Source organism: Mesorhizobium sp. M7A.F.Ca.US.010.02.1.1 (genome assembly GCF_004023085.1).
GTDB lineage: Bacteria > Pseudomonadota > Alphaproteobacteria > Rhizobiales > Rhizobiaceae > Mesorhizobium.
The window spans coordinates 1-57671 of the sequence record NZ_RZRV01000031.1 but is presented as its reverse complement, the minus strand read 5'-3'; the positions used below and the strand labels follow the sequence as shown (position 1 = coordinate 57671).

Here is a 57671-nt window from a genome sequence, read left to right as displayed (position 1 = left end):
CGCGTTGGAAGAACTCGTGCGGTTTGACCGCCAGGAAAATATAGAGATCGCCCGATGGCCCGCCGCGCAGGCCGGCTTCGCCCTCATTGGCAAGACGGATGCGGGTGCCGTCCTCGATGCCGGCCGGGATGTTGACCGACAGCGAACGCTCCTCGGTGACGCGGCCCTGGCCGGCGCATTTCGGGCACGGATCCTTGATCGTCTGGCCGCGCCCCTGGCATTGCGGGCAGGTCCGCTCGATCGAAAAGAACCCTTGCGTGGCGCGCACCTTGCCGTGGCCGTTGCACATCGAGCAGGTGACAGGCTGGGTGCCGGGCTTGGCGCCGCTGCCCGAACATTCGGAGCAGGAGATCGACGCCGGCACCCGGATCTGCGCGGTCTTGCCGGCAAAAGCCTCTTCCAGGGTGATTTCCATGTTATAACGCAGGTCGGCGCCGCGCTCGCGGCCGCCCGACGAGCGGCGCTGGCGCCCGCCCATCATGTCGCCGAAGATGTCCTCGAAGATATCGGCGAAACCGCCGGCGCCGAAACCTTGCGCGCCGCCATTCATTCCGCCCTGTTCGAAGGCGGCGTGGCCGAAGCGGTCATAGGCCGCGCGCTTCTGCGGGTCCTTCAGCGTCTCGTAGGCTTCGTTGATTTCCTTGAACTTGTGCTCGCAGGAATGATCGCCGGGGTTGCGGTCGGGATGGAACTGCATGGCGAGCTTGCGGAAAGCGCTCTTGAGCTCCTTCTCGTCGGCGCCTTTTTGGACGCCCAGCGTCTCGTAGAAATCAGCTTTCATTTTTTCCCGCTGTCCGGATGCTCAACGTCTTGAAGCATTGTTGCGTCTCTTGCCGGCACTGACGCTTCGATTTAGGTGCGATGGAAGGGCGATGCCAGTGTCGACGCGGCCTTGCCTGCATTTTTTCAGCAAGGCCAGCTGTTTTTCTGCAAGGGGTTGCAAAAAAGCCCGGCCTTCGCCGGGCTTTTCGCTTTATCTTGCCGTCAAACGGTTCAGGCCGACTTCTTCTTGTCGTCGTCCTCGTCGATTTCCTCGAAATCGGCGTCCACAACGTCACTGTCCTTGGCGGCGTCCGCCTTGGCGTCGGCTTCCGCCGCTTCCTTCTGCGAAGCCTCGTACATGGCCTGGCCAAGCTTCATCGAAGCCTCGGCAAGCGCCTGGCTCTTGGCTTCGATGTCGGCCGGGTCGTCGCCTTCGGTCGCGGTCTTAAGCGCCGCGATCGCGTCGGAGATCGCCGTGCGCTCGCCTTCCGAAACCTTGTCGCCATATTCCTTCAGCGACTTCTCCGAGGAATGCAGCAGCGCTTCGGCCTGGTTGCGGGCCTCGACCAGCGCACGCCGCTTCTTGTCGGTCTCGGCATTGGCCTCGGCGTCCTTGACCATCTTCTCGATGTCGGCGTCCGAAAGACCGCCCGATGCCTGGATGCGGATCTGGTGCTCCTTGCCGGTGCCCTTGTCCTTGGCCGAAACGTTGACGATGCCGTTGGCGTCGATATCGAAGGTGACCTCGATCTGCGGCACGCCGCGCGGCGCCGGCGGAATGCCGACCAGGTCGAACTGGCCGAGCGCCTTGTTGTCGGCGGCCATTTCACGCTCACCCTGGAAGACCCGGATGGTCACGGCCGACTGTGAGTCCTCGGCCGTCGAGAACACCTGGCTCTTCTTGGTCGGGATCGTCGTGTTGCGCTCGATCAGGCGGGTGAACACGCCACCCAGCGTCTCGATGCCGAGCGACAGCGGCGTCACGTCGAGCAACAGCACGTCCTTGACGTCGCCCTGCAGCACGCCGGCCTGGATGGCGGCGCCGAGAGCAACGACTTCATCCGGATTGACGCCCTTGTGCGGCTCCTTGCCGAAGAACTGCTTCACGATCTCCTGGATCTTGGGCATGCGGGTCATGCCGCCGACCAGGACGACTTCGTCGATCTCGCCGGCCTTCAGGCCGGCATCCTTGAGCGCCGCCTTGCAAGGGGCAATCGTGCGCTGGACCAGGTCGTCGACCAGCTGCTCGAACTTGGCGCGCGTCAGCTTCAGCGTCAGGTGCTTCGGCCCGGTCGCGTCGGCGGTGATGAAGGGCAGGTTGATCTCGGTCTGGGTGGTCGACGACAGCTCGATCTTGGCCTTTTCAGCCGCCTCCTTGAGGCGCTGCAGGGCAAGCTTGTCGTTCTTCAGGTCGATACCCTGTTCCTTCTTGAACTCGGCCGCCAGGTATTCGACCAGGCGCATGTCGAAATCTTCGCCGCCGAGGAAGGTGTCGCCATTGGTCGACTTGACCTCGAACACGCCGTCGCCGATTTCGAGCACCGAAATATCGAACGTGCCGCCGCCAAGGTCATAGACGGCAATGGTCTTGCCTTCCTTCTTGTCGAGGCCATAGGCAAGCGCTGCCGCGGTCGGCTCGTTGATGATGCGCAGCACTTCAAGGCCGGCGATCTTGCCGGCGTCCTTGGTCGCCTGGCGCTGGGCGTCGTTGAAATAGGCTGGAACGGTGATGACCGCCTTCTCGACCTTTTCGCCGAGATAGGCTTCCGCCGTCTCCTTCATCTTCTGCAGGATCATGGCCGAGATCTGCGAGGGCGACTGCTTCCTGCCGCCGGCCTCGACCCAGGCATCGCCATTGTCGCCCTTGACGATCTTGTAGGGGACAAGCTTCTTGTCCTTCTCCGTCACCGGATCGTCATAGCGGCGGCCGATCAGGCGCTTGACCGCGAAGATGGTGTTTTCAGGATTGGTGACCGCCTGGCGCTTGGCCGGCTGGCCGACCAGACGTTCGTCGTCGCCCGAGATGGCGACGATGGAAGGCGTCGTGCGCGCGCCTTCCGCATTCTCGATTACCTTCGGCTCCTTGCCATCCATGATGGCGATGCAGGAGTTGGTGGTGCCGAGATCGATACCGATTACTTTTGCCATTTTTCTAGTCTCTCCGCTAAGCAGGCTCTCAGGACCCGTACAGGCGTTCCGACGAAAGCCCCTGTTCACAAGAAATCCCGTTCCGGCAACCGGCATTCCGGCGCCGAACGGCTTGGCGCGTATATAAGAACAGGCGGCATCGCGCGCAAGCATTCTGCGCAAGGCTTCCATGAACCTTTCCACTTCCGCCCGCGACTGATCTCCAGGTGCCGCATGGTGCGGCCCGGAAAGGAAGCCCCCCATGACCAATAACCCAGAGGCTCTGCGGTCTCCGGGAACAACAGGAGCTCGGCGCGACCACCGCCTTCGGGACGAGGTCGATGCGCTGGGCTTTCCGCTGATTCCGTTGACCCTGCGTAAGAGCAGGCGTATCGTGATTTTGAGGAAAGCAGACAATTCGATCAGGGAAGAACGAGCCGGACCGCCGCGCCTTGCCCTGATTTGCGCGGCCAGACCCGACGTTCTCCCGTCGACTACGGGGGGTAGTGTCATGTCTCGCATCCGCGGCTCGTTCGTGTCGTCTCTTGATGGCGGCTTGCGCCGCGCTGTGCATCCAGGCGGGTTGCTGGCGCTGGCACTCGGCCTGTGGCTGGGCGCCGCGCAGGCGCAGGAAACCCGGATCATCTATCCCGGTTCGATGGCGGTGACCGGATTTTCCGGCACCATCATTCCCAATTTCGACCCTCCTGATTCCGAAAAAGGGGGCCTGCCGCCCGGCGTCGATCCGGTCGACGAAACCTTCATCGACACCACGCGCGCCACCTTGCGCGTGTTCGACGTCTCGCATCTGGGCGGCCCGGCCTCCGGGCAACTGGTCAACACCCCGCCGCCCCTCGAGGTGACGGCGGAGCAGATCGGCCAGGTGTTCGGCGTCACCTATGATGACGGCGTGCGCGACGGCGTTCCATCGGGCATTCCCAATCTCTATGCCGGCGCCACCTCGCTGCACGGCATCCGCATCGTCACCCTGGACGCCGACGATGACGGCCGCCCCGAGCGGCAGCGCCGCGGCACTGCCGGCGCCACCTTCATGGCTGGCCAGTTCGGCACCGAAAACGGTGGCGGGCCGGGCACCATCTGGAAAATCGACGGCATCACCGGCCAGGTCTCCAAGTTTGCCGACATCGACACCAACAGCGGTCCCGGTATCGGCAATCTCACCTTCGACGCCGCTCATCGCCAGTTCTTCGCTTCCGATCTCGACACCGGCCTGATCCATCGCATCGATGCCACCGGTACGCTGATCGACAGCTTCGACCACGGCGTTGCCGGGCGCCCGGCGCATGGGCTAGCTCCGATCGCCGACGATGGTTCGGTGATGGACATACAGGGCGCCGCCTTCGACAGCGAAGACCCCGACAGCTGGGGCTACACGCAGGACGAGCGCCGCGTCTGGGGCGTCTCCTACCATGGCGGCCGGCTCTACTACTCGGTCGGCGAAAAGTCGGAAATCTGGTCGGTGGCCATTGCCCGCGACGGCAGTTTTGCCGGCGACCCGCGCTGGGAGCTGACGGTCAAGGCCGAAAAGGACTACGCCGTCACCGACATCGCTTTCGACAACACCGGCTTCATGTACCTGGCCCAGCGCGGCCCGGTCGAGAACCGCTACGATTACAGCCAGTTCGCCGATTCCGGCAAGGGCGAGGTCATCCGCTACTTCAGAGAGAACCCGGACGATCCGGAAACGGAATCGGTCTGGGTCGAAGTGCCGCAGGAATATGCGGTCGGCTTCCCGCAGGGCAACCGGCAGTCGGCCGGCGGTCTCGACCTGCAGTATGGCTATGATTCCGACGGCACTCTCGACACATCGGTCTGCACGCAGACGCTGGTCAACACCGGCGACAAATTGCGCGACAATCCGGCTCTCGCCGAACAGCTCGCCGCCGGCGGGCCGCTCGCCGTGCACGGCGTGCAGATCACGCCGAAAGAGCTGGTCAAGCCGGCCAATGTGCCGCCCTTCGGCTCCTGGTTCGTCGACTTCGACGGCTATTTCGAAGACCCGGAGGTCGAGGGTCATGTCGGCGACGTTGCCGTCTGGCATCCTTGCGAGGGCCGCGCCGGCTATTATGAAGAAATCCCGGGCGGCTACCTGCCCCCCTTCTACCCGCCGGACTTCCCACCGCCCGGCAATCTGCCTCCGTGCATCGATGTCGAGGATATCAGGTATTACTGTACGCCTCGCGGCCTCCAGGCCGATCTCTATCTCCATGACCGTGCCGGCTTCGGCGGCGATTCGATAAAGGCCCAACCTTCGAATGAGACAAAGTCCAGGACGCCAGGCGTCGGGGTGACATCATCCCAGTCGCATGCGCCCGGCCAGCCTTACACGATCGACATTACTGGCCACTATCCGGGCGACAGAGTGGATGTTGGACTTTGCTTCTACAGGAAGTCGGACAAGGACAAGGGTGGCTACTACCCTTGCTGCAAGATGATCTTGCCGCTCCGAACCCCAGCCGTCAGCTGCGAACGTTGAGGAGGGGAAGATGAAAAATCTCGCACTCTCCCCATTCGCAACCAACACTCAAGAAACCATCGTGGAGACGATCATGAAACCCCTGTCATACGCCAGGCGCGGCGCGCGCTGGCTGATGGCGGCCGGTATCGCGGTCGCCATGCTAACCCCGGTGCAAGGCTTTGCGGAAGGCGCTGCCCCGATCACCCCGGAGCTGAAGCTCGATCTCGACAGTTCGCGCGTCATCACTCCGAGGCCCGACCGGGTCGTACCCTTCTTCACCAAGAAAGGCACTCAACGAGGCTGCGACTACGTCGTCTATTCGCTGAGCTTCGGCCTGCGCGGCGATCCGCAGGGCCTTGCCGACCCGAGCCTTGAGGCCAGGCTGAAGAAGGTCCGGGTCGACTTCAAGGACCAGCTTCCGCACGGCCTTGAGATCGTCAACGTCAATGTGTCCGGCGACGGCACGGATTCATCCGGCGGACCACTGCCGGGCGCGACGATCAGCACCTCGGCGGGTCCCAACGATACCGCTGTTGTTTCAGACTTCCGCATCTCCACTTCCGATCTCGACGGCGCCGGCGCTCCCAACGAGCGCGTCATCAACTTCAAGATCACGGCCAAGATCGATGATGCGGCATTTCCCGCGCCGACGATCGTCGACAACCAGGGGATGATCAAGGTGACCGCCGGACCGGGCACCGGGACCATCATCCCGTCGCAGGATCCGAGCAAGCCCGACGACGGCGATTTCAAGACCGGCGTGAAGACCTCGATCAAGATCGACGTCACCAAGTGCAACCCACCGCCGCCACCTCCCGGCAAGGAATGCTTCAAGGTGGAACGCGGCACGGTCGATTGCGTGCCCGGCGGCGGTGCCTTCATCTACCACATGCCGGTCGGCCCGGAGATGGGCGGCAAATGGGTGCAGGTTTCGACGACCACATCAGGCATCACCATCATCCCCGACACGCAACTGGTGCCGGCGGGCGGCGGTGTGCTCAACTGGAAGATCGTCGGCGCATCGCCCGGCGACGTCATCCACCTCATCGTCACCGGCATCGAAACCTATGCCGGTCCGAAGGAAGGCTGGGGCCTGTGCTGCACGCAGACCATCGACATCGTCATCCCGCGTGACCAGAGGTGCCCGCCCAAGGACAAGGAGCCCGACCTCAAGGTTGAGAAACGCGCCGACGTGACGCGTTGCACGATGGGCGGCGGCTGCGACTTCACCATCAGGGTCACCAATGTCGGCACCAGTGCCTACCACGGCAAGATCGTGCTCGACGAGGTGACGCTGCCGGCCGGCTCGACACTCGATTCAGGGCCCAATCCGCCCTGGGTCTGCGTACCCGGCACCACCCCTATGATTTGCACCCATCCGGTGACCACGCTCAATCCGGGGGCCTCCGTCGACCTCAAGCTCGGCTTCAAGCCGGCCGGAGGCTGGCAAGGCAGCGTCTTGCGCAACTGCGCCACCTATAATTACGGCGCCAGCGACAAGCCACTGTTCGGCAGCCAGTCGAACGACCGCGGCTGTGCCTCGATCCCGGTCTGCCGACGTGGCGACCGTGACCGCGACTGCCGGCCGCCGGTCGAAAAGAAGGTCGACCTGATCCTGAAGAAGCGTGCCCGTATCCCGGTCTGCACGGCCGACGGCATCTGCTACTTCGTGATCGACATCATCAACAACGGCAGCGCCACCTACAATGGACCGCTGACGGTCATCGACAATTATCCCGGCGGCGCGCCAGCCTCCTCGACCTTCGGCCCGAGCCCGCCATGGACCTGCGCACCAACCGGCCCCGGGCTGTTCCGCTGCGACAATGCGGGCATCTCGCTGCCTCCGGGCGGCTCGACGCCGATCGTCGTCAAGGCGGTCATGCCGGCCGGCTACCAGTCGGACACTGTCGAGAATTGCGCGACGGTGAAGCCCATCCCCGGTGAAAACGATCTCACCAACAACAAGGCCTGCGCAAAGGAACGCTTCCGTCATCCCAATGGCGGCAAGCCGACCTTGCGCATCGCCAAGGTGTGCAACGGCTCGCTCGCCGGCGCTGCGGTCATCTCTTGCCGCATCACCGTCATCAGCCTTGGCACCGCTGCCCCCACCGGCCCGGTGCGGGTCAACGATGCCGCCACGCTGGTTGCCGGCGGCGCGCCTGTCCAGATCCAGACCGTCACCCCTGACGGTGCGGAATGGGCGTGTGGACCGGTTCCGGCCAACGCGCTGTCGTGCCAGATTCCCGGTGCCGTCATGGTACCTGGAACCAGCCGCCACTTCGACGTGACGGTCTCGGCCAATGGCGCGTTCGAAAACTGCGCGCGCGGCTCCTATGGGCCGGCACCGGGCGACGACGTCGTCTATCCCTTTGGCCAGGCCTGCGCCAAGGGCGGCGGTTCTTCGACCATCCGTGTCGAAAAGACCGGCGACCGTGAATGCAGGCTCGGCCAACCCTGTTCGTTCGAGATCACTATCACCAATGACGGAACGACCCCCTTCTCCGGGCCGGTCCGCATTGGCGATGCGATCGGCGTGGAGGGTCTCGGCAGGCTGGAAGGCGTTGAGATCACGTCGATCGATCCGCCCTTTGGCTGTTCGCCGGAACCGGCAACCTTGCCTGCGTCCTGCATTGCCAACCTGACGCTCGGCGCCGGCGAAAGCCAGGTGCACCATGTCACCGTGGTCATTCCCGACGACGGTCGCCTGGCCAATCTGCAGGGCAATGTCAGCGGCCAGAACTGCGTCGGCGTGCTCTCTCCCGAGACACGGGTGCAAGGCGGTGGCGAGGTGCTCGGCGGCGATCAGACCAATGTGCAGGGCGATCGTGGCAAGGCCTATGCCTGCCATCCCTTCACCATTAGCCAGGAGACGAAGAAGGAATGCTCGCAAGGCTTCGTCATGAACGATGCCGGCCGCTGCGTTTGCCCGGAAGGCACTACCTACCGCAACGGCCAGTGCTCGCCGGGCGGTGGTATCGTGCCGAAGCCGGAACAGCCGAAGCGCTGTGTGCTGCTCGAAGGCCAGATCCGCACCGAGGACGGACGTTGCGTCTGCCCACGCGGAACCGGGCTCGAGAACGGCAGATGTGTCAGGACCGACAAGCCCGAGCAGTGCACCATCCGTGGCCAGGTCCACAATGCGGATGGCGATTGTGTCTGCCCCAGGGGAACCGAGATCAGGGGCAATGCCTGCCGCCCGATCCAGCCAAAGCCTGAGCAGTGCACGATCCGTGGTCAGGTTCACGACGCCGATGGAGACTGCGTCTGCCCGAGAGGGACCGAGGTGCGCAATGGTGCCTGCCGCCCGATCCAGCCGAAGCCTGAGCAGTGCATCATCCGTGGTCAGATCCACGACGCGGATGGCGATTGTGCCTGCCCAAGGGGTACCGAGGTCAGAAACGGCGCCTGCCGTCCGATCCGGCCAAAGCCTGAGCAGTGCACCATCCGTGGTCAGGTCCACGACGCCAACGGCATTTGTGTCTGCCCGAGGGGTACCGAGGTGCGGGGCAATGCCTGCCGGCGCAAGCAGCCGACGCAGGAGCAATGCGACATACGCGGCCAGGTCCACAACAAGCGCGGCGAGTGTGTCTGCCCGCGTGGGACGCAGGTGATCAACGGCGCATGCCGCAAGCCCAGACAGGAGGTGGAATGCGCACCGGGCTCGCAGATGATCAATGGCCAATGCCAGCCGATCATCAGGCGGCGCTGCCCGGAAGGCACGATCGGGCGCTATCCGAACTGCCGGCCCGTCCGCGGACAACCGTCGCTGGAGCTCAACCCCGGCCTGCTGCTGCAGCAGGTATTGCCACGGCGCAGGCCGCAGGTCGAACAGCAACAGGATCCGGTTCCAGACAGAATCCTGAAACTCCAGCAGCAATAACCACTGCTCGACACGAGACCAGAAACCCGCCGGAGCAATTCGGCGGGTTTTTCTTCGTAGCTGTGGGGGCAAGCGGGAATTGGCCGCACGTGATCGGGGATGCTGGCACGTCAGCCTGCGCGGTGCCCGCGCCTGCACCCTCGACAAGTCGGCTGTGGCACATTAGGCAGTCGATAGGGTGGCCGAACGAGAAGGACACTCGGAAAGGCCGCACCCATGAGCAGAAAGACCCTGATTGCACCATCGGTGCTGGCGTCGGATTTTTCCAAACTCGGCGATGAGGTCGAAGCGGTGGCGGCGGCAGGCGCCGACTGGATCCATCTCGATGTGATGGACGGGCATTTCGTGCCCAACATCACCTTTGGCCCGCCGGTGATCAAGGCGATCCGCAACCGCACCAAGGCCTTCTTCGACTGCCATCTGATGATTGCCCCGGCCGACCCCTATCTGGCCGCTTTCGCCGAGGCCGGCTGCGACGGTTTGACCGTCCATGCCGAGGCCGGCCCGCATCTCGACCGCTCGCTGCAGACCATCAGGAACCTTGGCAAGAAGGCCGGTGTGTCGCTCAATCCGGCGACGCCGGAAAGCGTGGTCGAATACGTGCTCGACCGGCTCGACCTGATCCTGATCATGACCGTCAATCCGGGCTTCGGCGGCCAGGCCTTCATCCCGGCGGTCGTCGACAAGGTGAAGCGGGTCAAGGCCCTGATCGGCGGCCGGCCGATCCGCATCGAGATCGACGGCGGTGTTTCAGCCGAGACCGCGCCGCTGGTCACCGCTGCCGGCGCCGACGTGCTGGTGGCGGGCGCCGCCATCTTCAAAGGCGGCAGCGTCGAGGCTTATCGTCAGAACATCCAGGCGATCAGGACGGCAGCCGACAACGCAGCCGGCTGACCAGCGGTGTTCCCGCGGTCGGCCCGACATGCCGGCTAAGGTTCTGGTCCCGGGCGGGGCTTGTGAAAATCTGATGCGCAACGGCATCGGGCTGAGCGGTTGCCTGATTCGGTCTCAAGGTCCGCCGGCCTATGCCCAAAGCAGACAGTTGATCTCGCGCGCATACAAAAGAACAGAAAGACAGATTCTCCTGCGTGCATACAAAACATGTTAAGTTTCCACAGGTTGTGAAAATGCGCGGAATTACAGCATTGAGCTCCGGAATGCCGCATATTCCTTCGTGCTAAAGTACAATAGCGTGATCTTCTGCTTGAGCAGGCGAATGCTCGCGCTGTATGGTACAAGTACGAGACGGCGAATGCTTTCAGACTCGAATCGCCCAGGCCAAGTCTTGGGGACAAGGAGTCGCTATGACATACGGAGCTGCCAATCTGAACGACGACGCTGCGGGACCGAAGAGCACGCTTGCGAGTACGGTCTATCAGCAATTGCGGGACGATCTTCTCGGCGGTGTCCTTGAAACCGAGAGCAAACTGCGGGTCGAATGGGTTGTCTCCAAATATGGGGCCGGCGCCTCACCTGTCCGCGAGGCTCTCAATCGCCTCGCCTCGGAAGGACTTCTCGGCCGGCACGACCAGCGCGGCTTCTTCATCATGCCGGTCAGTGCGCCGGAACTCGAAGAGCTGACGCGCACCCGCTGCTGGCTCGAGGAGCGGGCGCTTCGCGAATCCATCGTCCACCGCACCGCCGAATGGGAAGAACAACTCGTGCTGGCGCTGCATCGCCTGGGCCGTGCGTCACGTTTTTCGCCGCAGAACCTCGTCTCGCTCAATCCCGATTGGGAGAGGCTGCATCGCATCTTTCACAGGGTGCTGATTTCGGCCTGCCGGTCGCAATGGCTGGTGGGGTTTTGCGACCAGCTCTCCGATCACGCCTATCGCTACCGGCAAATGGCCAATGATGGCGAAGGCGTCCAGCGCGACGATTTCGGCGAGCATCGCCTGATCGCCGAATGTGCCCTGGACGGCAATGCCGACGGTGCCGTCGAGGCACTGCTCAACCACTACCGGTTGACTGCCGCCATGTGCATGAAGCGCTTCGAGCAGGACGACGAAACGAAGGAACTCGCCGGCAAACGCGCTCGGCGATAGCAGTCGTTTCCTGGCGGGTCTCTTGCGCTCGTTTCTTGCGCTCAGCCTGCGTGGAGAGCGGCTGGCGTGAACCGCTGTCGGCGGGCTTGACGGCGCGGCCAAGAACCGCGAACTCTCGCCGCCGGGGCATGCCGCGACAGGCGCATGCTCAGCGCCGTAGCACCCCAGGAAGTCTTCATGAGCAATCATCTGTTCGATGCGTTCCGGTCCCGGATGCCGGCGCCAGCGCGCTTGCTGATGGAGACCGATGATGGCCGCTTGCTCACCTATGGCGATATGCTGGCCCGCTCGGCGCAGCTTGCGCATGCGCTCTTGCAACTGGATGTCGAGCCCGGTGACCGCATTGCCGTGCAGGTCGAGAAGAGCCCGGAAGCGATTATGCTCTATCTCGCCTGCCTGCGAGCCGGCGCCGTCTTCCTGCCGCTCAACACCGCCTACACATTGGCCGAGCTGGAGTATTTCTTCGGCGACGCGGAACCACGCCTGGTCGTCTGCGACCCGGCAAGAGCGGCCGACATCGGCGCGCTGGCGGAAAAGACGGGCGCCATCACCGTCACGCTCGGCCGCGACGGCCGGGGATCGCTGACCGACCAGGCCTCGCGGCTGCCGACGGATTTTCATGACGTGGCGCGCGGGTCGGATGACCTCGCGGCAATCCTCTACACGTCGGGAACCACCGGCCGTTCGAAAGGCGCCATGCTCAGCCACGAGAACCTTGCTTCGAACGCGCGCGTGCTGGTCGAGCACTGGCGTTTCACTGGAGACGACGTGCTGATCCACGCATTGCCGATCTTCCACACGCACGGCCTGTTCGTCGCCACCAACGTCGTCCTGATGGCCGGCGCCTCGATGCTGTTCGAGCAGAAGTTCGATCCGGCCCGCATCGTCTCGCTGCTGCCGCGTGCCACGGCCCTGATGGGTGTGCCGACCTTCTACGTACGCCTGCTGCAGCAGGATGGACTGGACCGTGAGGCGGCGAAAAACATCCGCGTGTTCATTTCCGGTTCGGCGCCGCTGCTGGCAGAGACGCACAAGGCCTGGCGCGAGCGCACCGGCCACGCGATCCTCGAACGCTACGGCATGACCGAGACCAACATGAACACCTCGAACCCCTATGAGGGCGAGCGGCGCGCCGGTACGGTCGGGTTCCCCTTGCCCGGCGTCACGCTTCGCATCGCCGATCCCGACAGCGGCGCAGCACTTGCGCAGGGTGAGGTCGGCATGATCGAGGTCAAAGGCCCCAACGTCTTCGGCGGCTATTGGCGCATGCCGGAGAAGACCAAGGCGGAATTCCGCGCCGACGGTTTTTTCATCACCGGCGATCTCGGTATGGTCGACGCCGACGGCTACGTCCACATTGTCGGCCGCGGCAAGGACCTGATCATATCGGGCGGCTACAACATCTATCCGAAGGAACTCGAAAGCGAGATCGACGCCCTCGATGGGGTTAGCGAAAGCGCCGTCATCGGCGTTGCCCATCCGGATTTCGGCGAGGGCGTCACCGCTGTCGTCGTGCGGGCGCCGTCATCGCGGATCACCGGTGCCGAAATTCTCGGCGCCATCGCCGGACGGGTGGCGAAATACAAGCACCCGAAACGGGTGATCTTCGTCGATGAGCTGCCGCGCAACACCATGGGCAAGGTACAGAAGAACCTGCTGCGCGATACCTACAAGGACATATACGCATCATAGTTGCGCTGGGGCAGGGGCGCCTTACTCCTTGCGCGGCCTTTCGGCCCGACTGCCGGAACCCCACAAGGCGCGCTTCAGCAGGTTGCGCTTGCGTGGGGCGAGATTGATGTCGCTGACAAGCTTGGCGCCGCCCTCGCGCCGTTCGAGGGTGATCTTGCGGCTGTGGAAGGCTTCCAGCTCGGCCCGGTGCGCCACGCTGATGATGGTGACATCAGGCAATTCGCGGATCACCGTCGCCATCATGGTGTCCTGGCTCTTCTCGTCGAGCGCCGAGGTTGCTTCATCCAGCACGACGATATCGGGGCGGTGCAGCAGCAGGCGCGCGAAGGCGAGGCGCTGCTTTTCGCCGCCCGACAGCGTCTGGTCCCATGGCGCTTCTTCCTTGATCCTTTCGGCAAGATAGGCAAGGCCGACCTTGTCGAGGGCGGCCTTGATCTGTTTGATCGTCCACTTGTCCGCCGCCGCGGGATAGGCGACCGCGCGGCGAAGCGTGCCCGAGGGGATGTAGGGGCGTTGCGGCAGCATGAACAGTCGCCTGTCGGCGTGGAAATTGACGCTGCCGCCGCCCCATGGCCACAGGCCAGCAACGGCCCGCACCAGCGTCGACTTGCCCGAGCCGGATTCGCCAGCCACCAGCACGCGCTCACCCGGTTCGATCGCAACCTCGGTTTCCTTGACCACGGAGGTGCCGTCGTCGAGCGTGACGGAGAGATCGTCGAGGCTGAGCATCGCACCGTCTTCGGTTTTGCCGTGCTGGATGCGTCCGAGCGCGTCGCTCTGCTCCGCACGCTCGAGCCCGTCGAGCGACATCATCAGCGAGGCGATGCGCCGCGCCGAGGCGTTCCAGTCGGCAAGACGCGGGTAGTTGTCGACCAGCCATCCGAACGCGCCTTGCACGATGCCAAAGGCAGACGCTGCCTGCATCACCTCGCCAAGCGTCATCGAGCCCTCGAGGAATTTTGGCGCGCACAGCAGGATCGGCACGACCGGCGCAAACAGGCTCGATCCCTGCGACACCGCCGCCGTGCGCATGTGCTGGCCCGTCAGCAGCGCCCATTGCCTGAGCACATGGCCGAAATTCCTGTCGATGCCGCTGCGCTCCTCCTCCTCGCCGCCCAGCAAGGCGATGCTCTCGCCGTTTTCGCGCACGCGCGTCAGCGTGTAGCGCAATTCGGCTTCCGCCTGGTTCTTCTGCTCGGAGAGCCGGACGAAATGGCGGCCGATGACCACCATCGAGGTCGAGGTGATGGCGGCATAGATCATCGCGGTGATAACTAGGAAGCCGGGAATGGTAATGCTCTCGCTGCCGATCGGCAGGGTGAGCGCGCCGCCGATGGTCCACAGCACGACGATGAAGGTCGAGGCCGACAGGAACGCGTTGAGGACGCCGGCGATGAAATCGACCGGCGACTCGGTGGCGATGCGCAAATCCTCGGTCATGCGGGCCTCGGGGTTCTGGTGGTCGCCGCCGACGAGGTTCAATTGGTAGTAGCGACCGCTTGCCAGCCAGCGCGCAATGACCGCGGTGGTCAGCCAGGAACGCCAGCGGCGCTGGATCGTCATGCGCAGGTAAACCTGCGCGACGACAAGGCTGCCGCTGCAGATCACCAGCGGTACGAATAGCGCGCTGAGGAAGTAGACGCTGCGGGCGTTGCGCTGCTCGAGCGCATCGAACATCGAGCGGTTCCAGACATTGATGCCATACTGGAAGCCGATATTGATGCAGATTAGAAGCAACACCCCGATCGTGAACGGCCAGGCGAGCCGGTCGCCGCGCCGGCTCCAGTAACCGCGCGCGCTGATCCAGAAACGCCGCAGCAGATATTTCTTGCGCGCCTGCTCGGCCTCTTCGAGCGTCAGTTGCGGATCGGGCTCGACAGCCTCCGGTGGCGGTCCCGGCTGGCCGTCGACCTCGGGGGCAGCTTCGGCGGCCGACGGCTTTTTTTCGCGCAGCTCCTCGTGGCGTGGCGTCTGGTCACGCGGCGCTTGCTGTCGCGGCTTCAAGGCATCGCGCGGTTTGATGCCGTCGGCCTGTTTCAATTTGGGTTTCGCCTCGGACATACGCTCCGACAACGACCTCAAAATCAAAAGGTTTCATGACGTCAGCCGACTTGAACCTGAAATCAACGCAGTGGCGGAACCGGCCGCAAAAACCTTTTCGCCGCCGATCCAGACGCCCTTCGTGTCGAGATCGTCCGACAGCGCGACCATGTCCGCGGCCGTGCCGTTGGCGAATCGGCCCAGCCGGTGCGACTGGCCGATTGCTTGCGCCGGATAGAGCGAGGCCATGCGCAAGGCCTCGGAAAGCTCGACCCCGACGACGCGGTGGATGAAACGAACGGCCGAGATCATATCGAGATCGGCGCCCGCCAGTGTACCGTCGGCAAGCCGCAGGCTGCCGTCCCTGCGGTAGATGGTGCGGCCGTTCAGCGTGAACGAGGTCATGTCGGTGCCGATCGTCGCCATGGCGTCGCTGACAAGCACGATCTTGCCGGGACTTTGCTTGGCGCGCAGCGCGATCTTGATGGTGGCGGGATCGACATGGATGCCGTCGGCGATGAGACCGGCCGACAACGCGCCGATGTCGATGGCCGCGCCCACCAGCCCGGGCTCGCGATTGCCGATCTGGCTCATCGCGTTGAACAGATGGGTGACCATCGAGGCGCCGGCCTCGGCAAAGGTACTGGCGGTGGCGTAGCCGGTGTCGGAATGGCCAAGGCTGACGACGATGCCGGCCTTGGCGAGTGCCGAGACACGCGCCGGTTCGACGGATTCCGGCGCTATGGTGGTGAGCAGCACCGGCAGCTTTTGCCGCGCCGCGATCAGCATCGCCTGGTCGGCGTCCGTCATCGGCCGGATCAGCGCCGGATCATGCGCGCCCTTGCGCGCGATCGACAGATGCGGGCCTTCGAGATGCAGGCCGAGGAAGCCCGGCACCTTCCGCAGCGCCGCTGCTTCGCCGGCGGCGACAGCGGCGGCAGTGATGCCGGGCGTGTCGGTGATCAGCGTCGGCAGCAGCGCCGTCGTGCCGAAAGGCGCGTGCGCGCGGCAGATGGTCTCGATCGAAGCGACATCGGGGTGGTCATTGAGCATGACGCCGCCACCGCCATTGACCTGCAGGTCGACGAAGCCCGGCGCCAGCACGCCGCCGCCGGTGTCGACGACGCGGATATCCGAGGCGATGGCGCCGGCGGGCAAAATGGCCTCGACGAGACCGTCGCGCACGACAAGTGCGTGGCCTTCATGCCAGTCGTCCCCATCGAAAATCCGGGCGCCAGTCAGGGCAAAGCGATCGCTCATACTGTCTCCGTCACCTTGCGAAGATTGCGCGGCGTGTCCGGGTCGAGACCGCGATGGCGGGCAAAGGCCTCGACGAACATGTAGAAGGAGACGATCAGCGTCAGCGGATCGGTCAGGGGATGGCCGGTAGCGACATGCGGCAGGCGCACGGCGCGCTGGGCTAGTGCGGAGGTGACGAACACCGGCGCGCCCTTGGCCGCCAGGCTGTCGGCGGCCTCGGCAATGGACGGTTCGGACGCATCGCGCGCGGCCAGCGCCAGCACCGGAAAGTCGGGGCCGATCAGCGCCAGCGGGCCATGCATGACTTCGGCCGCACTATAGGCCTCGGCATGCATGCCGCAGGTTTCCTTGAATTTCAGCGCCGCCTCATTGGCCATCGCCGCCGACGGTCCGCGGCCGAGGATGAACAGCGATTTCTGCTTCTCGATTGTCTCAGACAGCACGCTCATCCAGTCGCAGGCGATCGCCTTGCCGAAATGCTCCGGCAGGCGGGCAAGTGCGGCCAACAGCGCATCGTCACCGGTGGCGTGCGCCATCAGAGCGAGGCCGGCGACGGCCGAATTGATGAAGGTCTTGGTTGCCGCCACGCTGCGCTCGGGGCCGGCCAGTATGTCGATGGCATAGTCCGAGGCACGCGCCAGCGGCGAATCGGCGGTGTTGGTGATGGCGACGGTCAGCGCGCCGCCGGCACGCGCGGTTTCGGCCATGGCGACGATGTCGGGGCTCTTGCCCGACTGCGAGATCGCCAGGCAGGCCGAGCCGGCGAGCCTGAGCTTTCGGCCATAGATCGAGGCGATGGACGGTCCGACCGACGCCACGGCGAGGCCGGCGGTAAGCTCGACGGCATACTTCATGAAAGTGGCGGCATGGTCGGACGAGCCGCGCGCCACGGTGACGACAAACTGCGGGTCGCGTTCGCGGATGCCGCGCCCGGCCTCGGTCAGCATGGTGCCTGAGCCATCGAGCAGACGGGCGACGGCTTGCGGGATCTCCTCGATCTCGCGCCGCATATGGGTCACATCGGTCGACTTGGTTGGCTCTTTACTCATGGTCGGCCCTCTTCGCTCGGCCCTGTCAGCCGCAGTTCGGCGACGAAATCATAGGCGTCGCCCCGGTATATAGAGCGGGTGAATTCGATCACCTTGCCGCTCGCCAGATAAGAAATGCGTTCGATGTGCAGGCCGGCGATGCCTGGCGGCACTTCGAGCAGACGCGCATCGCTGTCGCCGAGATTGGCGGCGGAGATGCGCTGCACAGCCCGCACCGGCCGGTTGCCGGTCAATTCCAGCGCCGCATAGAGCGAGGAGCCTATATCAGCCGGGTCGGGCAATACTCTCGCCGACAGCGAGGCGCGTTCGATCGCCAGCGGCGTGTCATTGGCAATGCGCAGGCGCGCCACGCGCGCCACCAGTTCGCTCGACGACAGGCCGAGCACCATCATCTCGTCGGGCGAAGGTGCGTAAAGGCCGCGGTCGAGCCATGCCGAACGCACAGCCATGCCGCGCCGCGCCATGTCCTCAGTGAACGAGGTCAGCCGCGACAGCGACTGTTCGACACGCTCCATGCGCGGCGCCACGAAGGTGCCGGAGCCGTGGCGCTGCACCAGGATGCCGCCCTTGACTAGGTCCTGCACCGCCTTGCGCACGGTAACCCGCGAAATATCGGCCTTGGTGGCGATGTCGCGCTCGGAAGGCAGCGCGTCGCCCGGCCCGATCAGGCCGCGATTGACCGCGTCCTCGATGCTCTTGCGAAGCTGCAGATAAAGCGGCGCGCCGCTTTGCGCCTGATGTTTGAGCGTGGCGAAGATCTGGTCGGCGGCCTCGCTCATCGAGTTGCCTCCGCGTGTCCGGCGAAAAGGCGAACCGCCATCTGCACCGCGCCGCCCAGCGCGTCGTCGAGCGGCGGCTTCAGCAGCGCCCGATAGCGGGCAGACAGCCGCGGCGCGTAGAGCGGCGCCAGCCCGCCGAGCAGGCACAGCGGCGCGTCGTCGGCAAGGTCGAGCGCGCCGAGCGAGGCTTCGACGTCGGCGACCACCCTGTCGAGGATCCAGTTGGCGACGCTGTCGCCCTTTTCGGCATGCTCGAACACCTTGGGTGCGAAGCCGCCGAAGTCGCCCGGCTTGGCATTGGTGGTGAATTCGACGACGTCCTCCGGGTTGTTGCGGAAGACGGCCAGCATGCTCTGCGTCAGCGGCGAACCGGCGCGAACGCCGTCATAGGCAAGCAGTGTCTGTTCGAGCAGGTCGCGGCCGATACGGGCGCCGCTGCCCTGGTCGCCAACCTGGAAGCCCCAGCCGCCGATGGCGCGCGATTTGCCTTGTCTGCGCGCCATATAGGCGGTGCCGGTGCCGAGGATCGCCATGGCGCCGTCACCGGAGCCGACGGCGCCTTCCAGTGCGATCTCGGCGTCGGTCTCGACGCGGCTGATGCTGAACGGCAGGATCGCTTCGAGCTGCTGCCGGTAGGTGCCGACATTGGCGCCGGCAAGGCCGAGAATTGCGGGTGTTCGCGGGATCAATTCCGCATCCTGCCCGGCGGCGAGGAACGCCTGCCGCGCGGCCTCGACGATGTTCAAGCGGGCGCCGGTCAGGTCGGTGCGGATGTTGGCGGCGCCGCTTTTGGCGCGGCCGATCACCATGCCGTCCGCCGTTGCCAGGGCGGCCCTGCAGCTGGTGCCGCCGCCATCGATTCCGAGCACGAAATTCACGTGATTTCTCCTCCGGGCGGATAATACCAATAAAATACCAATAGCCAAGGGTTAATTTCCGTTTCAAAAAGATTAAGCCGTATTTTATTGAAAAATCTGCGTATTTCGTCGGCTCAGCGATTTCCGACCAGCGAATTCGTTAATGCATGTGGACAAGTGGTATTTTTTTGGTATTGTTCTGGTATTGGAGGAACCGGGATGGCCGAAACGCGCACCGAAGCGCTTCACAAAAATGCCGAGGGGCTGGATATCCAGGCCCCGGACACCGTCCTTTCCTATTTGGCCGACGCGCAGATCGAAGCCGCCAAGGTCGTGCGCCATGCCATTCCATCCATTGCCAGGGCCGCCGAGATCATTGCCGGCAGGCTGAAGAGCGGCGGCAAGCTCGCCTACGCCGCTGCCGGCAGCTCAGGCCTGATGGCACTGGCCGATGCGCTGGAGCTTCCGGGCACCTTCGGCATTCATCGTGACCGCATTGCCATCCTGATCGCCGGCGGCGACGACGCCTTCCGCACATTGGCCGGCGGGCCGGAAGACGATGCCGAGGAGGCCGCGGCAGCGGTCGCCAAGGCGGGCCTCGGCAAGGGCGACTGCCTGATCGCCATTTCCGCCAGTGGCACGACGCCTTATGCGGTGCGGGCCATCGAGGAAGCGGCGCGCCGCGGCGCTGCCACCATCGGTATCGCCAACAACAGGGACTCTGCGCTGCTGCGCCAGGCACAAACCGCCATCCTGCTCGAAACGCCGCCGGAGCTGATCGCGGGCTCCACGCGCATGGGCGCCGGCACCGCCCAGAAGATCGCGCTCAACATGCTGTCGACGCTGACCGCAATCCATCTCGGCCATGTGCATGACGGCTACATGGTCAATCTCATGGCCGACAACATCAAGCTGCGCGACCGCGCGGCGCGCATCGTCGCCGCCGTCAGCGGGCGCGACACGGACGAGGCGGCCCGCCTGCTCGAGAAGAGCGGCGGCGCGGTCAAGACCGCCATTCTGCTCGCCGCCGGCGCCGACAGCACTGACGCGGCGCAGAAGATACTGGAAGAGGCCGGCCAGAAGCTGCGGCCGGCCCTTTCCGCGATAGAGGGGAGCAAAGGGCGCACTGCCTCCGTTCTCATCAAAACCGAACCTGAAAAAGGTCAACAGGGAGACTGAGCATGACAACGAAACTACTGACGGCACTGCTTTTGGGCACCAGCATTCTCGGCTCGGCCGGGGTTGCTTCTGCCGCAGACGTAACGCTCAACATCGAAAGCTGGCGCGGTGACGACCTTGCCATCTGGAAGGACAAGCTGATCCCGGCCTTCGAAGCCAAGAACCCGGGCATCAAGGTGGTGTTCGCGCCGTCGGCTCCGACCGAATATGACGCGGCGCTGGGCGCCAAGCTCGCCGCCGGTTCGGCGGGCGACCTGATCACCTGCCGCCCATTCGACAAGTCGCTCGAGCTGTTCAAGAAGGGCAACCTTGCCGACCTCTCGGCGCTGCCCGGCATGGAGAACTTCTCACCCGTCGCCAAATCCGCCTGGCAGACCGACGACGGCAAGGCGAGCTTCTGCGTGCCGATGGCCTCGGTCATCCACGGCTTCATCTACAACAAGGACGCCTTCGACAAGCTCGGCATCAAGGTGCCGGAGACCCGCGACGAGTTCTTCGCCGCGCTCGACAAGATCAAGGCCGACGGCACCTACATCCCGATGGCGATGGGCACCAAGGATCTCTGGGAAGCCGCGACCATGGGCTACCAGAACATCGGCCCCAACTACTGGAAGGGCGAGGACGGCCGCGCGGCGCTGATCAAGGGCGAGCAAAAGCTGACCGACAAGGACTGGGTCGCGCCGTATGAGGAACTGGCCAAGTGGAAGCCTTATCTCGGCGACGGCTTCGAGGCGCAGACCTATCCGGATAGTCAGAACCTGTTCACGCTCGGCCGCGCCGCCATCTACCCGGCCGGCTCGTGGGAAATCGGCCTGTTCAACACCCAGGCGCAGTTCAAGATGGGCGCCTTCCCGCCGCCGGTCGAGAAGGCCGGCGACACCTGCTACATCTCCGACCATACCGATATCGGCATGGGCCTGAATGCGGCTTCGAAGAACGCCGATGCGGCCAAGACCTTCCTGTCCTGGGTCGCTTCGCCGGATTTCGCCACCATCTACGCCAACGCGCTGCCGGGCTTCTTCAGCCTGAACTCCGCGCCGGTGAAGATGGCAGACCCGCTGGCGCAGGAATTCGTCTCCTGGCGCGGCAAGTGCAAGCCGACGATCCGTTCGACCTACCAGATCCTGTCGCGCGGCACGCCGAACCTCGAGAACGAGACCTGGGTCGAATCGGCCAACGTCATCAACGGCACCGATACGCCGGAAGCTGCCGCCAAGAAGCTGCAGACCGGCCTCGACAGCTGGTACAAGCCGGCGAAGTAGAGCTCAGGCAACGGAGCCGGCCGGGCGCACGCCTGGCCGGTTCCGGACCACCTCCTTCACAGTGCACCTATTCAGATTGCGATTGTCGGCACCGCCTCCCGGCCTTACCCTCACTGTTGTGGGGAAGGCTAGCTGATCAGTCGCAGGCCTTGTTCTTGCCGCATCCGGTAAGGATGTCAGGGCCGTGCATCGAGGCATCATCTAGATCGATACCCTTTGGAACCGAGAGACGGCGGGGACCGAACTCATGGCCGCAGATATCAGACCGAAAAGACCGTTCCGCTGGCACATCGGCATCTTCTTGGCGCCGGCCGTGCTTGTCTACACGGCGATCATGATCCTGCCGCTCGCCGGCACGCTGCAGCTGTCGCTGTTCCGCAACATCGAGCAGCACCAGGTCTTCGTTGGGCTGCAAAACTTCCGCACCCTGTTCGGCGACCCCAACTGGTCGGTGGGTTTCTGGAACGCGCTCAGGAACAACACCTGGTTCTTCATCATCCACATGATCGTGCAAAACCCGATCGGCGTCATGCTGGCGGCGCTTCTGTCCAGCCCGAAACTCAGATTCGCGGCCTTCTACCGCACCGCGATCTTCGTTCCGACCATCCTGTCCTTCGTCATCGTCGGTTTCGCCTGGAAGCTGATCCTGTCCCCGTTGTGGGGCGTGGCGCCGCATCTGATGGATCTCGTCGGCCTCAAAAGCCTGTTCACGCCGTGGCTCGGCAAGGAGCAATATGCACTGACCGCACTCAGCCTGATCTCGGTGTGGCAGTTCGTCGGCATCCCGATGATGCTGATCTATGCCGCCCTGCTGTCGATCCCCGAAGAGGTGATCGAGGCCGCCGAATGCGACGGCATTACCGGCCTTTCACAGTTCTGGAAGATCAAGCTGCCGCTGATCCTGCCGTCGATCGGCATTATCTCGATCCTCACCTTCGTCGGCAATTTCAACGCCTTCGACCTGATCTACACCGCGCAAGGCGCGCTCGCCGGGCCGAACTATTCGACCGACATTCTCGGCACCTTCCTCTACCGCGCCTTCTTCGGCTTCCAGCTGCAGACCGGCGACCCCAATATGGGCGCGGCGATTGCCACGATGATGTTCCTGATCATCCTCGGCGGCGTCTGCGTCTACCTCTTCCTCGTCCAGACGCGCCTGCGTCGCTACCAGTTCTGAGGGGCGAGATGTCGAGCTTGAACACCCCCCTCTGGCCTGCCGGCCATCTCCCCCGCAAGGGGGGAGATTGGCAGCGTTGGCCTTGCCGGCCATCTTGCTGCGTTGGTGATTGGCGAAAGCAGTCGCGACATCCGATCTCCCCCCTTGCGGGGGAGATGTCCGGCAGGACAGAGGGGGGTGCCTTGGCGCCATTCCTTGGAAGTGTGCGTCAGGAGACCTCCCAATGAGCACCGCCACCCGTTCCGTGCCCCGCACCATCGGCGCCCACGCGATCCTGTTGACCTACACGGCGATCGCGCTGTTTCCGGTGATCCTCGTCATCATGAACTCGTTCAAGTCGCGCGCGGGCATCTTCGGCGCGCCGCTGACGCCGCCGACGCCCAAAACCTTCGACCTGATCGGCTACACGACGGTGATCGGCCAGGGCGACTTCATCCACTATTTCCAGAACAGCCTCGTCGTCACCGTGGCCTCGCTGTTCTTCGTGCTGTTGTTCGGCGCCATGGCGGCGTTCGCGCTGTCGGAATACCGCTTCCGTGGCAACTCGCTGATGGGGCTCTATCTGGCGCTCGGCATCATGATCCCGATCCGGCTGGGCACCGTCGCCATCCTGCAATTGATGGTGGCGAGCGGGCTGGTCAACACGCTGACGGCGCTGATCCTGGTCTACACCGCGCAGGGCCTGCCGCTTGCCGTCTTCATCCTGTCGGAATTCATGAAGCAGGTGTCCGACGATCTGAAGAATGCCGGCCGCATTGACGGCCTGTCGGAATACACCATCTTCTTCCGGCTGGTGCTGCCGCTGGTGCGGCCCTCCATGGCGACCGTCGCCGTCTTCACCATGATCCCGATCTGGAACGACCTGTGGTTCCCGCTGATCCTGGCGCCGTCGGAAGAAACCAAGACGGTGACGCTCGGCGCGCAACTGTTCCTCGGCCAGTTCGTCACCAACTGGAACGCCATCCTGGCCGCGCTGTCGCTGGCGATCATGCCGGTGCTGATCCTCTACGTCATCTTCTCGCGGCAGCTGATCCGCGGCATCACCTCGGGAGCCGTCAAGTGAGTTCTGAAACACCCCTGCGCGTTGTTGTCGCCGGCCTCGGCAATATGGGCCGCAGCCATGCGCTGGCCTATCACAGCAATCCCGGTTTCCAGATCGCAGCACTCATCAACCGCTCCGACGTGCCGCTGCCGGAAGGGCTGTCCGGCTACGGCATCAGGCGCTCCTTCGACGAGGTGCTGCGCGACGAAAAGCCAGACGTCGCCTGCATCGCCACCTATTCCGACAGCCATGCCGATTATGCGGTGAAGGCATTCGAAGCCGGCTGCCATGTTTTCGTCGAAAAGCCGCTGGCAACAACCGTGGCTGACGCCAAGCGCGTCGTAGCGGCGGCCAAGGCCAATGGCAAGAAACTGGTGATCGGCTACATCCTGCGCCATCACCCATCCTGGATCAGGCTGATCGCCGAAGCGCGCAAGCTTGGCGGCCCCTACGTCTTCCGCATGAACCTCAACCAGCAATCCTCGGGCCATACCTGGGAGACGCACAAGCAGTTGATGCAGACGACGTCGCCGATCGTCGATTGCGGCGTGCACTATCTCGACGTCATGCTGCAGATCACCGACGCCAAACCGGTCGAGGTGCGTGGCATGGGCGTGCGGCTGACCGACGAGGTCGCGCCCTCGATGTACAATTACGGCCACCTGCAGGTGCTATTCGATGACGGGTCGGTCGGCTGGTACGAGGCCGGCTGGGGGCCGATGATTTCGGAAACCGCCTTCTTCGTGAAGGACGTCATCTCGCCCAATGGCTGCGTGTCGATCGTCATGAAGGAAGGTGTGAAGTCGGATGACATCGACACCCACACCAAGACCTCGACCATCCGCCTGCACAGTGCTGCGACGGGCGCGGACGGCAAATTCACCAAGACCGACGAAATGCTGTCGATGGCAGGCGAGCCCGGCCACCAGGACCTCTGCGACCTCGAACAGGCCTTTGTACTGAAGGCGATCCGTGAGGATCTGGATCTGACCAAACACATGGACGACGCGGTCAAATCGCTCGCCGTCTGCCTTGCAGCCGACGAGAGCGTGCGCAGTGGCGCCGCCGTCAAACTCTAGAACAGGGACGAAACCGTGGGCTCGCTGAACATCGAGAATGTGAAGAAGGCCTTCGGGCCGGTCGAGGTGCTGAAGGGCATCAACCTCGAAGTGAATGATGGCGAGTTCGTCGTTTTCGTCGGCCCGTCCGGCTGCGGCAAGTCGACCTTGCTCAGGGTCATCGCCGGACTGGAGGATTCGACCTCGGGCCGTGTGGTGATCGACGGTGCGGATGTCTCGGCCACGCCGCCGGCCAAGCGCGGCATCGCCATGGTGTTCCAGACCTATGCGCTCTACCCGCATCTGACGGTGAAGAACAATATGGGGCTCGGCCTCAAGCAGGCCGGCACGCCGGCGGCCGAGATCGAGCGGCGCATCGGCATCGCCTCGTCGATGCTGTCGCTGGAGCCCTATCTCGGGAGGCGGCCAGCCGAGCTGTCCGGCGGCCAACGCCAGCGCGTCGCCATCGGCCGCGCCGTGGTGCGCGAACCCAAGCTCTTTCTCTTCGACGAGCCGCTGTCGAATCTTGATGCCGCGTTGCGCGTCAACACGCGGCTGGAGATCGCACAGCTGCACCGCCGGCTGAAGGCGACGATGATCTACGTCACCCACGACCAGGTCGAGGCGATGACGCTGGCCGACAAGATTGTCGTGCTCAATGCCGGCCGGATCGAGCAGATCGGCGGGCCGATGGAGCTCTACAATTCGCCGGCAAATGAGTTTGTCGCCGGGTTCATCGGCTCACCGAAAATGAATTTCGTCGACGGCGCCAGGCTTGGCGAAACCGCCAAGACCATCGGCGTGCGGCCGGAACATTTGACCGTCGATCCGAAGTCAGGCGCCTGGAAGGGAACGGTGGTGCACGCCGAGCATCTCGGCGCCGACACCAACCTCTATCTCGACTGCGAGAAGGCCGGGCTGATCACCGTGCGGATCTTTGGTGTTTATGATGCCGAGCCGGGTGCCACGCTGTATGCGACGCCGGATCCGGCGAAGACGTATCGGTTTGGCGCTGATGGGAAGGTGTTGAAGTAGCTTGACACCCTCTTCCTTTCCCCTCCCTCCGGAGGGGGGAGAGGTGGCGCCGCGAAGCGGCGACGGAGTGGGGGAAGACCTGGACCCAAGCCAAAACCGCCATAGGATAGGGACTGACGTGTCAGTACAGTCGCTTCGACAGACGAGCGGATCGAGCCCCCACTCCGTCGAGCTTCGCTCGCCACCTCTCCCCCGATCGACGGGGTAGAGGAAAGGCGCGAAACCGCCCCTTCCTCTTCTCATTCCAGAGACACAAGGAGAGAACAGAGAAGCCTACACGTCAGCCTTGAACGTCTGCTTCTGCTGCCCCAAGCCTTCAATGCCGAGCTCCACCACATCGCCTGCCTTCAAAAACACCGGCGGCTTCATGCCGAGGCCAACGCCGGGCGGGGTGCCGGTGGAGATAATGTCGCCGGGGTGCAGCGACATGAACTGGCTGAGATAGGACACCAGATACTTTACGCCGTAGACCATGGTCTTGGTCGAGCCGTTCTGCATCGTCTTGCCGTTGACGGTCAGCCACATTTTGAGGTTCTGCGGATCGGCTACCTCGTCCTTGGTCACCAACCACGGGCCGGTCGGGCCGAACGTGTCGCAGGACTTGCCCTTGGTCCACTGGCCCTGGCGCTCGGCCTGGAAGGCGCGTTCGGAGACATCGTGGGCAACGCTATAGCCGGCGACATAGTCGAGCGCATCGGCCTCGCTGACATACTTGGCGGTTTTGCCGATGATTACGGCCAGTTCGACTTCCCAGTCGGTCTTCTCCGAGCCGCGGGGGATCAGCACGTCGTCATCCGGCCCGACAATGGCCGAGCTTGCCTTCATGAAAATGATCGGCTCCGGCGGCACGGTGGCGCCGGTTTCGGCGGCATGGTCGGAATAGTTGAGGCCGATGCAGATGAACTTGCCGGTGCCGGCAACGCAGGCGCCGAGGCGCGGGCTGCCGGAAACCGCCGGCAGCGACTTCGGATCGAGCTTGGCCAGTGCCGCCAGCGATGCCGGATCGAGCGTCTTGCCACCGATGTCGGTGACGTGAGCGGAGAGATCACGGATCGTTCCATCCGCATCGAGCAGGCCGGGACGTTCGCTTCCCACCTCGCCATAGCGCAGCAGTTTCATCTAAATCCTTCTCCTGATTGCGGCCTCGTGGCCTTTTGCAAACTTTCCGCCAAGGCGATTGCGCCTTCAAGGAACCGGCGGACCGTACCCATCGACCTGACTACGGACAAGCGCGATCGCCATACAAGATAGCCGGCGCGCGGGATTTTCAGACTCTTCGATCCCCTGTCAAACGCCGGGAAAGGGCCAGATCGTCCGGCTCGGCAAGATTTCCGCAGTCAGATCGACCAGCCGCCATCGATATTGTAGGCCTGCCCTGACGTATAGGTGGCGCCGGCCAAATAGACGGCGAGATCCGCGATCTCCTCCGGCGTGCCGAGCCGGCCCATCGGCTGGCGGGCGATGAAGGCGGCGCGGGCGGCATCGTAGTCGCCTTGCGCGTGCATGCGGTCCTGCAGCGACGGGCTCTCGACCGTGCCGGGGCAGATGGCGTTGCAGCGTATACCCTTGCCGACATAGTCGGCGGCGATCGCCTTGGTCAGGCCGATGACGGCGGCCTTGGTCAGGCCATAGACGAAGCGGTTGGGCACGCCCTTGGTTGAACTGGCCAGCGAGGCCATGTTGATGATCGATCCGTCGCCGCGTTCCAGCATGCCGGGCAGCACGGCCCGGCTGGTGCGGATCATGGCGCGAACATTGAGGTTCAGCGCGAAATCGAGATCGGCTTCCTTCATCTCGAGGATCGAGCCCGAATGGACGAAACCGGCGCAATTGAACAGCACGTCGACAACGCCGATCTCGGCAAAGGCGGCGTTGACGGCTTCGTCGTTGAGTACGTCCAGCTTGCGGGTCTTGATCCCCGGCGTCCTGGCGAGTTCCGCCAGCAGTGCCTCGTTGATGTCGGTGGCGTGGACGATGGCGCCAGCTTTTGCGAACGCCAGTGCGCTCGCCTTGCCGATGCCTTGCGCCGCTGCCGTGACGACAACGACCTTGCCTGCCAGATCCGCCATGCTGTTCTCCTCGTCCGCTGGGATAGTCCGGGTCTACCTGCGGCTGGCCAAGGCGTCATGTGCCAGTCACGCGTGATCGTGCAGCCTGCGCCGCTGACCGTTCACTGATAAAGATGTTTTTTCTCGTTAAAGAACATCTGTCCATGCGTCAAGCCCGAACACGATCTCGACAGCACCGGCGGGACATCAATCGCCGTAAGGCACCCAGACATTCTTGACCTCGACGGCGCGGCGCAGGAAGGCGTCGCCGGCGGCTTCGTCGGATGCCCAGTCGAGGCTGCGGCCATTGCCGCTCCAGACGCGCTTGAGGTTGCCGATGGACTCTGCCTCCGCCTTGGCGCAGGTCTCTGCGTCGGCGAACACCCAGAGCCCGTCGACATCGTCATGCTTGGCCAGCACGCCGGCAAGTTCGGCGCTGCGGCCGGTGACGATGTTGATGGCGCCTGAGGGAATGTCGGAATATTCGATGACCTGGTAGAGATCGGTGGCCAGCAGCGGGTAGCGCTCCGACGGCACCGCAACCACGGTGTTGCCCATGGCCAGCGCCGGTGCGACCAGCGAGATCAGACCGAGCAGCGGCGAGCTATCGGGGGCGACGATGCCGACGACGCCGACCGGTTCATGAAGCGCCAGCGTCACGGCACGCGCCGGCGGCTGGTGCACGCGGCCCTCGAACTTGTCGGCCAGACCGGCATAGAGGAACAGCCGTTCGAGGGACTGTTCCACCTCTTCCCGCGCGGCCTTGGGCGTAGCGCCGGTCAATTCGGTGAGACGGGCGGCGAACTCGCCGGCACGGCCGGAAAGATTCTCGGCCAGATAATAGAGCACCTGGGACCTGTTATAGGCGGTCGCCTCCGGCCAGGCCTTGGCACCGCGGGCGGCAGAGACGGCATCGCGGATATCCTTGCGGCTGCCGAGCCCAACTTCGCCGGCAAGCTTGCCCTTGGCGGTGGCGATGGCGAGCGAATAATTGCCGTCCGGCCGAACCTGCTTGCCGCCGATGAACAGCTTTGCGGTGCGGTCGATTGCCGAGCCGTCGGCCTGCTCGACCGGCTGTGCGGAGGTCGTCGCCGGCTTGATGACCGGGCCGAGCGGCAGCTTTGCCGTGAGATATTCGAACATGCCCTCGCGCCCGCCCTCGCGGCCGAAACCGCTCTCGCGGTAGCCGCCGAAGCCGCAGGCGGCGTCGAACATGTTGGTGCCGTTGACCCAGACCACGCCGGCCTTCAATTGCGGCGCGACGTGCAAAGCAAGGTTGACGTTCTCGCTCCACACCGAGGCGGCGAGCCCGTAGCGCGTGTTGTTGGCTAGCTCGATCGCTTCCTCGGTGTTGCGGAAGGTCATGGTCGCCAGAACAGGGCCGAACACCTCTTCTTGTGCCAATATGTTAGCCGGCGAAACACCTGTGGCGAGCGTCGGCAGATGGTAGTAGCCGGAAGACGGCAGCGCCGCATCCGGCTGCCAGCAGACGGCGCCCTGCCTGGCACCTTCGGCAACCAGGCCCTTGACGCGGTCAAGCTGGGTCAAGTCGACCAGCGGGCCGATATCGGTGTTCTTGTCGAGCGGGCTGCCGACGCGCAGCCGGCTCATCCGCGTCTTGACCTTGGCGATCAGGGCGTCGGCTATGCCTTCCTGCACCAGCAGGCGCGAGCCGGCACAGCAGACCTGGCCCTGGTTGAACCAGATACCATCGACCAGGCCTTCGACGGCGCTGTCGAGATCGGCATCCTCGAAGACGATGAAGGCCGACTTGCCGCCAAGTTCCAGCGACAGTTTCTTGCCCGAGCCGGCGGTCGCCTTGCGAATGATTTTGCCGACCTCGGAAGAGCCGGTGAAGGCGATCTTCTGGACGCCGGGATGGTTGACGATGGCGACGCCGGCCTCAGGGCCGCCCTGCACGATGTTGACGACGCCTTTCGGCACGCCGGCGCGCTCGCAGATCTCAGCAAACAGGATTGATGTCAGCGGCGTGAACTCGGCCGGCTTCAGCACCACGGTGCAGCCGGCGGCGAGCGCCGGCGCGATCTTCCAGGCCAGCATCAGCAGCGGAAAGTTCCACGGGATGATCTGGCCGACCACGCCGACACCCCTGTGGCCGGGGAAATCCTTGTCCAGCGCCTGCGCCCAACCGGCATGGTGTATGAAGTGGCGGATCGCCAGCGGCACGTCGATGTCGCGGCTTTCGCGGATCGGCTTGCCATTGTCGATGGTCTCCAGCACCGCGAACAGGCGCTGGTGACGCTGCATGGCGCGGCCGATGGCATAAAGCACCTTGGCGCGCTGATAACCCGAGGCTGCCGACCACTTCGGCAGCGCCTTGCTGGCCGCCGCAACCGCCGCGTCGATGTCGACGGCGTTGGCGTCGGATACGTTGGCCAGCAGCTTGCCGGAAGACGGCTCGCTGGTTTCGAAAGTCTTGCCGCCGGACGCGGCTTTCCAGTCGCCGCCGATGAACAGCGCCCTGCCGAAATCGCGCGCGGCAAGCCAGGCGTCGGCCTCGTTGCGGGCTTCCGGCGCCGGGCCGTATTCCATGGCGTGGTATCGGTCGAGAATGTTCATTGGGCGCCTCCTTCACCCTCCCACTTGTGGGAGGGTCGATCGGCTTGCCGATCGGGGTGGGGGTAAATCTCTCAAGCCATCGCGTGGCGATGATTGGCCGAATAGTGTCCCGTCAGATGGTGCTCGAGCTGGCGCTCGATGTCGGTCAAGAGGCTCGACGCGCCGAAGCGGAACAGGTCTGGCTCCAGCCATGGCCGGCCGAGCTCTTCCTTCATCAGCACCAGCCAGTCGAGCGAGGCCTTGGCCGTGGATATGCCGCCGGCCGGCTTGAAGCCGATGAGATAGCCGGTTTCCTCGAAATAGGCCCTGATGGCGCGCACCATGGCGAGGCCGACGGGCAGCGTCGCGTTGACGCTTTCCTTGCCGGTCGAGGTCTTGATGAAATCGGCGCCCGCCATCATCGCCACCATCGAGGCCAGCATGACGTTGCGCAGCGTTGCGAGGTCGCCGGTGCCGAGGATGACCTTCAGATGCGCGTCACCGCAAGCGGCGCGCATCGAGACGATCTCGTTGTAAAGCTCCCGCCACTTGGCCCCGAACACCAGGCCGCGCGGGATGACGACGTCGATCTCGTCGGCGCCGTCGCGGACCGAGGCCTCGATCTCCTGCAGGCGGGTCGACAGCGGCGTAAGGCCATGCGGGAAGGCGGTGGAAACGGCGGCGACATGGATGCCGGTGCCGCGCACCGCATCGACGGCGGTGGCAACGAAGGGATGGTAGACGCAGACGGCGGCCGGGCGGATGGTTTCACCCGATATGCCAAGGCCCTCGACGATGTCGCGGCGGAACGGATTGATCGCCTTGGCGCAGAGCCGGCGCACGCGCTCCTCGGTATCGTTGGAATTCAGCGTCGTCAAATCCATGCAGGCGACGGCGCGCAGCAGCCAGGCCGCCTGGTTGTCGGCCTTTATAGAGCGCCGCTTGGTCAAGCTGGCGACGCGCCGTTCCAGCGCCGAGCGGTTGACGCTGCGCACCGATTCCATGAAGCCGAGATCGAGCTTCATGCCGGGATTGCGCGCAATGCGATGGTCCGGTGGAACGGCTGTGTTGGCGGCGGCACGCGCCGGCAGCGGCGTCACCTTGGACGAGCCGACATCGGCTTCGCGGATTGTGCTGCTCATCTCCTGCCCTTTCATTCAGCGACGTGTGCCGAAGATAGCCCGTGAAGTCGTACTTCACGAGTCCTGCAGACGGTGATATCCGAAAAAGGCGGCGAAAGCAGCAGTTTTTGACCGTATGGTCAAAAACGCAGACTTCGAGATGTCAGGTGCGGCTCAGCCGACGAAAGCGCGCTCGACCACGAAAGTCGCCGGGTGGCTCAGCGAACCTTCCTCGAAGCCGAGGCTTTCGGCCAGTTCCTTGACGTCCTTCAGCATATGCATCGAGCCGCAGATCATGATGCGGTCGGTTTCCGGGCTGAGCTTGTCGATGCCGAGATCGCTGTAGAACTTGCCGGAGCCGATCAGCGCGGTGATGCGGCCCATGCGCGCTGAGTCCTCGCGGGTCGTTGAATTGTAGAGCGTGACGCGCCCAGTGGTCAGTTCGCCGATCAGCGGGTCGCTTTCCAACGCCGCGACCAGCTCCTGGCCGTAGGTGAGTTCCGCATTGTCGCGGCAGGTATGGGTCAGGATCAGCTGATCGAATTTCTCGTAGGTGTCGGGGTCGCGCAGCAGGCTGGCGAAAGGTGCGATGCCGGTGCCGGTCGAGATCATGAACAGCCGCTTGGCCGGCGTCAGCGCGTCGACCACCAGCGTGCCGGTCGACTTCTGGCGCATGATAACCGTATCGCCGACCTGGATCTTCTGCAGTTCGGAGGTCAGCGGACCGTCCGGCACCTTGATCGAGAAGAATTCCAGCTCCTCGTCCCAGGCCGGGCTCGCCACCGAATAGGCGCGGTACACCGGCTTCTCGGCATTGGGCAGGCCGATCATGACGAACTCGCCGGAGCGGAAGCGCAGCGACTGCGGACGGGTGATGCGGAACGAGAACAGCCGATCGGTATAGTGCTTCACCGAGACGACGGTTTCGGCATAGACGTTGGCCGGAATCGGGAACTGCAGCGGTCGGGCGCCGGCGGTGTTGAGAGCGGATGTGGTGTTCATCAAATCCAACCTTCTGGCCCCAACCGTGGACGCGGGCGCCAAACTTTCACCTGCACGCCCGGACCATTCAGATCCCGGCGGGCTGTTCGCACACTGCAAAGCGGCAAGCTCTTGTGTCCGGAATTTATTAGTATACAAACGATATTTGCGTCAAGATGCTCCCTTAAAACAGCTTTCCAAACTGGCGCATATCCGTAGTCCGCGCATTTCGGGTTTCGACGATGGAAGAGAATATTTCGGCGCAAGCGCTCAATTCCCGGGGAAATGTCGTCGCCGGTATCGATGTCGGCGGCACCTTCACCGACCTGCTCCTGATCGACGGAAGCGACGGCGGCCGGGTGTATCTGGCCAAGACGCCGACCACGGTGGACAACCAGGCTTTCGGTGTGGTTTCGGCACTCGGCGCCACCGGATTTGCCATCGATAGCATCGACCTCATCGTGCATGGCACGACCACCACCACCAATGCGGTGCTCGAACGCCGGCTGGCGAAAACCGGCATGATCACCACGCGCGGTTTTCGCGACGTGATCGAACTGGGCCGGCGCACGCGGCCGCAGGCCTATGGCATGACCGGCAGCTTCGTGCCGATCATTCCGCGCAATCTCAGGCTCGAAGTCTCGGAGCGCGTCGAAGCATCGGGCGCGGTGCGCACGCCGCTCGACGAGACCGAGATGCGCGACGCAGTGCAGACGCTGATAGCGGCCGGTTGCGAATCCCTGGTCATCCATTTCCTGCATTCCTACGCCAACCCGGCACATGAGCGGCGCGCCGTCGAAATCGCCACCGAACTCTGGCCGAACGGCTACATCACGGCAGGCCATGCGCTGCTGTCGGAAGCGCGCGAATTCGAACGCGGCGTGACCGCTTCGGTCAACGCCTCAGTGCAGCCGATCCTCGAGCGCTATGTCGAGCGGCTGCGCAAGGAATTGGCCGCCAAAGGCTATGCCCGCGACTTCCTGATCATGAACGGCAATGGCGGCATGATCTCGGCCCGCTTCGTCACACGTGAATCGGCCAAGACGGTCATGTCCGGCCCGGCCTCGGGCGTCATCGCCGCCGCCTATACGGGAAAACGCGCCGGCTTCGAAAATCTCGTCACCTATGACATGGGCGGCACCTCGACCGACGTGGCGCTGATCCGCAATGCCGAGCCGGCAGTCTCGAACGAGATCGAGATCGAATATGCGATGCCGATCCATGTGCCGATGGTGGCGGTGCACACGGTCGGCGCCGGCGGCGGCTCGATCGCCCGCGTCGATGCGGCCGGCCTGATCCAGATCGGCCCGGAAAGTGCCGGCGCCAATCCCGGCCCGATCTGCTACGGACGCGGCGGCCTCGAGCCGGCCATTACCGACGCCAATCTGGTGCTCGGCCGGCTGGCGCCGAAGAAGCTGCTGGCGGTCCAAAATCCCGTCACATCAGAGCGCGTCACCGGCATTTTCGAAGACAAGATAGGCAAGGCGACCGGCCTGTCCGGCGTCGAGGCGGCGGGCGCGGTGCTGCGGCTCGGCAACATGAAGATGGCGGGCGCCATCCGCATGGTCTCGGTGTCGCGCGGCCATGACCCTCGTGATTTCGCGCTGTTCGCCTTTGGCGGCGCCGGCCCGCTGCACGCAACGGCCCTGGCGCGCGAACTCGGCCTGCCCCGGGTGCTGGTACCGGCGCGTCCGGGCATCACCAACGCACTCGGCTGCGTCGTCGCTGACCTGCGCCATGATTTCGTCAACACCGTCAACCAGCCGGTGGCGGTGCTCGACGAAACACAGCTTCGCACCGTATTGGAACGGCACCGGAACGAAGGCGAGGAGCTGATCGGCAAGGAAGCGGTGAAGCCGGAGACGATCCGCGTCACGCACTCCGCCGACATGCAGTTCGTCGGCCAGACCCACATCATCAACGTGCCGCTGCCGTCCTCATCGGTGACGCGGGCAACGCTGCAGCAGCTTTTCGAAAAGGCCTATTTTGCCCGCTTCAAGGTAGAGCTTCCGGAAATCCGCGCCAACCTCGTCAATCTCAACACCTCGGTGACGGGCGTCCGCCCGTCGATAGACCTGTCGCGCCTGATCGACCCGGCTGGGCGCGCAACAACGCTCGACGAGGCGCGGCGCGAGATCCGGCCGGTCTGGTACAGCGGACGCTGGCACGACACGCCGGTATACGCGCGCGAAAAACTGCCGCTCGACGCTGAAATCGAAGGGCCGGCGATCCTCGAACAGATGGACGCCACCACCGTGCTCGAGCCCGGCGACCGCGCACGCAGCGACGCCGACGGCAACATCATCATCGACATTGGCGAGGCCTGAGATGCCAAATCTTGATGGGGCAAAGCTCGACGCCATCACCCTTTCGGTCCTGCAGGCGGCACTGCAGCAGGTCTGCGACGAGATGGACCTGACCTTCTCGCGCGCCGCCTTCTCGCCTGTCATCGCCGAGGCCAATGACCGTTCCGACGGCATCTATTCGGCCGTCGATGGTTCGCTGATCGCGCAAGGCAGCCAGGGCCTGCCGGTGTTCGTCGGCGTCATGCAATATTCGACCAGGACGGTGATCGAGATGATCGCCGATGGCCGCTGCTTGGCCCCGGAACCAGGCGACATCTACATCGTCAACGATCCCTATCTCGGCGGCACGCATCTGATGGATGTGCGCTTTGCCATGCCGGTCTACCGGGACGGCAAGATTTTCTGCTGGCTGTCCAATACCGGCCATTGGCCCGACATTGGCGGCTCGGTGCCGGGCGGATTTTCAGCCTCGGCGACTGCCGTGGAGCAGGAAGGCCTGCGACTGCCGCCCGTAAAACTGTTCAAGAAGGGCGTGCTCGATCCGGAGATCTACGCCATCATCTGCTCCAACATCCGTGTCGCCGACCAGCGCATCGGCGACATCCGCGCCCAGGCTGCGGCACTGCTGATTGGTCAGGACAGGCTCAATGGGATCCTGGATCGTTACGGTGATGAAACGGTTGTCGAGGCGATCGCCGAACTGCGCCGCCGCGCGGCCGAGCAGATGCGCGCCAACATCTCAGCCATTCCCGACGGCACCTACCATTCCAAGGCGTTTGTCGATTCCGATGGGGTGGTCAACGAGCCGCTGACCATCGCGCTCGCGGTGGAGAAACAGGGCAATACGCTGACCTTCGATTTCACCGGCTCGTCAAAGCCCTGCGCCGGGCCGATGAACAGTGTGCTGGCGACGACCTTGTCGTCGGTCTATCTCGCCATGCGCCACATTTTCCCTGATGTGCCGATCAGCGCCGGTGCCTTCGAACCGCTTGAAGTCAAGCGGCCGGAAGGCACTTTCCTCGACGCCAGATATCCACGCCCGGTCTCGGGCTGCGCGGCTGAAGTGTCGCAGCGCATCGCCGAAGCGGTGTTCGCGGCCATGGTGCAGGCGTTGCCGGACAAGGTGACGGCGGCGCCCGCCGGCTCCAGCGGCAATTTCGCGCTCGGCGGCAACGACCCGGCGCGCGGTCGCGATTACGTCATGTACCAGATCTCCGGCGGCGGTTACGGCGGAAATTCAGGCCATGACGGACTGACCAATGGCTGCTCGACCATCGGCATTTCCAAATCGCCGCCGGTCGAGATCATGGAGCAGGCATTCCCGGTGCTCTACCGCCACTATGCCTTGCGCGAAGGTTCAGGCGGCGCCGGCAAGCATCGCGGCGGTTTCGGCCTCGCCTATGAGGTCGAAATCCTGCGCGGTGACGCCCGTGCTTCTTTCGTCATGGATCACGGCCGTTTCGGCCCCCAAGGCGCACTCGGCGGCAGGGATGGCGCGGTCAACATGGTGACCGTCTTCCGCAATGGCGAGGAACATGTGCCGCTGCACCTTTCGAAGGAGCAGGACATTGCGCTCAAGGCCGGTGACCGCGTGCGCGTCGGCACGCCGGGCGGCGGCGGCTACGGCGATCCGCTGCAGCGCGATCCGGATCTGGTGCTGCGCGACGTGGCGCTGGGATATTACACATCAGAAGAAGCCGCCGAAAAGTTTGGCGTTGTCCTCTCGGCCGGGGAGTTGGCCATCGACCGGACGGCGACCAACAAGCAGCGCGCCGGGTAACGCACCACCGATCGCCTGGCCTGGATCGCCCGCCGCGCCGTGATCGGCGCATGACATGTCGTTTCCGTCTCCGCCACACGCCTGGAAGACCGTAGACTTCCCGCTTTCAACGGGGAACTCGAACATGCGTCTTTTCGGTCGTTTCGTGCTTGCCGCTTCCGTCGCTCTCACCCTTGCCACGGGCGCCGCCTCCGCCCAGGACAAAAAACTCAGGATCGGCACCGAGGGCGCCTATCCGCCCTTCAATTACGCCAGTGCCGACGGCACGCTGGGCGGCTTCGACATCGACTTGGGGAAGGCGCTGTGCGCGCAGATGAAGGCCGAGTGCGAATTCAGCGTGCAGGATTTCGATGGTTCCATACCGGCGCTGCAGGCCGGCAAGTTCGACGCCATCATCAACATCACCATCACGCCGGAGCGGGCCGAGAAGGTCGAGTTCACCCACAAATACTACCAGACGCCGCCGGCCATCGCCGTACCGAAGGATTCGACCATATCAGGCACCTCGCCGGACAATCTGAAAGGCAAGGCGCTCGGCGTGCAGACCGCGACTATCCACCAGAAATTCGCCGACCAGAAATATGCAGGCTCGACGGTCAAGGCCTATCCGACGGGCGACGATGCCCGCACCGACATGGCCAATGGCCGCCTCGACGCGATGATGGACGGCTCGATCATCCTGACCGAGTGGTTGAAGAAGCCAGACGGCGCCTGCTGCAAGCTGCTCGGCACGCTGACGGCCGATCCGGCCATACACGGCCCCGGCGTCGGCATCGCCCTGCAGAAGGGCAACAAGGAGTTGGCCGACAAGCTCAATGCGGCCATCGACGCGCTGCGCGCCAATGGCAAGTACAAGGAAATCAACGACAAATACTTTTCCTTCGACGTCTACGGCAGCTGAGAACGACAACAGATGCCTTCCGGCAGCGCTGCCTGGCGCTGCCGTTTTTCTTGAACGATGGAGACTTCCTTGGCTGAGCGGCGTTCCCCTTTCTACAGCAGCATCGTCGGGCTGGGCGCGACCATGGGTCGTGTCGGGGGCGATTTCATCTCGGCCAAAACTTATTCCGGCATTGCCGACGAGCACCTGAACACCCGCAGGAATGTCGGCGTGCAGGATCTCAGCACGATGGGCAAGATGGATATCAAGGGGCCGGAGGCCGAGGCGCTGGTCAACCATGTCGTCGTCAATAATGCCGCTGCCATGAAACCGGGCCAGGTCCGCTATTCCACGGTCTGCCGCGAGGATGGCGGCATCATGGACGACCTCACCGTGTTTCGGTTGGGCCCGGAGCACTTCATGCTGGTGACCGGCTCGGTCAACCGCCTGAAGATGCTGCCCTGGCTGCAGCATCACGCTCAGGGCCGCAAGGCCTATGTCACCGACATCACGGCGGCCATCGCCTTCCCGACCATCCAGGGTCCGCGCTCGCGCGAACTGCTGAAAGCGTTGATCGCGGATGCCGATCTGGATGGACTGAAGCGCTGGTCGTTCACGTCGGGCCATATCAACGGCACGAGAGTACTGATCTCGCGCACCGGCGTCACCGGCGAACTCGGCTTCGAACTGTTCGTGCCGGCCGACGAGGCGGCCTCTCTCTGGGACGCGCTGATGCGCACCGGCCGTGACTTTGGCCTGAAACCCTATGGCGTGCTGGCGATGTTCACGCTGGGCCTGGAAAAGGCCTATCCGGCGCACGGCATCGACATGGACGAGACCCGCACCCCGTTCCATGTCGGCCTCGACCGCTGGATCAAGTTCGACAAGGGCGATTTCATCGGCCGCGAAGCTTTGCTCAAGGTTCGCGACAAGGGCCTCGACGAGCAATGGGTCGGACTGATCCTCGACGGCGACAAGCCGGCCGCGGCCGATGCCAGGATTCTGGCCGATGGCGAGGACGCCGGCATCGTCACCTACAGCGAGCACGGCTATTCCCTCGGCAAGGTGCTGGCCACCGCGCATCTGCGGCTGCCCTTCACGGCTGTCGGCACCGAATTGAGCATTGATATCGGTGGTAAGCCGACGCGTGCGGTGGTGGCTCCGATACCGTTCTTCGATCCGGAAGGGGCGAGGTTGCGAGGTTAGCTGACCCCCATCGGGTGTTTCGGCCATTTTCAAGGTATGCGGGCCGTCAACCAAGCGACCGTCGAAACTTCTGAGGTAGCCGGAACGATCAGCTCTCGCCGTCGATCAGCGTCTCCAGCAGATCGAGCAACTGCTCGAGCTTTTCGTGGCCGAATCGCTGTTCGATGTCGTCATAAATGACGCGACGCTCCGGCGACAGGGTGTCGATCAGGGCGGAACCGGCGGGCGCAATGGTTAGAACGACGCGGCGGCCGTCGCCTTCGGCCTTGTTGCGGGTGATGAATTTGCGGCCCTCGAGCGCCTTGATGATGCGCGTCAGGCTGGGCGGCAAAACCGAGGCGCGGTCGGCAAGCTCGGTCGCCTCGACCGGGCCGGCTTCGCTGAGCACACGCAGCACGCGCCATTGCTGTTCGGTCACGTCATGCGCCGCAAGCATCGGCCGAAACCGCGCCATCACCGCTTCGCGGGCATGAAGCAGCGCCATTGGCAGAGAACGACGGGTGTTTTCAGGCAGCAAGAAAAAGAGCCTCCCACGCTTGCGATCGAAAACAGGCCTTCCCTCAGCCGAATCCGCCTGCCAGGGCCCGTTCCTGCCATCCCGTATCGTTGCGCCAAGGCCGATGCAAGACTTGACTTCGTCGGCGTTGCATGTAATTAACGCGTTAACTACAACAAAAGCAATAGACCAGGGAAACGCCGTGCCTCACTTCTCCATCGAGTATTCAGCCAATCTCGATGCCAAGGTCGACATGGGCGAATTGTGCGCGCTGGTGTTGCGCACCGTGCTGGACACCGGGCTGTTCGAGACCGGCGCCGTGCGGGTGCGGGCCTTTCGCGCCGAGGCTTACGCGATGGCCGACAGTCTGCCGGAAAACGCTTTTCTCGACATGTCGTTTCGCATCGGCACCGGCCGCAGCCCTGATGAGAAGAAGCGGACCGGCGAAGCCGTCTTCGCGGCGGTGAGCGAATATCTCGCCGGGCTGTTCGAGACCCCGCATTTCGCCCTGTCGCTCGAGATCCGGGAAATCGACCCGGAGCTGAGTTGGAAGAGAAACGCAATCCACCCGCGACTGCGCGGCAAGTGACGGAACCCGACATGTCCGACCTGCAAGGCAATCTGAACAAGGCCGAGGCCTATATGGACCGCTTCAGGCGCGATGGCGTGTTGAACCAGATCGGCGGCGAGGCGGTACCGGCGCTCGACGGCGCGACGTTCGAAACGCTGTCGCCGGTCGACCTGAAGCCGCTGGCAAGCGTCGCGCGCGGCGGAGCCGCCGACATCGACCGCGCCGCCAGGGCGGCCAAGGCTGCGTTTCCGGCCTGGGCCGCCATGCCGGGCGAAGCGCGCAAGAAGCTGCTGCACAGAATCGCCGACGCGATCGAGGCGCGTGCCGAGGAGATAGCCTTCGTCGAATGCATGGATACCGGCCAGGCGCTGAAGTTCATGGCCAAGGCAGCGTTGCGGGGTGCCGAGAATTTCCGCTTCTTCGCCGACCGTGCACCCGAAGCGCGCGACGGCGAGACGCTGCGGACCACGGGCCAGGTCAACCTCACCACGCGGGTGCCAATCGGCCCGGTCGGCATCATCACGCCGTGGAACACGCCGTTCATGCTGTCGACCTGGAAGATCGCGCCAGCGCTGGCGGCCGGCTGCACGGTGGTTCATAAGCCGGCTGAATTTTCGCCGCTGACCGCCCGCCTGCTGGTCGAGATCGCCGAGGAGGCCGGTCTGCCGAAGGGTGTGTGGAACCTGGTCAACGGCCTGGGTGAAGATGCCGGCAAGGCGTTGACCGAGCATCCCGACATCAAGGCGATCGGCTTTGTCGGCGAGAGCCGTACCGGCTCGATGATCATGAAACAAGGCGCCGACACGCTGAAGCGCGTGCATTTCGAGCTTGGCGGCAAGAACCCGGTGATCGTCTTTGCCGACGCCGATCTCGAACGCGCCGCCGACGCCGCCGTATTCATGATCTATTCGCTGAATGGCGAACGCTGCACCTCGTCGTCGCGGCTGCTGGTCGAAGCTTCGATCTATGAAAGCTTCACCGCCAAAATCGCGGAGAGGGCGAAGCGCATCGTCGTCGGCCATCCGCTCGATCCGAAAACGGTGGTCGGCCCGCTCATCCATCCGGTGCATGAGAAGAAGGTGCTGTCCTATATCGACATCGGCAGGTCGGAGGGGGCCACGCTCGCCGTCGGCGGCGGCAAGGTCGATGGGCCGGGCGGCGGCTGTTATGTCGGCCCGACACTGTTCACCAACGTCACCAACGGCATGCGCATTGCGCAGGAGGAGATTTTCGGGCCGGTGCTGAGCGCCATTCCCTTCAACGACGAGGCCGAGGCGCTTGCGCTGGCCAACGACACGCAATACGGCCTGACCGGCTATCTCTGGACCTCGGACGTCACCCGCGCCTTCCGCTTCACAGACGCGCTCGATGCCGGCATGATCTGGGTCAATTCCGAGAATGTGCGCCATTTGCCGACACCGTTCGGCGGCGTCAAGAATTCCGGCATCGGCCGCGACGGCGGGGACCATTCCTTCGACTTCTACATGGAGACGAAGAACATAGCCTTTGCGACGACGGCGCACGCGATCCAGAAACTCGGCGGCTGACCGGAGGAAATCAGATGCCCTTGCCCAAGCCCAATCTCTACCCCGCCTTCAACATCGTGCGCCTCAGCCATGTCGAGCTGGCCGTCACCGACCTCGCCAAATCCCGCGCCTTCTATGTCGATACGCTCGGCCTGCAGGTCACCGACGAGACATCGGACACCATCTATCTCAGGGCGCTGGAGGAGCGTGGGCACCATTGCATCGTGCTGAAGAAGGCGGCCACGGCAGAAGCGCGCGACCTTGGCTTCAAGGTCTTCTCGGATGAAGACCTCGACAAGGCAGTGCATTTCTTCAAGGACAAGGGCCTGCCGGTGGAATGGGTCGAGCGACCCTACCAGTCGCGCACCTTCCGCACCCGCGATCCGCACGGCATTCCGCTCGAATTCTACGCTGAGATGGAGCGGCTGCCGCCGATCCACCAGAAGTATGCGCTGTACAAGGGCGTCAAGCCGCTGCGCATTGACCACTTCAACTGCTTCTCGCCCAATGTCGACGAGTCCGTCGCCTTCTACAACGAGCTCGGCTTCCGGGTGACCGAGTATACCGAGGACGCCAGCAGCGGAAGGCTGTGGGCGGCGTGGACGCACCGCAAGGGCGGCGTGCACGACATCGCCTTCACCAACGGCATCGGGCCGCGCCTGCACCATGTCGCCTTCTGGGTGCCGACGCCGCTCAACATCATCGACCTGCTCGATCTGATGGCAACGACGGGCTATTTGCCGAACATCGAACGCGGCCCCGGCCGGCACGGTATTTCCAACGCCTTCTTCCTCTATGTCAGAGACCCGGACAACCACCGCATCGAGATTTACTGTTCGGATTACCAGACGGTCGATCCGGACCTCGAGCCGATAAAATGGGACCTCAAGGACCCGCAACGCCAGACGCTGTGGGGCGCGCCGGCGCCGAAAAGCTGGTTCGAGGAGGGCAGTGTGTTTGCCGGAGCGAAGGCACGCCAGCCGGATTTGGCGGCTTCGCCGATCATTGCGCCGTGACGATGAACCTTACGAGGAGACACGGATGACTGGACATGGCCGGCTCGCCACCTTCACCGTCGGCGGCAAGACGCGCTATGGCGCGATCACGAGCAAGGGCGTCATCGACCTGTCGGCTCGTTACGGCCAATGGCCGACGCTGCGTGAAGTGATCGAGGCCGGCGCCTTGCGGCGGCTGGCGGAAGCGGCCGAGGCCTTCGCCGCAGATTTCCCGCTCGACGCCATCGCCTATGAAATCCCGATCCCGTCACCGGAAAAGATCATCTGCGTCGGCGTCAACTATCCGGACCGCAACGAGGAGTACAAGGACGGCCAGGCAGCGCCCTCCAACCCGTCACTGTTCATCCGCTTCCCCCGCTCCTTCGTCGGCCATGGCGCGCCGCTGGTGCGGCCGCCGGAATCACCGCAGCTCGACTATGAGGGCGAGATCGTCATCGTCATCGGCAAGGCCGGCCGGCGCATTGCCGAGGCCGACGCGCTCGGCCATATCGCGGCGCTCTCGCTGTGCAATGAAGGCACCATCCGCGACTGGGTGCGCCATGCCAAGTTCAACGTCACGCAAGGCAAGAATTTCGACCGCAGCGGCTCGATCGGCCCGTGGCTGGTACCGTTCACCGACGAGGCGCAGATCGCCGACATCGCGCTGACCACCCGCGTCAATGGCGAGCTGCGCCAGCAGGACCGCACCAGCCGGATGATCTTCTCGTTTCGCAAGATTATCGCCTATGTCTCGACCTTCACCACACTGGTGCCGGGCGATATCATCGTCACCGGCACGCCGACGGGTGCCGGCGCCCGCTTCGATCCGCCGATCTGGCTGAAGCCCGGCGATGTGATCGAGGTGGAGGCCGATGGCATCGGCGTGCTCAGAAACGGTGTCGTCGACGAGGCAGCGCAATGACCCCGGAGCAAGTGGAAGACGCCGCGGCACGGCTGTTCGAGGCCGAGCGGTCGCGCCGCCAGATCCGTCTGCTCAGCCTCGATTTTCCCGATGCGACGATGGAGGACGCCTACCGCGTGCAAGCGGCGCTGGTGACGCGCAAGATCGATGCCGGGCTGAAGCCGAAGGGCTGGAAGATCGGGCTGACATCGAAGGCAATGCAGTACGCGCTTGCCATCGACACGCCGGATTCGGGCGTGCTGTTCGACGACATGTTCTTCCATGACGGCGCGACGGTGCCGGCCGGCCGCTTCATCCAGCCGCGCGTCGAGGCCGAGATCGCCTTCGTCATGAAGGCGCCGCTGAAAGGCCCCGGCGTGACCATCTCCGACGTGCTCCACGCCACCGACTACATCACCCCGGCGCTGGAAATCCTCGACACGCGCATCGAGCGCGTCAATGCCGAGACGAAGAAGGCACGCACCTTCTTCGACACGATTTCCGACAATGCCGCCAATGCCGGCATTGTCATCGGCGGCCGGCCGCAACGTCCTGATGAGGCCGACATGCGCTGGATCGGCGCCATCGTCTCGCGCAACGCCGAGGTCGAGGAAACCGGGCTCGGTGCCGGCGTGCTCAACCATCCGGCGATGGGCATCGCCTGGCTGGCGGACAGGCTCGCCCGCTACGGCATGTCGATCGCGGCAGGTGAGGTGGTGCTCTCGGGATCGTTCGTGCGCCCGGTCGAGGCGCGGCCCGGCGACATGATCGTTGCCGATTTCGGCAGTTCGGGCACGGTCAGCATCCATTTCGCGAAGGGCTGATGACCCGCTGGTTCTTATCGATCGGCCCTAATCCCCACGCAGATAGGCAATCACCACATCGGCCGCGATGGCCGACATGCGCATGCCGACATCCCTGGTGATGTCGCCTTCGACGCGGCTCTGCACCCAGCCAAGAAAGGCGAAGGCGCGCAAGGCCGAAAACAGCGGCAGCGCGGCGATGTCGCGCGCCGTCAGCTCCCGCTCCTGCCGATAGCCGTCGAGCAGAGCGGCCTCGATCAGCGGATAGATCGCCTCCTCGCGGTTCTGGTACAGCGCGACGGCAAGGTCGTACATGTGCCAGCCATGGCCGCAATCGTCGAAGTCGATGATGCGGATCGCGCCGTCATGGACGAGCACATTCTCGCGCACCAGGTCGGCGTGGATGATGCCGAAATTGCGGGCGCTGCGTTCATGCTCCGACAGCGCCTTCACGGCCTTTCCCCGCGCCTGGAAAACCAGCTCGCGACGAGGGCCGTCGAGGAAGGGCGAGGTCTCGAAACGGCCCCAAATCGGGTTCGCACCGAAGAAGCCGTCGAAATCCCAGGCATGGCGGGCAAAGCCGGCGGGCGGCGTCCAGGCAGACGTGACATTGTGCATGTGGGCGATGGTTCGGCCCATCGCGGTAAAGACCTGTCTTGCCTGCTCGGGCGTAAAATCCAGCGGCACGCCTCGCGCGCCGACGGCGCGGCCTTCCAGCCAGCTCAAGCAATCGACTTGACGGGGTTGCACTGAGGCGTTGGCGCTGACAAGCACGAACAGATCGCCGGCCGGCGTGGCGACCGGCGAGGGTGTGGCGATGCCGGCCGATTGCAGAAAGCCCATCCATTGCAGTTCCGAGCGCAGGGCGGCGTCCGTGTGATAGCCAAGCCGATGAATGCGCATGGCGGCCGGCTGGCCTGTTGGCAAGATGACGCGAAACACCGCGTTCTCGCGGAATTTCAGCAGTTCCGGCTCACCCTCATCAATGCCCCAATGGGTGAGCGCGCGCCTGGCAAGCGCCGTGACATCGGCTGCCGTCTCGGGCTCGGACTGCGCGGAAACAGCGCTCACGCCTTCACTCCGCCGACTTCACCAAGCACTTCGTCAAGCAGCCCGATCAGGACGTCGGCATTGTCGCGTGAAAACGGCATTGGCGGGCGGATCTTCAGCACATTGCCGTGGATACCAGTCTTGCCCATCAGCACGCCGCGATGGCGCATGCGGTTGGCGGCCTGCTCGGCAATGTCGGGCGCCGGCTCGCGCGTCTCGCGGTCGTGAACCAGTTCGGCGCCGAAGAACAGGCCGGCGCCCCTGACCTCGCCGATGCATTCATGGCGCTCGGCCAGCGGGCGCAGCAGACCGAGCGCATAGGCGCCGACATCGCGTGAGTTGGCGACGAGATCGTCCTGCTCGATGACGTCGAGGACGGCATTGGCCACCGCGCAGGAAACCGGATTGCCGCCAAAGGTGTTGAAGTAACGGAAAGCGTTGCGGAAGGTCGCCAATGTGTCCTTGGTGGTGACCACGGCGGCGACCGGATGGCCGTTGCCCATCGGCTTGCCCATGGTGACGATGTCGGGAACGAAGCCGGCGCGCTGGTGGCCCCAGAAATGGCTGCCGGTTCGGCCGAAACCGGGCTGCACCTCGTCGGCGATGACCAGTCCTCCGGCGTCGCGCACCGCGCGCATGGCACCGTCGAAGAAGCCGCTGGGTAGCGTCGGAAAGCCTTCATTGGCGAGCAGCGGGCAGAGGATGATGCCGGACAGGCCGATGCCGTTCTCTTCCAGCGACGCGATGGCTTCGCGCACCGCGTCGCCAAAGGCTTTGCCGTTGGCCATCGCATCCGGATGGCGATAGCTGTCGGGCGCCGGCACCAGCCTGACGTTGCGGGCGCGGCCTCCGACCGGCGGCATGCGGGTGCTGAGCTGCGAAACCGCCGTGGTGTTGCCATGGTAGGTGGCGTCGGTGGCGATGATGCCCATGCGGCCGGTCGCGGCCTGCGCCATGCGCAGCGCGATGTCGTTGGCCTCGCTGCCGGTGCAGGTCAGGATGGCGGTCGACAGGCTGGCATCGAAGGTCGCGGTCAGCCGCTCGACATAGTCGAGGATGGCGGTGTGCAGATAGCGTGTGTGGGTGTTGAGCAGGCTTGCCTGCCGGCAAAGGGCCTCGACCACATGCGGGTGGCAGTGGCCGACATGCGCGACATTGTTGTAGGCGTCGAGGTATTTGCGGCCGTCGGCATCGTAGAGCCAGACGCCCTCGCCGCGCACCAGGTGCACGGGCTCATCATAGAACAATTGCGATTTCCCCCCGAGCAGGCGGGAACGCCGGCTAACCAGAGCTTCCTGCGATTGAGCCATTTGCATCTCGAAACTCCGTTCCATCCACTAAACCGTCAGACCTTCGACAGGCCTGCATCCAATGCTTCGCCGATTTTCGTCACGTCGGCGGCGGTGATGATGAGCGGCGGCGACAGGATGATGGCGTTGCCGGAGACGCGCAGCATGACACCGGCCTCATAGGCCGCCTCCGAAACCAGGGCCATGGTCTTCTTGTCGGCAGGCTTCTTGGTGGCACGGTACGAGACCAGTTCCAGCGCCGCCATCAGGCCCTTGTATCTGACATCGCCGACGATCGAGTGTTTCGCCTTCAGCCCCTCCAGCGCGGCCGCGAGTTCGACGCCCCGTGCCGCCGCGTTCTCGTTCAGGCGCAGCCGTTTGGTCTCGGCAAGCGCCGCCAGACCCGCCGCGCAGCCGACCGGGTGGCCGGAATAGGTATAGCCGTGGCCGATGGCGCCGAAGCTGGTTTTGTCGGCCTCGAAGATTTCGGCCACCTTGGCGCCGATCAAGGTCGCGCCGAGCGGGAAATAACCTGACGTGATCGCCTTGGCGATGGTCATGAAATCCGGCTTCACGCCGGACAGACGCGAGCCCGACCATGCGCCGGTGCGGCCGAAGCCCGTCACCACCTCGTCGGCGATCAGCAGGATCTCGTGGCGGTCGCAGATTTCGCGCACCAGCGGCATGAAGCTCTCATGCGGAACGATGACGCCGCCGGCGCCGAGAACCGGCTCCATGATGAAAGCGGCGATGGTGTCGCCGCCCTGGAAGGCGATTTCGTCCTCCAGCGCCTTGGCGCACAGTTTTGCCAGCCGCGCGGGATCGGTCTCGTCGAACGGGTTACGGAAGGTCCAGGGCGCGGGAATGTGGAAGACGCCGGGCAGCAGCGGCTCGTAGTTGCGGCGGAAATTGGCGTTGCCGTTGACCGAGGCGCCGCCGAAATGCGTGCCGTGATAGCCCTTCTTCAGGGCGAGGAATTTTGTCCGGTCGGCCTGGCCGCGGATCTTCCAGTATTGCCGGGCCAGTCGCAGCGCTGTTTCGACCGAGTCCGAACCGCCCGAGGTGAAGAAGGTCCGCACCATGCCTTCTGGCTCGAACCATTCGCAGAGTTCGTAGGCGAGTTCGACCGACGGTCCGGTCGAAGTGCCGCGAAAGCCGGAATAATAGGGCAGCGCGCCAAGCTGGTCGGCGATCGCCTTCTTGATCGGGTCGCAGCTGTAGCCGAGATTGACGTTCCACAGGCCGCCGACGGCATCGAGCACGGTGTTGCCGGCGATGTCGGTGACCATCACGCCCTCGCCCTTCATGATCACCTTTGGCGGGTTGGCCCGCATCTCGGCCGGATGCGCCATTGGGTGCCAGATCGGCTTGGCGTTGGTCTCGGTGAGGAAATTGATGTCGCGCATGAAAGGGCTCCGCAAAAATCTCAGGCAGCTGAAACGAGGTCGAAATGGCCGAGTGCTTCGGCATAGGATTGGGCCGGGTGAGCAACGTCGAAATGAAGCGTGCGCATGCCGGCAGCACAGCCGCCATCGACATTGCGCTGCTGGTCGTCGACGAAGACGCAAGCACCGGCCGGCAGGCCGAGCGCTTCGGTGACCAAGGCATAGGCGCGCGGATCGGGCTTGAGTATGCCGGTGTAAGTGGCGTCGACGATCGTGTCGAACAGGCCGAGCAGCGGCAGCCGCCGGCGGAAATCGGCGCCGTAGAACAGGTCGAGTTCATTGGACAGGATTGCCAGCCGAAATCCGGCCGCATGCACCGTGCGGATGGCGCTGTCGGCTTCGGGCCGCACCACCTTTTCCGGCTCCGCGCCACGCGCGCGCCGGACGAAGGTTTCCATCGCCTGCCAGTCCTCGCCGACGAGACGGCCAACCTCGCTTGTGCGGGTGCGCCAATAGTCGCGCTCGCTGATCTCGTCGGCTTGCATGGCGCGCCACAGCGGATCGCCGTGCGGATCGAACGGCCCGCGCCATTGCAGCGTCCCCGGCGTGAGGCCGAGCGCCTGTTCGGTCAAGGCGTGGGTCTCGAACAGTGTGCGGGTGACGACGCCGCCGAAATCAAGGACAAGCGCCTGGGCGGGAACAGCACTCACGCTGCCACTCCCTTGGCCGGCTTGCCGCGCGGGACGATGCCTTCCTCGACCCAGCGGTCGAAGATCTCGAGCGCCTTGCCGACGAAGTCGTCGCTGTTGATGTGAGCGTCGATCTCGTGGAACTCGACCCCGGCGGGAATAGCCCGACGCATTTCATCGGCGAAGGCCGCGAGAGCCTCGGGTTCATAGAGCGGCTCACCCTGCACGTCCCATTCCTGGATGCCTCCGGTTGGCAGGATGAAGGCGGAGCGGCCTTTCGCGGCACCGAGCTTGGCGGCGATGGTCCTGGCGACCTGGCGGCGATCGTCGGCATCGACGGTGACCGAAGCGATCAGCCTGTTGTGGGCATGAAACGGCCGCGTCGAGAATTTAGCCGGCAAATCCTGCCAGGTCGGCAGATCGACCATGTCGACCGCCCCGGGGGCGGCGATCTGCGGAGTGCCGCGAGCGCCGGCATTCTCCAGCCGGTCGGTGCCGGAACTGACGACGGATCCCGCGAGATGATTGGTGATTTCCTGCAGGCTGAAGTCGAAGACCGCGCAGAAATGATCTTGGCCGGCGATCGATTCGAAGGCGCGGCCGCCCATTCCGGTGGTGTGGAAGACGGCAACGTCATAGCCGCGCCGTTCCAGGGCCGGCTTCAGCGTCTTCATGTAGCGCAGGCAGCTGCTGCCGAGCGAGGTCATGCCGATGGTCGGCCCCGGTGCCTGCGCCGACACGCGAGACGCCAGTACGATTTTAGCCGCGCCGACGACCGCACCGCAGGCCTGCGACAGGACCAGCCTGCAGATGTTGTTGAGGCCGTACAGTCCGCCCGCCCAGAGGATCATCATCAGGTCGGGGGCGACGCGCTCGGGCGGGATGAGATGCGAATAGGCGATGGTCGAGACGACGAATTTCGGCACGCCGAGCGGCAGGCAAAGCGCCACGTCGAGCGCCAGATCGGTTCCCATGGAGCCGCCTATGGCAATGAACGCGTCGATCTCGCCACTTTGATGGAGCTTGCGCACCAGCTGCACGGCGCCGCCGGCCATCAGCGTCATGGCGGTGTTCTCATCACCGCTCGAAACGATCTCGGCGATCGTCACATCTACAGCCCGGGCCACGGCGTGCTTGTCGTGGTCCGGGCTGTAGGGCGGGTCGCCCAGCACGCTGACATCCATCATCACGGCGCTGCCGCCCGACGCCTCGATGCACTGTTTCATGAACAGCAGCTCTTCGGCCTTTGTGTCGCCGGTGCCGATGACCAGGATGCGGGGCGCTGTCTCCGAGGGCATCAGGCCTGCCTCCTCAAGATTTGCAGGTTTTCGCCGTTGAGGCGCATGGAAATCTCCCGTGCCGCCTCCCTCACGGCAAGTCCCCGTTCGGCGATCGCGGCTGCCGTCGTTCTGGCCTTTGGCGCCGCTACCGCGATGGTGCCGAGCGCAAAGCCATCCGCCCCGCGGATTGCCGCCGCGACGCTGATCACACCTTCCTCATAGCCCTGGTCGCAGATCGAATAGCCGCGCTCGCGCGCCTCGCCCGTGGATCTGGAGATGGCGGCCGGCTCGATCAGCGTATGGGCCGTGAAAGCGTCGAGCGAACCCGTCAGGCACGCCTTGACGGTCTCGTCGCGGGCGAAGGCCAGATAGGCGATGCCCGACGCGGTCGAATGCAGGGGCAGCAACTGACCGATGTCGATGTTGACCCGGTTCGCCCATGCCGGATGCTCGACATGGACGGTGACCAGGCTGTCGACGCCGAATTCCGACAAATGCACGGTCTCGGCCGTCGATGCCGCCAGGTCCCGCACCAGCGGAACAGCTGTCTGCAGGAAGGGAAAGCGCGCTTCGCGGATGCGCGCCAGCCGCGACAGGCCGGCGCCGAGGCGATAATGCCGCGTGCCGATATCCTGCTCGACAAAACCATGGCCGGCCAGCGCAACCAGCAGCCGCCGTGTCGTCGCCTTGTCGAAGCCCGAGCGGCGCGCCAGATCGGACAGGCCGAGCTCGGGCTCGTCGACGCTGAACAGCTCCAGAAGCGAGATCGCTTTTCCGACCGTACTCAAATTTGCCTCCCGGTTCGGGACAATCATTTAACGTGTGAATTAACTTGACAGGCATCAGCATTGTTTGCAAGTCTATATTCAAAATAACAGTTCAAATAATGAACCGACCACCAGAGTGCATGGGACAGGCCATTCGGCCGGCGAGCCTGAGGGTTTGCAAACAGGAGGGATCAATGACAGCAGTTGCAGAACAGGCGCCGGCCAACAGGCTGCGCAAGAACAGTCTTGGCGTGGGCGCCATCACCTTCATGGTGATTTCGGCGGCCGCCCCGCTCACGGCAGTCGCCGGCGGCACGCCGCTCGGCATGCTGATGGGCAATGGCGCCGGCTTTGCCGGCACCTATCTGATCGTGACGCTGCTGCTGCTTTTGTTCGCGGTGGGCTATGTCGCCATGTCACGCCATGTCGGCAATGCCGGCGCCTTCTATGCCTATGCCGCGCGCGGCCTGGGCAGCATGGCCGGCGGCGCCACGGCGCTGATCGCCATCCTGTCCTACAATGCCATGCAGATCGGGGTCATGGGCCTGCTCGGTGCCGCGACATCAGGCCTGTTCGCCGGCTGGGGCATCAATTTGCCCTGGTGGGTGTGGAGCTTCATCGCCATCGCGCTGGTGGCCGTGCTCGGCTACCGGCAGGTCGACCTCTCCGCCAAGATCCTGACGGTGCTGGTGCTGTGCGAATATCTTGTGGTGCTGGTCCTCGACATCGCCATCCTCAAGACCGGCGGCGACAGCGGCCTGTCGGCGGCGCCATTCAGCTGGAGCCAGATCGTCAGCGGCTCGCCGGCCATCGCCATCCTGTTCTGCTTTGCCGCCTTCATCGGTTTCGAGGCGACGACGATCTATGCCGAGGAGGCACGCGATCCAAAGATCACCATTCCGCGCGCCACCTACTTTTCGGTCGTGCTGATCGGTGTCTTCTACATGCTCACGGCATGGCTGATGGCGGTCGGCGCCGGTGTCGACAAGCTGCTGCCGACGCTGCAAGGGCTGCAGGATCCGACGACCTTCCTGTTCGGCCTGTCGGATCGTTACGCCGGCACGATGCTGTCGCAGGCGATGAGCATCCTGTTCGTGTCGAGCCTGTTTGCCGGCGTGCTGGCGTTCCACAATGCGGTTGCGCGCTATATCTATGTCTCGGGCCGCGAAAAACTGTTGCCGCAGACGGTCGGCGTGACGCATGCGGTGCACCAGAGCCCGCATGTCGCTTCCATCATCCAGAGCGTGCTCGCCGCGGTCGTCGTCGGCCTCTTCGCCGTGCTCGGCCTCGATCCGGTGCTGGCGCTGTTCTCCTGGCTGACCAACGTCGCGACACTCGGCGTCATCGTCATGATGGCGGTGGCCTCGCTTGCCGTGGTGATGTTCTTCCGCGCCAATCCATCGACGCAGGAGAACGCGATGAAGACCACCATCCTGCCCGGGCTGACCTTCATCGCCTTCGTCATCATCATCTACCTGATCGTCATCAATTTCGGCAGCCTGTCCGGGGCCGGCGGTTTCCTTGGCGTGTTCCTGCCGGGGCTGGTGCTGATCGCCGCGATCGTCGGCCTGCTGCTGGCCAGCGCGCTGAAGAGCCGCGATCCGGTCGCGTTCAAAAACCTCGGCCAGCCGCTGAAAGATTGAGAAAAGCAAAGGGGGGGCGTGCCACGCCGCCCCTTACACCACAAAGGGGAGTGGCGGATTTGAGCTTTGCCGAAAATATCACCGTCGAGGCATTGGAAGCAGATCCCTACCCGATCTATGCAGAGCTCAGGCGCAGTGCGCCGGTCACCTTCGTGCCGGCGGTCAATCTGTGGTTCGTCACCCGCTGGAAGGATGTCGAGAGCGTCGCCAAGTCTCCCGACATCTTCTCCGCCGTCGTCGGCTCGTCGCCCGTCGAGCGCTCCTTCGGCAAGCCGACCATCCTGACCACCGATGGCGAGACGCACAAACAGCTGCGACAGGGCGTCGACTCGAAATACCGGCCGCGCACCGTCGCCGCCTATGCCGGCGACCTCGTGCGATCGATCGCCGAGCCCTACCTCGACCGGATCGCCGAACAGGGTGCGGCCGAACTAATGGCCGACTATTTCGAGCCGGTGTCGACGCTCAGCCTGGCGCGCTCGCTCGGCCTTGCCGACATCGAGATGCCGACGCTGCGCCGCTGGTTCTACGGCCTTGCCCAGGGCGCCATCAATTTCGAGAACGACCCGAAGCGGCAGGAGATCGCCGACGCGATCAGCGCCGAGGTCGGCGACGCCATCCTGCCGACGCTGGAAAGGCTTGCTCGTGCACCGGATGTTTCCGCGCTGTCGCATATGCTGCATGACGGCATGCCGGAGGGCACGACGCGGCCAATCGACTTCCTGATGCCGAGCATCAAGGTGATCTTGCTCGGCGGCATGCAGGAGCCCGGACATGGCGCCGGCTCGATCGTCGCCGGCCTGCTGGCCCATCCCGAACAGATGCGGCAGGTGCTCGCCGATCCCGAGACCTTTGTGTCGAAGGCGGTTGACGAGGGCTTGCGCTGGGTGGCGCCGATCGGCACCCAGACACGGCAGACGACGCGGGCGGTCGAGCTTGGCGGCGTGACGATCCCGGCCGGTGCAGCGGTGGCCGCCCTCGTCTCTTCGGCAAGCCGCGACGAGAGCCGCTTTGCCGATCCCGACCGCTTCGACATCAACCGCGATGAAGGCAACCATGCCGCCTTCGGCTTCGGCCATCATTTCTGCTCGGGCCGGTTCTTCGCACGCGAGCAGATGTGCCTTGCGGTAAGGCTGTTGCTCCAACGCTTCCCCGATCTCAGCCTTGTGCAGGGCAGGGAACCGGTGTTCCGCGGCTGGGAATTCCGCGCGCCCACCACATTGCATGTGTCCTTGGGAGTCCGTCATCCATGATCAGTCAGAATGCCATCGACACGCTGCGCAAGACGGAGATCGGCGCGCGGGGGCTGTTCATCGATGGCGTGCAGATCGAGGCAACAAGCGGCGCAAGCCTGCCGGTGACGTCGCCGATCGACGGCCGACCTTTCGCCAGCATCGCCGACGGCAACGCCGCCGATATCGACCGCGCCGTGAAGTCGGCGCGCAAGGCGTTCGAGAAGGGCTCGTGGTCGCGATCAGCGCCGGCCTTTCGCAAGAAGGTGCTGACGAAATTCGCCGAGCTGGTCGAAAAGCATGCCGACGAGCTCGCCGTGCTCGGCGTGCGCGACAATGGCACCGAGATCGGCATGGCCTACAAGGCCGAACCGCTGTCGGCGGCAGGCACCATCCGCTACTACGCCGAGGCCATCGACAAGGTCTATGGCGAGATCGCGCCGACGGCCGACAATGTTCTGGGACTGATCCACAAGGAGCCGCTCGGCGTCGTTGGCGTCATCGTGCCGTGGAATTTTCCGCTGATGATCGGCGCCTGGAAGATTGCGCCGGCGCTTGCCGCCGGCAATTGCGTGGTGGTCAAGCCGCCGGAAATCGCTTCGCTGACGCTGCTGCGGCTGGCCGAACTGGCAAGCGAGGCCGGACTTCCCGCCGGTGTGCTCAATGTCGTCACCGGCCGTGGTTCGGTTACCGGCGAGGCGCTCGGCCTGCATATGGATGTCGACGCCATCGCCTTCACCGGTTCCGGCCCGGTCGGCCGACGGCTGCTCGAATATTCCGCTCGCTCCAACCTGAAACGCGCCTTCCTCGAACTCGGCGGCAAGTCGCCCAACATCGTCTTTGCCGATGCTCCCGACCTGAAACAGGCGGCGGTCGTCTCGGCCAACGGCATTTTTCGCAATTCCGGCCAGGTCTGCGTCGCTGGCTCGCGCCTGCTCGTCCAGGCGTCGGTCTATGACCGTTTCATGGACGAGCTTCTCTTGGCAACGACCCGGCTGAAAGTCGGCGACCCGCTCGATCTCTCCAGCGACATCGGCGCGGTATCGAGCGCCGAACAGCTGGACAAGAACCTCGGTTTCGTCACCAGGGCCACGGAAGAAGGTGCCCGTCTCGTCACCGGCGGCGAACGGATCCTGACAGAGACCGGCGGCAGCTACATGGCGCCGACGATCTTCGAGAACGTCACGCAAGACATGCAGCTTGCGCGTGAGGAGGTGTTCGGGCCGGTGCTCGGCGTGATGCGCTTCGAAACCGAGGAGGAGGCGGTTCGGCTTGCCAATTCGACCGTCTACGGGCTTGCCTCCGCGGTGTGGACCGCCAACCTCTCCACCGCGCATCGCATGGTGCGCGCCATCAATGCCGGCGTCGTCCACGTCAACACCTATGGCGGCGCCGACATCACCGTGCCGCTCGGCGGCGTCAAGCAGTCGGGCTTCGGCCGCGACAAGTCGCTGCACGCGCTGGAGAAATATTTGGAACTCAAGACCGCCTGGATCGCGCTTTGAGACCAACCGTGGCGCTGGTCTCCTTCCGAATCTGACCTTCCCACGGAGATGCCCGGGATCGCCTTAGATCCGGCGGCGGTCGGCCGAGCGCCGTCTTGTTCTCTCTTCGTTGGAATTTTTGAGAGAATATTCCCGGCTTTGGCGAGAACGGCGAAACGCGTTCTTTGATTAAATCAATAGAATTTCTGACGATGTGATCAAGGCTGGGCAGTCCGCTTGGCCGCATGACTTCACAACCGCAGAGATCAATCATGTCCGACTTCAAAAACACTTTGCCATCTTCCTCAGGGTCAACCATCAGCCGGCGCAGCGGCTTGGCTCTGCTGTTCGCATCGGCCGTCGCGGTCGGCAGCTTGATGGCGCCGCATGCTTCGTTCGCCGAGGACAAGAAGGCGATCAAGGTCGGCATCATCAGCGGCGAGGACGAGGATGTCTGGCGCGTCGTCGTCGCCCAGGCGGCCGAAAAGGGCCTCGCCATCGAGACCGTGGTGTTCAACGACTACACCCAGCCCAACGAGGCGCTGGAGCGCGGCGAGATCGACGCCAACGCCTTCCAGCACCAGCCCTATCTCGACAACCAGATCAAGACACAGGGCTACCACATCGTGCGTGTCGGCTATACCGGCGTCTGGCCGATCGGCCTCTATTCGAAGAAGTACAAAGCAGTCGCCGACCTGCCCGAGGGCGCGGTCGTCGGCGTGCCGAACGACCCATCCAACGAAGGCCGGGCGCTGCGCGTGCTGCAGAACGAGGGCGTGATCAAGCTGAAAGACGGCACCGGCATTCTGGCCACCACCGCCGACATCGCCGAGAATGCGAAGAAGGTGGTGATCAAGGAACTCGACGCCGGCATCGTCGGCCGCTCGGTCGAGGATCTCGACGCGGCCGTGGTCAACACCGACTGGGCGCTGAAAAGCGGCCTGACGCCGGAAAACCGCATCGCGCAGGAGCCCATCGCCGACAATCCCTACCGCAACTTCATCGCGGTGAAGGCCGGCAACGAGAACGAGGCCTGGGTGAAGACGCTGGTGGCCTCCTATCAGAACGAGGCGGTGAAGGCCGAGTTCGACAAGGTCTACAAGGGCACCGGCCTCAGCGCCTATTGACCCGATCGTCGACCGGAAACCCGGTTCGAGAGCAACAGCGGTCCGCGCTCAGGCGCGGGCCGCGATTGCGTTTTCGGAGAACAGGAACATTCATGAACCAGCATATCACGGCATCCGGAGAAACCGCCGATCCGACGCATGCCCGGCCCGACGCGTCTCAGGACGTCGTGCGCCTCGTCGACCTGAAGCGCCGCTTCGGTGTGACAGCGGCGCTCGACGGCATCTCGCTGACCGTGCGCAAGGGCGAGATCCTCGGTATCATCGGTCGCAGCGGCGCCGGCAAATCGACGTTGATCCGCTGCCTGAACGGGTTGGAACGGCCTGACTCCGGCGAGGTGTTCATCGAGGGCCGCGAGATCAGCCGGCTAGGCGAGCGCGACCTGCAGCCGTTGCGGCGACGCATCGGCATGATCTTCCAGCATTTCAACCTGCTGTCGGCCAAGACCGTCGAGGACAATGTGGCGCTACCGCTCAAGATCGAGGGGCGCCCGAAAGCCGAGAGGCTGAAGCGCGCCGCCGAACTGCTCGATCTCGTCGGCCTGTCGGAGAAAGCAAAAGCCTATCCGGCGTCGCTGTCGGGTGGCCAGAAGCAGCGCGTCGGCATCGCCAGGGCGCTGGCAGCACGGCCGGCGCTGCTTTTGTCGGATGAAGCCACTTCGGCGCTCGATCCGGAGACGACGCGCTCGATCCTTGCGCTGCTCAGGGATATCAACCGGCAGCTCGGCCTGACCATCCTGCTGATCACCCATGAGATGGAGGTGATCCGCTCGATCGCCGACCGCGTGGCGGTGATCGACGCCGGGCGCATCGTAGAGCAAGGGCCGGTGTGGTCGGTGTTCGCTGACCCGCGCTCGGACATCACCAGAAGCCTGCTCGGCGCCATCCGGCCGCAGCTGCCAGCCGAACTGACGGCCCGGCTGCTGCCGGCGGCCGGCGCGGAGACGATCCTGCGCGTGGACGTGGCCGGCGAGGCAGCAAGCAGCCCGCTGCTGTCCGACCTTGCCATTGCTGTTCCAGGCGCCTTCCGCCTCGTCCATGGCGGCATCGACCATATCCAGCAGCAGCCGGTCGGCACGCTGTTCCTTTCGGTTCCCGGCAGCGATGCAAATCATCTCGCTGACATCATCACATTCCTGCAGGCCCGCCAGGCGCGGGTGGAGGTGCTTGGCCATGTCGCCGATCCTGTTTGAACTTCTGCTGCGTTCGATCTGGGAGACGGTGCTGATGACGGCCGCCTCCGGCCTCATCTCGCTGGTCTTCGGCCTGCCGCTCGGCCTGGCCTTGATCGCCACCGAACGCGGCGGGATTGCCGAAAGCCTGTGGGTGAACCGGGCGCTTGGCGCCGTCATCAACGGCTTCCGTTCGGTGCCCTTCATCATCCTTCTGGTCGCGCTCATCCCGGTGACGCGGCTGATCGTCGGCACCTCGATCGGCACATGGGCGGCCATCGTGCCGCTGTCGATCGCCGCCACGCCCTACTATGCGCGCATCGCCGAAGTGTCGCTGCGCGAAGTCGATCGCGGGCTGATCGAGGCGGCGCGCGCCATGGGCGGCAACCGCTGGACGATCATCCGCGAGGTGCTGGTGCCGGAAGCCCTGCCCGGCATTGTCGCCGGCTTCACGGTGACGCTGGTGACGCTGATCGGTGCCTCGGCCATGGCCGGCGCCATCGGTGCCGGCGGCCTCGGCGACCTCGCCATCCGCTACGGCTATCAACGATTTGAGACGTCCATCATGATCGCGGTGGTCATCGTGCTGATCGTCCTGGTCTGCGGCATCCAGTGGGCGGGGGACCGGCTGGTGGCGAGGCTGGATCGGCGGGGGGGGAA

The 57671-nt window shown here is 64.3% G+C and carries 45 protein-coding genes (1 of these 45 running past the window's edge); 26 read left to right on the top strand and 19 right to left on the bottom strand.

Annotation, left to right across the window (positions count from 1 at the left end; genetic code table 11):
- On the bottom strand, window positions 1-781 hold the 5' portion of the coding sequence (gene dnaJ / locus EOA19_RS25280; RefSeq protein ID WP_023810873.1) for a molecular chaperone DnaJ. It extends 350 nt beyond the left edge of the window; the window shows 781 of its 1131 coding nt (coding positions 1-781); its start codon is at window positions 779-781; the stop codon falls past the left edge of the window.
- 212 nt (window positions 782-993) lie between these two features.
- The gene (dnaK, locus tag EOA19_RS25275; RefSeq protein WP_023810872.1) at window positions 994-2910 is read right to left on the bottom strand and encodes a molecular chaperone DnaK; all 1917 of its coding nucleotides are present in this window, start codon (window positions 2908-2910) and stop codon (window positions 994-996) included.
- A gap of 490 nt (window positions 2911-3400) precedes the next feature.
- Here dnaK and EOA19_RS25270 point away from each other — a divergent pair, with 490 nt between their 5' ends.
- From EOA19_RS25270 to EOA19_RS25250, 5 genes are all read left to right on the top strand, one after another.
- Window positions 3401-5386, top strand: a complete 1986-nt coding sequence (locus tag EOA19_RS25270; RefSeq protein ID WP_128305146.1) for a hypothetical protein — start codon at window positions 3401-3403, stop codon at window positions 5384-5386.
- A gap of 10 nt (window positions 5387-5396) precedes the next feature.
- On the top strand, window positions 5397-9248 hold the full coding sequence (locus EOA19_RS25265; protein WP_128305145.1) for a DUF11 domain-containing protein: 3852 nt from the start codon (window positions 5397-5399) through the stop codon (window positions 9246-9248).
- Window positions 9249-9464: 216 nt separating this feature from the next.
- Window positions 9465-10142 carry a ribulose-phosphate 3-epimerase gene (gene rpe / locus EOA19_RS25260; protein ID WP_023810869.1) on the top strand — a complete coding sequence of 226 codons (678 nt, stop codon included), beginning with the start codon at window positions 9465-9467 and terminating at the stop codon, window positions 10140-10142.
- A gap of 410 nt (window positions 10143-10552) precedes the next feature.
- Entirely contained in the window at window positions 10553-11293 is a 741-nt protein-coding gene (locus EOA19_RS25255; protein ID WP_128305144.1) for a GntR family transcriptional regulator, read from the top strand.
- Between the two features lie 177 nt (window positions 11294-11470).
- On the top strand, window positions 11471-12985 hold the full coding sequence (locus tag EOA19_RS25250) for a malonyl-CoA synthase (RefSeq protein ID WP_128305143.1): 1515 nt from the start codon (window positions 11471-11473) through the stop codon (window positions 12983-12985).
- 21 nt (window positions 12986-13006) lie between these two features.
- Here the strand turns inward: EOA19_RS25250 and EOA19_RS25245 are convergent, their stop codons facing one another.
- The 5 genes from EOA19_RS25245 to EOA19_RS25225 are packed head-to-tail and all read right to left on the bottom strand — an operon-like array spanning window position 13007 to window position 18991.
- The gene (locus tag EOA19_RS25245; RefSeq protein ID WP_128305142.1) at window positions 13007-15046 is read right to left on the bottom strand and encodes an ABC transporter ATP-binding protein/permease; all 2040 of its coding nucleotides are present in this window, start codon (window positions 15044-15046) and stop codon (window positions 13007-13009) included.
- Window positions 15047-15079: 33 nt separating this feature from the next.
- The gene (gene nagA / locus EOA19_RS25240; RefSeq protein WP_128305141.1) at window positions 15080-16285 is read right to left on the bottom strand and encodes an N-acetylglucosamine-6-phosphate deacetylase; all 1206 of its coding nucleotides are present in this window, start codon (window positions 16283-16285) and stop codon (window positions 15080-15082) included.
- Entirely contained in the window at window positions 16282-17334 is a 1053-nt protein-coding gene (locus EOA19_RS25235; protein ID WP_128305140.1) for an SIS domain-containing protein, read from the bottom strand. Before EOA19_RS25235 ends, nagA begins: the two co-directional genes overlap by 4 nt.
- On the bottom strand, window positions 17331-18113 hold the full coding sequence (locus EOA19_RS25230) for a GntR family transcriptional regulator (RefSeq protein WP_128305139.1): 783 nt from the start codon (window positions 18111-18113) through the stop codon (window positions 17331-17333). The genes EOA19_RS25235 and EOA19_RS25230 overlap by 4 nt, the downstream gene beginning before the upstream one ends.
- Complete coding sequence (locus EOA19_RS25225) at window positions 18110-18991, bottom strand: N-acetylglucosamine kinase (protein WP_128305138.1); 882 nt, start codon at window positions 18989-18991, stop codon at window positions 18110-18112. The genes EOA19_RS25230 and EOA19_RS25225 overlap by 4 nt, the downstream gene beginning before the upstream one ends.
- 198 nt (window positions 18992-19189) lie before the next feature.
- Here EOA19_RS25225 and EOA19_RS25220 point away from each other — a divergent pair, with 198 nt between their 5' ends.
- The 6 genes from EOA19_RS25220 (at window position 19190) to EOA19_RS25190 (ending at window position 25723) form a co-directional block, all read left to right on the top strand.
- On the top strand, window positions 19190-20149 hold the full coding sequence (locus EOA19_RS25220; protein ID WP_128305137.1) for an N-acetylmuramic acid 6-phosphate etherase: 960 nt from the start codon (window positions 19190-19192) through the stop codon (window positions 20147-20149).
- Window positions 20150-20151: 2 nt separating this feature from the next.
- On the top strand, window positions 20152-21411 hold the full coding sequence (locus EOA19_RS25215) for an ABC transporter substrate-binding protein (protein ID WP_128305136.1): 1260 nt from the start codon (window positions 20152-20154) through the stop codon (window positions 21409-21411).
- A 247-nt stretch (window positions 21412-21658) separates the two neighbouring features.
- Window positions 21659-22588: a sugar ABC transporter permease gene (locus EOA19_RS25210; RefSeq protein ID WP_128305135.1), complete on the top strand. Its 930-nt coding sequence runs from the start codon at window positions 21659-21661 to the stop codon at window positions 22586-22588.
- Window positions 22589-22811: 223 nt separating this feature from the next.
- The gene (locus EOA19_RS25200) at window positions 22812-23651 is read left to right on the top strand and encodes a carbohydrate ABC transporter permease (protein ID WP_127380895.1); all 840 of its coding nucleotides are present in this window, start codon (window positions 22812-22814) and stop codon (window positions 23649-23651) included.
- Entirely contained in the window at window positions 23648-24709 is a 1062-nt protein-coding gene (locus EOA19_RS25195; RefSeq protein ID WP_128305134.1) for a Gfo/Idh/MocA family oxidoreductase, read from the top strand. Before EOA19_RS25200 ends, EOA19_RS25195 begins: the two co-directional genes overlap by 4 nt.
- A gap of 15 nt (window positions 24710-24724) precedes the next feature.
- Window positions 24725-25723, top strand: a complete 999-nt coding sequence (locus EOA19_RS25190; RefSeq protein WP_128305133.1) for an ABC transporter ATP-binding protein — start codon at window positions 24725-24727, stop codon at window positions 25721-25723.
- A 273-nt stretch (window positions 25724-25996) separates the two neighbouring features.
- Here EOA19_RS25190 and EOA19_RS25180 read toward each other — a convergent pair whose 3' ends face one another.
- From EOA19_RS25180 to EOA19_RS25160, 5 genes are all read right to left on the bottom strand, one after another.
- Window positions 25997-26842, bottom strand: coding sequence for a fumarylacetoacetate hydrolase family protein (locus EOA19_RS25180; protein ID WP_127328023.1), 846 nt, complete (start codon window positions 26840-26842; stop codon window positions 25997-25999).
- 218 nt (window positions 26843-27060) lie between these two features.
- The gene (locus EOA19_RS25175; protein WP_128305132.1) at window positions 27061-27792 is read right to left on the bottom strand and encodes an SDR family oxidoreductase; all 732 of its coding nucleotides are present in this window, start codon (window positions 27790-27792) and stop codon (window positions 27061-27063) included.
- Between the two features lie 186 nt (window positions 27793-27978).
- Window positions 27979-30351, bottom strand: coding sequence for an aldehyde dehydrogenase family protein (locus EOA19_RS25170; protein WP_128305131.1), 2373 nt, complete (start codon window positions 30349-30351; stop codon window positions 27979-27981).
- Between the two features lie 71 nt (window positions 30352-30422).
- Entirely contained in the window at window positions 30423-31472 is a 1050-nt protein-coding gene (deoC, locus tag EOA19_RS25165; RefSeq protein ID WP_127380899.1) for a deoxyribose-phosphate aldolase, read from the bottom strand.
- Window positions 31473-31625: 153 nt separating this feature from the next.
- Window positions 31626-32453, bottom strand: a complete 828-nt coding sequence (locus EOA19_RS25160) for a ferredoxin--NADP reductase (protein ID WP_128305130.1) — start codon at window positions 32451-32453, stop codon at window positions 31626-31628.
- Between the two features lie 221 nt (window positions 32454-32674).
- On the opposite strand from EOA19_RS25160, the gene EOA19_RS25155 reads away from it, so the two are divergent.
- The 4 genes from EOA19_RS25155 to EOA19_RS25140 all read left to right on the top strand — a co-directional run bounded on the left by EOA19_RS25155 (window position 32675) and on the right by EOA19_RS25140 (window position 38604).
- The gene (locus tag EOA19_RS25155; RefSeq protein ID WP_128305129.1) at window positions 32675-34759 is read left to right on the top strand and encodes a hydantoinase/oxoprolinase family protein; all 2085 of its coding nucleotides are present in this window, start codon (window positions 32675-32677) and stop codon (window positions 34757-34759) included.
- A 1-nt stretch (window position 34760) separates the two neighbouring features.
- Window positions 34761-36518, top strand: coding sequence for a hydantoinase B/oxoprolinase family protein (locus EOA19_RS25150; RefSeq protein WP_128305128.1), 1758 nt, complete (start codon window positions 34761-34763; stop codon window positions 36516-36518).
- 124 nt (window positions 36519-36642) lie between these two features.
- Window positions 36643-37419, top strand: a complete 777-nt coding sequence (locus EOA19_RS25145) for an ABC transporter substrate-binding protein (RefSeq protein WP_128305127.1) — start codon at window positions 36643-36645, stop codon at window positions 37417-37419.
- Window positions 37420-37488: 69 nt separating this feature from the next.
- Window positions 37489-38604 carry an aminomethyltransferase family protein gene (locus EOA19_RS25140; protein WP_245486308.1) on the top strand — a complete coding sequence of 372 codons (1116 nt, stop codon included), beginning with the start codon at window positions 37489-37491 and terminating at the stop codon, window positions 38602-38604.
- 88 nt (window positions 38605-38692) lie between these two features.
- Here the strand turns inward: EOA19_RS25140 and hpaR are convergent, their stop codons facing one another.
- The gene (hpaR, locus tag EOA19_RS25135; RefSeq protein WP_245486306.1) at window positions 38693-39088 is read right to left on the bottom strand and encodes a homoprotocatechuate degradation operon regulator HpaR; all 396 of its coding nucleotides are present in this window, start codon (window positions 39086-39088) and stop codon (window positions 38693-38695) included.
- Window positions 39089-39302: 214 nt separating this feature from the next.
- On the opposite strand from hpaR, the gene EOA19_RS25130 reads away from it, so the two are divergent.
- The 5 genes from EOA19_RS25130 to hpaH are packed head-to-tail and all read left to right on the top strand — an operon-like array spanning window position 39303 to window position 43917.
- Window positions 39303-39689 (top strand): 5-carboxymethyl-2-hydroxymuconate Delta-isomerase, encoded by a 387-nt coding sequence (locus EOA19_RS25130; protein ID WP_127266759.1) that lies wholly within the window; start codon window positions 39303-39305, stop codon window positions 39687-39689.
- 11 nt (window positions 39690-39700) lie between these two features.
- Window positions 39701-41218, top strand: a complete 1518-nt coding sequence (hpaE, locus tag EOA19_RS25125) for a 5-carboxymethyl-2-hydroxymuconate semialdehyde dehydrogenase (protein WP_127266758.1) — start codon at window positions 39701-39703, stop codon at window positions 41216-41218.
- A 14-nt stretch (window positions 41219-41232) separates the two neighbouring features.
- Window positions 41233-42213 carry a 3,4-dihydroxyphenylacetate 2,3-dioxygenase gene (hpaD, locus tag EOA19_RS25120; protein ID WP_127266757.1) on the top strand — a complete coding sequence of 327 codons (981 nt, stop codon included), beginning with the start codon at window positions 41233-41235 and terminating at the stop codon, window positions 42211-42213.
- Window positions 42214-42238: 25 nt separating this feature from the next.
- The gene (locus tag EOA19_RS25115; RefSeq protein ID WP_128305124.1) at window positions 42239-43114 is read left to right on the top strand and encodes a fumarylacetoacetate hydrolase family protein; all 876 of its coding nucleotides are present in this window, start codon (window positions 42239-42241) and stop codon (window positions 43112-43114) included.
- Window positions 43111-43917, top strand: a complete 807-nt coding sequence (gene hpaH, locus EOA19_RS25110) for a 2-oxo-hept-4-ene-1,7-dioate hydratase (RefSeq protein ID WP_128305123.1) — start codon at window positions 43111-43113, stop codon at window positions 43915-43917. Before EOA19_RS25115 ends, hpaH begins: the two co-directional genes overlap by 4 nt.
- A 27-nt stretch (window positions 43918-43944) precedes the next feature.
- Here the strand turns inward: hpaH and EOA19_RS25105 are convergent, their stop codons facing one another.
- Genes EOA19_RS25105 through EOA19_RS25080 form a run of 6 tightly spaced genes read right to left on the bottom strand, consistent with a single transcriptional unit; the run spans window position 43945 to window position 50377 of the window.
- On the bottom strand, window positions 43945-44967 hold the full coding sequence (locus EOA19_RS25105; RefSeq protein WP_128305122.1) for a phosphotransferase: 1023 nt from the start codon (window positions 44965-44967) through the stop codon (window positions 43945-43947).
- A complete protein-coding gene (locus EOA19_RS25100; protein ID WP_128305162.1) occupies window positions 44964-46256 on the bottom strand; it encodes an aminotransferase class III-fold pyridoxal phosphate-dependent enzyme in 1293 nt (430 codons plus the stop codon). The genes EOA19_RS25105 and EOA19_RS25100 overlap by 4 nt, the downstream gene beginning before the upstream one ends.
- A 35-nt stretch (window positions 46257-46291) precedes the next feature.
- Complete coding sequence (locus tag EOA19_RS25095; protein WP_128305121.1) at window positions 46292-47641, bottom strand: aminotransferase class III-fold pyridoxal phosphate-dependent enzyme; 1350 nt, start codon at window positions 47639-47641, stop codon at window positions 46292-46294.
- A gap of 20 nt (window positions 47642-47661) precedes the next feature.
- Window positions 47662-48330, bottom strand: a complete 669-nt coding sequence (locus tag EOA19_RS25090) for an HAD-IA family hydrolase (protein WP_128305120.1) — start codon at window positions 48328-48330, stop codon at window positions 47662-47664.
- Window positions 48327-49607 (bottom strand): Tm-1-like ATP-binding domain-containing protein, encoded by a 1281-nt coding sequence (locus EOA19_RS25085; RefSeq protein WP_128305119.1) that lies wholly within the window; start codon window positions 49605-49607, stop codon window positions 48327-48329. Before EOA19_RS25085 ends, EOA19_RS25090 begins: the two co-directional genes overlap by 4 nt.
- On the bottom strand, window positions 49607-50377 hold the full coding sequence (locus EOA19_RS25080; RefSeq protein ID WP_128305118.1) for an IclR family transcriptional regulator: 771 nt from the start codon (window positions 50375-50377) through the stop codon (window positions 49607-49609). The genes EOA19_RS25085 and EOA19_RS25080 overlap by 1 nt, the downstream gene beginning before the upstream one ends.
- Before the next feature lie 173 nt (window positions 50378-50550).
- On the opposite strand from EOA19_RS25080, the gene EOA19_RS25075 reads away from it, so the two are divergent.
- From EOA19_RS25075 to EOA19_RS25050, 6 genes are all read left to right on the top strand, one after another.
- Complete coding sequence (locus tag EOA19_RS25075; protein WP_128305117.1) at window positions 50551-51999, top strand: APC family permease; 1449 nt, start codon at window positions 50551-50553, stop codon at window positions 51997-51999.
- A gap of 59 nt (window positions 52000-52058) precedes the next feature.
- Window positions 52059-53252, top strand: a complete 1194-nt coding sequence (locus EOA19_RS25070; protein ID WP_128305116.1) for a cytochrome P450 — start codon at window positions 52059-52061, stop codon at window positions 53250-53252.
- Window positions 53249-54736 (top strand): aldehyde dehydrogenase, encoded by a 1488-nt coding sequence (locus EOA19_RS25065; RefSeq protein ID WP_023810832.1) that lies wholly within the window; start codon window positions 53249-53251, stop codon window positions 54734-54736. The genes EOA19_RS25070 and EOA19_RS25065 overlap by 4 nt, the downstream gene beginning before the upstream one ends.
- Window positions 54737-54987: 251 nt before the next feature.
- Window positions 54988-55842 carry a MetQ/NlpA family lipoprotein gene (locus EOA19_RS25060; RefSeq protein ID WP_128305115.1) on the top strand — a complete coding sequence of 285 codons (855 nt, stop codon included), beginning with the start codon at window positions 54988-54990 and terminating at the stop codon, window positions 55840-55842.
- Between the two features lie 92 nt (window positions 55843-55934).
- Window positions 55935-57032 carry a methionine ABC transporter ATP-binding protein gene (locus EOA19_RS25055; RefSeq protein ID WP_128305114.1) on the top strand — a complete coding sequence of 366 codons (1098 nt, stop codon included), beginning with the start codon at window positions 55935-55937 and terminating at the stop codon, window positions 57030-57032.
- The coding region (locus tag EOA19_RS25050; protein ID WP_164893033.1) for a methionine ABC transporter permease at window positions 57013-57671 on the top strand (659 nt) is incomplete at its 3' end. The genes EOA19_RS25055 and EOA19_RS25050, both read left to right, overlap by 20 nt.

Coding starts and splice junctions, on each gene's coding strand:
- EOA19_RS25145 (WP_128305127.1), top strand. CDS start 36,643: ATGCGTCTTTTCGGTCGTTTCGTGCTTGCCGCTTCCGTCGCTCTCACC.
- EOA19_RS25230 (WP_128305139.1), bottom strand. CDS start 18,113: ATGAGCGAGGCCGCCGACCAGATCTTCGCCACGCTCAAACATCAGGCG.
- EOA19_RS25235 (WP_128305140.1), bottom strand. CDS start 17,334: ATGAGTAAAGAGCCAACCAAGTCGACCGATGTGACCCATATGCGGCGC.
- EOA19_RS25065 (WP_023810832.1), top strand. CDS start 53,249: ATGATCAGTCAGAATGCCATCGACACGCTGCGCAAGACGGAGATCGGC.
- hpaE (WP_127266758.1), top strand. CDS start 39,701: ATGTCCGACCTGCAAGGCAATCTGAACAAGGCCGAGGCCTATATGGAC.
- EOA19_RS25055 (WP_128305114.1), top strand. CDS start 55,935: ATGAACCAGCATATCACGGCATCCGGAGAAACCGCCGATCCGACGCAT.
- EOA19_RS25200 (WP_127380895.1), top strand. CDS start 22,812: ATGAGCACCGCCACCCGTTCCGTGCCCCGCACCATCGGCGCCCACGCG.
- rpe (WP_023810869.1), top strand. CDS start 9,465: ATGAGCAGAAAGACCCTGATTGCACCATCGGTGCTGGCGTCGGATTTT.
- EOA19_RS25100 (WP_128305162.1), bottom strand. CDS start 46,256: ATGGCTCAATCGCAGGAAGCTCTGGTTAGCCGGCGTTCCCGCCTGCTC.
- EOA19_RS25175 (WP_128305132.1), bottom strand. CDS start 27,792: ATGGCGGATCTGGCAGGCAAGGTCGTTGTCGTCACGGCAGCGGCGCAA.
- EOA19_RS25180 (WP_127328023.1), bottom strand. CDS start 26,842: ATGAAACTGCTGCGCTATGGCGAGGTGGGAAGCGAACGTCCCGGCCTG.
- EOA19_RS25160 (WP_128305130.1), bottom strand. CDS start 32,453: ATGAACACCACATCCGCTCTCAACACCGCCGGCGCCCGACCGCTGCAG.
- deoC (WP_127380899.1), bottom strand. CDS start 31,472: ATGAGCAGCACAATCCGCGAAGCCGATGTCGGCTCGTCCAAGGTGACG.
- EOA19_RS25220 (WP_128305137.1), top strand. CDS start 19,190: ATGGCCGAAACGCGCACCGAAGCGCTTCACAAAAATGCCGAGGGGCTG.
- dnaK (WP_023810872.1), bottom strand. CDS start 2,910: ATGGCAAAAGTAATCGGTATCGATCTCGGCACCACCAACTCCTGCATC.
- hpaH (WP_128305123.1), top strand. CDS start 43,111: ATGACCCCGGAGCAAGTGGAAGACGCCGCGGCACGGCTGTTCGAGGCC.
- EOA19_RS25265 (WP_128305145.1), top strand. CDS start 5,397: ATGAAAAATCTCGCACTCTCCCCATTCGCAACCAACACTCAAGAAACC.
- EOA19_RS25155 (WP_128305129.1), top strand. CDS start 32,675: ATGGAAGAGAATATTTCGGCGCAAGCGCTCAATTCCCGGGGAAATGTC.
- nagA (WP_128305141.1), bottom strand. CDS start 16,285: ATGAGCGATCGCTTTGCCCTGACTGGCGCCCGGATTTTCGATGGGGAC.
- EOA19_RS25270 (WP_128305146.1), top strand. CDS start 3,401: ATGTCTCGCATCCGCGGCTCGTTCGTGTCGTCTCTTGATGGCGGCTTG.
- EOA19_RS25250 (WP_128305143.1), top strand. CDS start 11,471: ATGAGCAATCATCTGTTCGATGCGTTCCGGTCCCGGATGCCGGCGCCA.
- EOA19_RS25210 (WP_128305135.1), top strand. CDS start 21,659: ATGGCCGCAGATATCAGACCGAAAAGACCGTTCCGCTGGCACATCGGC.
- EOA19_RS25115 (WP_128305124.1), top strand. CDS start 42,239: ATGACTGGACATGGCCGGCTCGCCACCTTCACCGTCGGCGGCAAGACG.
- EOA19_RS25075 (WP_128305117.1), top strand. CDS start 50,551: ATGACAGCAGTTGCAGAACAGGCGCCGGCCAACAGGCTGCGCAAGAAC.
- hpaR (WP_245486306.1), bottom strand. CDS start 39,088: ATGGCGCTGCTTCATGCCCGCGAAGCGGTGATGGCGCGGTTTCGGCCG.
- EOA19_RS25150 (WP_128305128.1), top strand. CDS start 34,761: ATGCCAAATCTTGATGGGGCAAAGCTCGACGCCATCACCCTTTCGGTC.
- EOA19_RS25095 (WP_128305121.1), bottom strand. CDS start 47,641: ATGCGCGACATCAATTTCCTCACCGAGACCAACGCCAAGCCGATCTGG.
- EOA19_RS25215 (WP_128305136.1), top strand. CDS start 20,152: ATGACAACGAAACTACTGACGGCACTGCTTTTGGGCACCAGCATTCTC.
- hpaD (WP_127266757.1), top strand. CDS start 41,233: ATGCCCTTGCCCAAGCCCAATCTCTACCCCGCCTTCAACATCGTGCGC.
- EOA19_RS25170 (WP_128305131.1), bottom strand. CDS start 30,351: ATGAACATTCTCGACCGATACCACGCCATGGAATACGGCCCGGCGCCG.
- EOA19_RS25060 (WP_128305115.1), top strand. CDS start 54,988: ATGTCCGACTTCAAAAACACTTTGCCATCTTCCTCAGGGTCAACCATC.
- EOA19_RS25255 (WP_128305144.1), top strand. CDS start 10,553: ATGACATACGGAGCTGCCAATCTGAACGACGACGCTGCGGGACCGAAG.
- EOA19_RS25085 (WP_128305119.1), bottom strand. CDS start 49,607: ATGCCCTCGGAGACAGCGCCCCGCATCCTGGTCATCGGCACCGGCGAC.
- EOA19_RS25245 (WP_128305142.1), bottom strand. CDS start 15,046: ATGTCCGAGGCGAAACCCAAATTGAAACAGGCCGACGGCATCAAACCG.